Annotated in this window: 53 protein-coding genes, 2 tRNA genes and 1 other RNA gene (1 of these 56 running past the window's edge); 30 read left to right on the top strand and 26 right to left on the bottom strand. The window is 56.2% G+C overall.

Going from position 1 to position 57,671, the window contains the following annotated elements; all coding sequences use genetic code 11:
- From RW023_RS02645 to RW023_RS02660, 4 genes are all read left to right on the top strand, one after another.
- Positions 1-290: HAD family hydrolase (locus RW023_RS02645; RefSeq protein WP_315579762.1), on the top strand; the 290-nt coding region annotated here is incomplete at its 5' end.
- A 28-nt stretch (positions 291-318) separates the two neighbouring features.
- Positions 319-1,200, top strand: a complete 882-nt coding sequence (locus tag RW023_RS02650; RefSeq protein ID WP_315579763.1) for a DUF5926 family protein — start codon at positions 319-321, stop codon at positions 1,198-1,200.
- Between the two features lie 35 nt (positions 1,201-1,235).
- On the top strand, positions 1,236-2,084 hold the full coding sequence (locus RW023_RS02655) for a glycosyltransferase (protein WP_315579764.1): 849 nt from the start codon (positions 1,236-1,238) through the stop codon (positions 2,082-2,084).
- Positions 2,084-3,538: a DUF2079 domain-containing protein gene (locus RW023_RS02660; RefSeq protein WP_315579765.1), complete on the top strand. Its 1,455-nt coding sequence runs from the start codon at positions 2,084-2,086 to the stop codon at positions 3,536-3,538. The genes RW023_RS02655 and RW023_RS02660 overlap by 1 nt, the downstream gene beginning before the upstream one ends.
- Before the next feature lie 94 nt (positions 3,539-3,632).
- On the opposite strand, the gene RW023_RS02665 is transcribed toward RW023_RS02660, so the two are convergent.
- The 3 genes from RW023_RS02665 to RW023_RS02675 all read right to left on the bottom strand — a co-directional run bounded on the left by RW023_RS02665 (position 3,633) and on the right by RW023_RS02675 (position 6,731).
- The gene (locus tag RW023_RS02665) at positions 3,633-6,077 is read right to left on the bottom strand and encodes an HAD-IC family P-type ATPase (RefSeq protein WP_315579766.1); all 2,445 of its coding nucleotides are present in this window, start codon (positions 6,075-6,077) and stop codon (positions 3,633-3,635) included.
- 71 nt (positions 6,078-6,148) lie between these two features.
- On the bottom strand, positions 6,149-6,394 hold the full coding sequence (locus RW023_RS02670) for a heavy metal-associated domain-containing protein (protein ID WP_315579767.1): 246 nt from the start codon (positions 6,392-6,394) through the stop codon (positions 6,149-6,151).
- A 52-nt stretch (positions 6,395-6,446) separates the two neighbouring features.
- On the bottom strand, positions 6,447-6,731 hold the full coding sequence (locus RW023_RS02675; RefSeq protein ID WP_315579768.1) for a metal-sensitive transcriptional regulator: 285 nt from the start codon (positions 6,729-6,731) through the stop codon (positions 6,447-6,449).
- Positions 6,732-6,873: 142 nt separating this feature from the next.
- Between RW023_RS02675 and RW023_RS02680 the strand changes: the two genes are divergently transcribed.
- The gene (locus tag RW023_RS02680; RefSeq protein WP_315579769.1) at positions 6,874-8,271 is read left to right on the top strand and encodes a hypothetical protein; all 1,398 of its coding nucleotides are present in this window, start codon (positions 6,874-6,876) and stop codon (positions 8,269-8,271) included.
- A complete protein-coding gene (locus tag RW023_RS02685) occupies positions 8,258-8,863 on the top strand; it encodes a hypothetical protein (protein WP_315579770.1) in 606 nt (201 codons plus the stop codon). The genes RW023_RS02680 and RW023_RS02685 overlap by 14 nt, the downstream gene beginning before the upstream one ends.
- A 7-nt stretch (positions 8,864-8,870) precedes the next feature.
- Here the strand turns inward: RW023_RS02685 and purB are convergent, their stop codons facing one another.
- On the bottom strand, positions 8,871-10,337 hold the full coding sequence (gene purB / locus RW023_RS02690; protein WP_315579771.1) for an adenylosuccinate lyase: 1,467 nt from the start codon (positions 10,335-10,337) through the stop codon (positions 8,871-8,873).
- 107 nt (positions 10,338-10,444) lie between these two features.
- On the opposite strand from purB, the gene RW023_RS02695 reads away from it, so the two are divergent.
- A complete protein-coding gene (locus RW023_RS02695) occupies positions 10,445-10,717 on the top strand; it encodes a hypothetical protein (protein ID WP_315579772.1) in 273 nt (90 codons plus the stop codon).
- Positions 10,714-12,342 (top strand): hypothetical protein, encoded by a 1,629-nt coding sequence (locus tag RW023_RS02700; RefSeq protein WP_315579773.1) that lies wholly within the window; start codon positions 10,714-10,716, stop codon positions 12,340-12,342. Before RW023_RS02695 ends, RW023_RS02700 begins: the two co-directional genes overlap by 4 nt.
- Before the next feature lie 17 nt (positions 12,343-12,359).
- Here the strand turns inward: RW023_RS02700 and RW023_RS02705 are convergent, their stop codons facing one another.
- Positions 12,360-12,743, bottom strand: coding sequence for a phage holin family protein (locus RW023_RS02705; RefSeq protein WP_315579774.1), 384 nt, complete (start codon positions 12,741-12,743; stop codon positions 12,360-12,362).
- A gap of 33 nt (positions 12,744-12,776) precedes the next feature.
- Positions 12,777-13,574 (bottom strand): YwiC-like family protein, encoded by a 798-nt coding sequence (locus RW023_RS02710; RefSeq protein ID WP_315579775.1) that lies wholly within the window; start codon positions 13,572-13,574, stop codon positions 12,777-12,779.
- 134 nt (positions 13,575-13,708) lie between these two features.
- Between RW023_RS02710 and RW023_RS02715 the strand changes: the two genes are divergently transcribed.
- Positions 13,709-14,701 carry a bile acid:sodium symporter family protein gene (locus RW023_RS02715; RefSeq protein WP_315579776.1) on the top strand — a complete coding sequence of 331 codons (993 nt, stop codon included), beginning with the start codon at positions 13,709-13,711 and terminating at the stop codon, positions 14,699-14,701.
- Between the two features lie 196 nt (positions 14,702-14,897).
- Here RW023_RS02715 and RW023_RS02720 read toward each other — a convergent pair whose 3' ends face one another.
- The 5 genes from RW023_RS02720 to RW023_RS02740 form a co-directional block, all read right to left on the bottom strand.
- Entirely contained in the window at positions 14,898-16,094 is a 1,197-nt protein-coding gene (locus tag RW023_RS02720) for a glutamate--cysteine ligase (protein ID WP_315579777.1), read from the bottom strand.
- Positions 16,095-16,106: 12 nt separating this feature from the next.
- Complete coding sequence (locus RW023_RS02725; RefSeq protein WP_315579778.1) at positions 16,107-16,874, bottom strand: glutamine amidotransferase-related protein; 768 nt, start codon at positions 16,872-16,874, stop codon at positions 16,107-16,109.
- Positions 16,875-16,984: 110 nt separating this feature from the next.
- Positions 16,985-17,058: transfer RNA gene (locus RW023_RS02730), tRNA-Pro, on the bottom strand.
- Positions 17,059-17,139: 81 nt separating this feature from the next.
- The gene (locus tag RW023_RS02735; protein ID WP_315579779.1) at positions 17,140-18,120 is read right to left on the bottom strand and encodes a metallophosphoesterase; all 981 of its coding nucleotides are present in this window, start codon (positions 18,118-18,120) and stop codon (positions 17,140-17,142) included.
- Positions 18,121-18,123: 3 nt separating this feature from the next.
- Positions 18,124-20,301 (bottom strand): transglycosylase domain-containing protein, encoded by a 2,178-nt coding sequence (locus tag RW023_RS02740; protein WP_315579780.1) that lies wholly within the window; start codon positions 20,299-20,301, stop codon positions 18,124-18,126.
- 177 nt (positions 20,302-20,478) lie between these two features.
- On the opposite strand from RW023_RS02740, the gene RW023_RS02745 reads away from it, so the two are divergent.
- Entirely contained in the window at positions 20,479-20,859 is a 381-nt protein-coding gene (locus RW023_RS02745; RefSeq protein ID WP_291458745.1) for a WhiB family transcriptional regulator, read from the top strand.
- Between the two features lie 27 nt (positions 20,860-20,886).
- On the top strand, positions 20,887-21,048 hold the full coding sequence (locus RW023_RS02750) for a DUF4177 domain-containing protein (RefSeq protein ID WP_009748214.1): 162 nt from the start codon (positions 20,887-20,889) through the stop codon (positions 21,046-21,048).
- 83 nt (positions 21,049-21,131) lie between these two features.
- Here RW023_RS02750 and RW023_RS02755 read toward each other — a convergent pair whose 3' ends face one another.
- From RW023_RS02755 to RW023_RS02780, 6 genes are all read right to left on the bottom strand, one after another.
- Positions 21,132-21,815, bottom strand: coding sequence for a Crp/Fnr family transcriptional regulator (locus tag RW023_RS02755; protein ID WP_009748215.1), 684 nt, complete (start codon positions 21,813-21,815; stop codon positions 21,132-21,134).
- 181 nt (positions 21,816-21,996) lie between these two features.
- Positions 21,997-22,926: an alpha/beta hydrolase gene (locus RW023_RS02760; RefSeq protein ID WP_315579781.1), complete on the bottom strand. Its 930-nt coding sequence runs from the start codon at positions 22,924-22,926 to the stop codon at positions 21,997-21,999.
- Positions 22,923-24,302 carry a hypothetical protein gene (locus RW023_RS02765; RefSeq protein WP_315579782.1) on the bottom strand — a complete coding sequence of 460 codons (1,380 nt, stop codon included), beginning with the start codon at positions 24,300-24,302 and terminating at the stop codon, positions 22,923-22,925. Before RW023_RS02765 ends, RW023_RS02760 begins: the two co-directional genes overlap by 4 nt.
- A gap of 75 nt (positions 24,303-24,377) precedes the next feature.
- On the bottom strand, positions 24,378-25,292 hold the full coding sequence (locus RW023_RS02770; RefSeq protein ID WP_315579783.1) for a hypothetical protein: 915 nt from the start codon (positions 25,290-25,292) through the stop codon (positions 24,378-24,380).
- 18 nt (positions 25,293-25,310) lie between these two features.
- Positions 25,311-26,162 (bottom strand): HAD-IB family hydrolase, encoded by an 852-nt coding sequence (locus RW023_RS02775; RefSeq protein WP_315579784.1) that lies wholly within the window; start codon positions 26,160-26,162, stop codon positions 25,311-25,313.
- 177 nt (positions 26,163-26,339) lie between these two features.
- On the bottom strand, positions 26,340-26,597 hold the full coding sequence (locus tag RW023_RS02780; RefSeq protein WP_315579785.1) for a hypothetical protein: 258 nt from the start codon (positions 26,595-26,597) through the stop codon (positions 26,340-26,342).
- 683 nt (positions 26,598-27,280) lie between these two features.
- On the opposite strand from RW023_RS02780, the gene RW023_RS02785 reads away from it, so the two are divergent.
- The 5 genes from RW023_RS02785 (at position 27,281) to RW023_RS02805 (ending at position 30,677) form a co-directional block, all read left to right on the top strand.
- Entirely contained in the window at positions 27,281-28,420 is a 1,140-nt protein-coding gene (locus tag RW023_RS02785; RefSeq protein ID WP_315579786.1) for a TadA family conjugal transfer-associated ATPase, read from the top strand.
- Between the two features lie 89 nt (positions 28,421-28,509).
- Positions 28,510-29,457 (top strand): type II secretion system F family protein, encoded by a 948-nt coding sequence (locus tag RW023_RS02790; RefSeq protein WP_315579787.1) that lies wholly within the window; start codon positions 28,510-28,512, stop codon positions 29,455-29,457.
- 130 nt (positions 29,458-29,587) lie between these two features.
- Positions 29,588-29,794, top strand: a complete 207-nt coding sequence (locus tag RW023_RS02795; RefSeq protein WP_315579788.1) for a DUF4244 domain-containing protein — start codon at positions 29,588-29,590, stop codon at positions 29,792-29,794.
- Positions 29,791-30,180 carry a hypothetical protein gene (locus RW023_RS02800; RefSeq protein ID WP_315579789.1) on the top strand — a complete coding sequence of 130 codons (390 nt, stop codon included), beginning with the start codon at positions 29,791-29,793 and terminating at the stop codon, positions 30,178-30,180. Before RW023_RS02795 ends, RW023_RS02800 begins: the two co-directional genes overlap by 4 nt.
- Positions 30,181-30,182: 2 nt before the next feature.
- Entirely contained in the window at positions 30,183-30,677 is a 495-nt protein-coding gene (locus RW023_RS02805) for an Rv3654c family TadE-like protein (protein WP_315579790.1), read from the top strand.
- Positions 30,678-30,703: 26 nt separating this feature from the next.
- Here RW023_RS02805 and RW023_RS02810 read toward each other — a convergent pair whose 3' ends face one another.
- Genes RW023_RS02810 through RW023_RS02820 form a run of 3 tightly spaced genes read right to left on the bottom strand, consistent with a single transcriptional unit; the run spans position 30,704 to position 34,262 of the window.
- Positions 30,704-33,145 carry a DEAD/DEAH box helicase gene (locus RW023_RS02810; protein WP_315579791.1) on the bottom strand — a complete coding sequence of 814 codons (2,442 nt, stop codon included), beginning with the start codon at positions 33,143-33,145 and terminating at the stop codon, positions 30,704-30,706.
- Positions 33,145-33,765: a YbjN domain-containing protein gene (locus RW023_RS02815; RefSeq protein WP_315579792.1), complete on the bottom strand. Its 621-nt coding sequence runs from the start codon at positions 33,763-33,765 to the stop codon at positions 33,145-33,147. The genes RW023_RS02810 and RW023_RS02815 overlap by 1 nt, the downstream gene beginning before the upstream one ends.
- Positions 33,762-34,262: a YbjN domain-containing protein gene (locus RW023_RS02820; protein WP_315579793.1), complete on the bottom strand. Its 501-nt coding sequence runs from the start codon at positions 34,260-34,262 to the stop codon at positions 33,762-33,764. Before RW023_RS02820 ends, RW023_RS02815 begins: the two co-directional genes overlap by 4 nt.
- A gap of 263 nt (positions 34,263-34,525) precedes the next feature.
- Here RW023_RS02820 and RW023_RS02825 point away from each other — a divergent pair, with 263 nt between their 5' ends.
- From RW023_RS02825 to RW023_RS02845, 5 genes are all read left to right on the top strand, one after another.
- Positions 34,526-35,668 carry a phosphatase PAP2 family protein gene (locus tag RW023_RS02825; RefSeq protein ID WP_315579794.1) on the top strand — a complete coding sequence of 381 codons (1,143 nt, stop codon included), beginning with the start codon at positions 34,526-34,528 and terminating at the stop codon, positions 35,666-35,668.
- A 245-nt stretch (positions 35,669-35,913) separates the two neighbouring features.
- Complete coding sequence (locus RW023_RS02830) at positions 35,914-37,785, top strand: ribonucleoside triphosphate reductase (protein WP_315579795.1); 1,872 nt, start codon at positions 35,914-35,916, stop codon at positions 37,783-37,785.
- Entirely contained in the window at positions 37,782-38,507 is a 726-nt protein-coding gene (locus RW023_RS02835; RefSeq protein ID WP_315579796.1) for an anaerobic ribonucleoside-triphosphate reductase activating protein, read from the top strand. Before RW023_RS02830 ends, RW023_RS02835 begins: the two co-directional genes overlap by 4 nt.
- Positions 38,508-38,697: 190 nt before the next feature.
- On the top strand, positions 38,698-39,087 hold the full coding sequence (locus tag RW023_RS02840) for a DUF1304 domain-containing protein (protein WP_315579797.1): 390 nt from the start codon (positions 38,698-38,700) through the stop codon (positions 39,085-39,087).
- A 51-nt stretch (positions 39,088-39,138) separates the two neighbouring features.
- Positions 39,139-39,732, top strand: coding sequence for a LytR C-terminal domain-containing protein (locus tag RW023_RS02845; protein ID WP_315579798.1), 594 nt, complete (start codon positions 39,139-39,141; stop codon positions 39,730-39,732).
- 27 nt (positions 39,733-39,759) lie between these two features.
- Here the strand turns inward: RW023_RS02845 and RW023_RS02850 are convergent, their stop codons facing one another.
- From RW023_RS02850 to RW023_RS02860, 3 genes are all read right to left on the bottom strand, one after another.
- Positions 39,760-40,314, bottom strand: coding sequence for a TetR family transcriptional regulator (locus RW023_RS02850; protein WP_315579799.1), 555 nt, complete (start codon positions 40,312-40,314; stop codon positions 39,760-39,762).
- Entirely contained in the window at positions 40,301-41,764 is a 1,464-nt protein-coding gene (locus tag RW023_RS02855; protein ID WP_315579800.1) for an MFS transporter, read from the bottom strand. The genes RW023_RS02850 and RW023_RS02855 overlap by 14 nt, the downstream gene beginning before the upstream one ends.
- A 149-nt stretch (positions 41,765-41,913) precedes the next feature.
- Positions 41,914-43,281: a solute carrier family 23 protein gene (locus tag RW023_RS02860; RefSeq protein ID WP_315579801.1), complete on the bottom strand. Its 1,368-nt coding sequence runs from the start codon at positions 43,279-43,281 to the stop codon at positions 41,914-41,916.
- A gap of 232 nt (positions 43,282-43,513) precedes the next feature.
- Between RW023_RS02860 and RW023_RS02865 the strand changes: the two genes are divergently transcribed.
- The 3 genes from RW023_RS02865 (at position 43,514) to RW023_RS02875 (ending at position 44,728) form a co-directional block, all read left to right on the top strand.
- Complete coding sequence (locus tag RW023_RS02865; RefSeq protein WP_315579802.1) at positions 43,514-43,951, top strand: DUF4190 domain-containing protein; 438 nt, start codon at positions 43,514-43,516, stop codon at positions 43,949-43,951.
- 84 nt (positions 43,952-44,035) lie between these two features.
- A tRNA-Ser gene (locus RW023_RS02870) sits at positions 44,036-44,120 on the top strand.
- A gap of 326 nt (positions 44,121-44,446) precedes the next feature.
- On the top strand, positions 44,447-44,728 hold the full coding sequence (locus RW023_RS02875) for a hypothetical protein (protein WP_315579803.1): 282 nt from the start codon (positions 44,447-44,449) through the stop codon (positions 44,726-44,728).
- Positions 44,729-45,083: 355 nt separating this feature from the next.
- Here RW023_RS02875 and RW023_RS02880 read toward each other — a convergent pair whose 3' ends face one another.
- Positions 45,084-45,353, bottom strand: coding sequence for a hypothetical protein (locus RW023_RS02880; protein ID WP_315579804.1), 270 nt, complete (start codon positions 45,351-45,353; stop codon positions 45,084-45,086).
- Between the two features lie 9 nt (positions 45,354-45,362).
- Positions 45,363-45,671, bottom strand: a complete 309-nt coding sequence (locus RW023_RS02885; protein ID WP_315579805.1) for a hypothetical protein — start codon at positions 45,669-45,671, stop codon at positions 45,363-45,365.
- A gap of 184 nt (positions 45,672-45,855) precedes the next feature.
- Here RW023_RS02885 and ffs point away from each other — a divergent pair.
- From ffs to RW023_RS02915, 6 genes are all read left to right on the top strand, one after another.
- Positions 45,856-45,951: signal recognition particle sRNA small type (gene ffs / locus RW023_RS02890), an RNA gene on the top strand.
- 250 nt (positions 45,952-46,201) lie between these two features.
- Positions 46,202-51,766 (top strand): SdrD B-like domain-containing protein, encoded by a 5,565-nt coding sequence (locus tag RW023_RS02895; RefSeq protein WP_315579806.1) that lies wholly within the window; start codon positions 46,202-46,204, stop codon positions 51,764-51,766.
- 158 nt (positions 51,767-51,924) lie between these two features.
- A complete protein-coding gene (locus RW023_RS02900; RefSeq protein ID WP_315579807.1) occupies positions 51,925-54,426 on the top strand; it encodes a DNA polymerase III subunit gamma and tau in 2,502 nt (833 codons plus the stop codon).
- A gap of 3 nt (positions 54,427-54,429) precedes the next feature.
- Positions 54,430-55,026, top strand: a complete 597-nt coding sequence (gene recR / locus RW023_RS02905; RefSeq protein WP_019126766.1) for a recombination mediator RecR — start codon at positions 54,430-54,432, stop codon at positions 55,024-55,026.
- 31 nt (positions 55,027-55,057) lie between these two features.
- Positions 55,058-55,783: a response regulator transcription factor gene (locus RW023_RS02910; protein ID WP_315579808.1), complete on the top strand. Its 726-nt coding sequence runs from the start codon at positions 55,058-55,060 to the stop codon at positions 55,781-55,783.
- 8 nt (positions 55,784-55,791) lie between these two features.
- Positions 55,792-57,459 (top strand): HAMP domain-containing sensor histidine kinase, encoded by a 1,668-nt coding sequence (locus RW023_RS02915; protein ID WP_315579809.1) that lies wholly within the window; start codon positions 55,792-55,794, stop codon positions 57,457-57,459.
- A 54-nt stretch (positions 57,460-57,513) separates the two neighbouring features.
- Here the strand turns inward: RW023_RS02915 and RW023_RS02920 are convergent, their stop codons facing one another.
- Positions 57,514-57,671: the final stretch of a 3'-5' exonuclease gene (locus RW023_RS02920; RefSeq protein WP_315579810.1), read on the bottom strand. It continues 1,195 nt past the right edge of the window; the window shows 158 of its 1,353 coding nt (coding positions 1,196-1,353); its start codon lies off the right edge, out of view — the gene reads right to left on this strand; its stop codon occupies positions 57,514-57,516.

Raw genomic sequence — 57,671 nt, forward strand, 5'->3', positions numbered from 1 at the left:
TCGTCGGTTGGACGTCCTGGGCTGATATCAGTTCACTCGGGGTGACGAAAGCCAGTGGGCTTGATGAGCTCCGACGGGATCTCTCGCTTCCCATTGAAGGAACGGTCGCGATTGGCGATGGCACGAACGACATTGCCATGATCGAGTGGGCGGCCTTCGGGGTTGCTATGGGCGGCGCCACCGAGGAGGTTCGCGTCCACAGCGATTTCGTTGCGGCCGCCGTCGAAAACGACGGTGCCGCCGCCGTCATGCAGGCGATTTTGCGCTGGTGCGCATCCACGGCCTCGTGAATGCTGGGAAAACCGCTACGATAGCCCCATGGGAAAAGCCTCACGTCGTAAAAAAGTAGCAGTCAGCGCAGATCGCCCGGCATACCGCCCCCCGATCCCCTTCGTGGAACGTCCTTTTGAAGGACTTCCTAACGAGGTCGAACTGGTCGCAATGCGCGAAATCATCCCCTGCGCAACGCTGAGTGGGCGCACCACTGAAGAACACGGCGGTGCAGACTTCGACATCGTTACTCTGCTGCCCGATGGCCATCCCGCAATGATTCGCCCTGATGGACGTATCCTTGTTGGCCTGCAGACTCGCTCGAACTCGGGCGATCTCTCACACGACGTTGCCGCAGCTCTTCTTGCTGCCCTTCAGGCACAGTCCGATGGTGTTGATGGCGTCATCGATATTGATGTGCGCGAGCCTGCGCCTCGCCTCCAGGACATTGTTGATCCGAAGGCATTTGGCGATATGGAGATCGTTGCTGATTTCGGTTACTGGTTTGACCCGAATCAGGAACTCACCCCAGAAATGCGCGATGCTCTTGAGCAAAACCGTGCTGACGTTGTTCCTACCGCTGCAGTACCCGGTACCGAAGGCATGTACTGGTGCGAAATGAACCGCAACTTTGTTCGTTACGTGTCTGCCGCCCCCGAACACAAGCTTTTTGATGCCCTGGCTCGCCTGCAGGCAGCTGGAAATGCCCGATTGGGAGAAGGCTCTCGTTTCGTCGGTGCATTCCGCGCATGCGGTCTGGCAATTCCGGTTTTTGAGCTCGCTGAAGGTGCTTCGGCAGAAGATGTTGCCGCCGATGCACAGGCTCTTGTCAAGAACGTCGAGAAGGCACTGAAGGAAACCACCCCGCTGAGTGCAGACGAACGTCGCGCACGCCAGGGCCTCGTTTCCCGCCAGGTCACGATTCGCTAAGGAGAGGCGGCACCTGAGCGGGATAGACTAACAGAGTGACTCCCGTTCAATCCGTCGAACCCTCACCTTCCCAGAAGGTCGCTGCGATCATCTGTGCCCACAATGTGGGTCGGCAGATCGCCTCAACTGTTCGTGCATGCCGTGCAATCCCTGGCGTTGACCTGCTGATTGTCATTGACGACGGCTCGGACGACGACACCGGGAAGTATGCGCGCGCCGCCGGTGCGGTTGTCGTTCGCCATTCCGTCCCCCGAGGCCGGGCCTCGGCGCACGAAACGGGAGTGAAAGTCGCAGCAATGCGCGATCGCGTAGACGCTCCGGGGCGCCATATCCTCTTCCTCTCGGGAGACTTGGGGGAGAGCGCCGTCGATGCAGCCTTCCTTGTCGAGGCGATTTCAAGTGGGCGCGCAGATCTGGCGTGTGGTGTGCCCGCGGAATTGAGCGCCTCCGATGGGAAAAGACGGAAGGGAAATTCCGCTCAGCGCCTAGCTCACAATACGATCCGTCGCCAGACCGGTTGGGATTGTCAGGCGCCGCTTTCCCCAGAAATGTGCCTGACTCGCGAGGCATTGGATTGCGTTATGCCATTCGCAAATGGTTACGGTCTGGAGCTAGACCTGAAGGTGCGACTGCTTTCTGAAGGAATGACAGCAATTGAACTGCCCTGCGCTTTCGAGCATACGGGCGATGATCGCAGTCTGGTTGAGCTCAACCCCACGACAGGTTTTGCCGATGTGTCGTGGACATCTGCGATGTTGGCCTTACGCAAAGTGCGACTGCGCCGTCGCTTCCGGACCCCTGTCTCACTTCAACGCTTGGGTGCCCCCTATCCTGATCCCGAGCACACTCCCGTATCCCAATCACCTGCAGGAGAAACCAGTTAATGTCTGAAAAAGGTACCCGTTTGCGTACATCCCGCGCGCTTGCGGCCTATCTTCCCGCTGCACTTTCCGTCGTCCTTGGCGCCTGCCTGTACATCACCTTCTCGGTTGGTCAGTGGCGTTCACTGACCGTCCCTTCGTGGGATCTGGCTATTTTCACCGAGGCGGCGAAATCCTATAGTCACTTCCAGGCGCCGATCGTTCCTGTCAAAGGACCCGGATACAACCTGCTGGGTGATCACTTCCACCCGATTTTGGTGCTTTTGGGGCCGATCTATCGTTTCTTCCCCTCAGGATTGACACTGCTGGTTGTTCAAGATCTATTGATTGCGGTTTCGGCGTGGCCGCTGGTTCGTCTCGCCAGCAAGCAAGCCGGGTGGCTTCTTGGAACATTCGTTGGGATTGGGTATGTCACCGCATGGGGATTCCAGGGCGCCGTTGCCTCGCAGTTCCATGAGATTGCCTTCGCTATTCCCCTTCTTGCCTGGGCCTCTGCCGCATTTGTTGAGGGCCGCTGGGTTGCCGTTATGGCATGGTCGGCGCCTTTGGTCTTGGTGAAGGAAGACCTTGGCCTCACCGTCATGATGATTGGCATTGTGCTGGCGTGGCGAGGCCGTGAGAGTGAAAACTCCTTCACCTATCCCTTGTTTTTCGCGGTCTTTGGACTTCTTGCCTTCTTCGTGACGGTGAAGCTGCTTCTGCCCGCCTTTAATGCCTCAGGTACCTGGGCCTACAGCTTGGATGGAAGCAGCAATCGGGGAGATGTCACTCTGATTGAGCGTGCGCTATGGCCTGCCCAAAAGTACGGCGTGATTGCCATGGTGATTTTGGGGACCGGCATCATTGGTATGGCATCCCCCTGGTTCTGGGTCATCATGCCAACAATTGCCTGGCGTTTCTTGGGTTCCGTTGACTACTACTGGGATTGGAAGCACTGGCACTACAACGCGATTTTGATCCCCATCCTCTTGGGTGCCTTGCTGGACGTTCATCGCCGGTGGTCTTCGCAGCAGGATTCTTCGATAGCTCGAGGCTGGGGTTGGGTGAGCAGCGCGCAGCGTCCTGTGGTGGCAACAATTGCATTGGCTCTGCCCTGCGCTGCGGCTTTTGTGACCGCTCCGCAGCTTCCTATGTGGCAGATGACGAATCCGGGTTTTGGAACTCTGAGTCCTCGAATGGCCCAGGCTCAAGAGATCGATGAGCTTATTCCCGATAATGCGAAGGTCGAAACTGATCTCACCCTGCTTGCCTACTTGGTTCCACGCCATGAAGTGTATTGGGTGGGATCCGCTAAGAATGTTGACGTTGACTATGTCGTCGTCGACCAACGTGGAGCCGCGTGGGGAGATCAGAAGAATGTCGATGCCGTGTCCTACGCGCAGGGTGCGCATCCGGGGCATCGTTTTGAATTGGTTTATAACCAGGGTGGTTTCCAGGTTGCTAAACGCATCAGCTAATGCGCTTTACTGGAACTGATTGAGCGTCATATCAGGAAAGACACTCGGTGCCCCCGCGAGAAATCGCGGGGGCACCGAGTATAAGAGTGATCGATCAATGTGCGCGGCGAAGCCTCATGGAGTTGAGGACAACGCACACCGAGGACATGGCCATCGCAGCCGAAGCAAGCATCGGGTTGAGAAGTCCGAAAATCGCAAGCGGAATCATAATGACGTTGTAAAAGAAGGCCCAGAACAGGTTTTCTTTGATGACCTTCAGGGTTGCACGCGAAATACGAATCGCAGCGGCAGCCATCGTCGGGTCTGAGCTCACCAGCGTCATATCGGCGACAGCGATTGCACTATCGGCACCCGAACCCATGGCAATACCCAAGCCCTGAGTTGAGGCCTGTGCCAGAGCGGCCGCGTCATTAACACCATCACCCACCATGGCTACCTGGTGGCCTTCTTCTTGAAGGCGCATCACTGCATCGCGCTTATCTGCGGGAAGGACTCCCGCGATGACCGAATCGATACCGACCTGCGAGGCAACAAAGCGCGCTGAAGATTCATGGTCGCCGGTGAGCAAAGTTGGAGTGATTCCCAAGGCCTTGAGCTGGGCAATCGCATCCTTTGATGACTCTTTCACCGTGTCACGCACAACGAAGGCACCCAGAAGTACTCCCTCGAGGTGTTCGGGAAGTTCGCGTGTCTGGGGCGTGAGTGTCGCTGCGGGTGCTTGGGCAGAAGCAAGTCGACGTGAACGCACCTGAGGTTCATAACCCGCTGCCTTCACAACCTCTTCAAGCTCAGCGTCGCTGTAATTGTGCGTGAGGGTGATTCGAGCACTTTCAGTTGCCAAGTTGACCTGCGCATGAACGCCATCGAGTTTGCCCAACTTGCGCTCAACTCTACGAACGCAGGAAGCACAGGTCATGCCGCCCACGGCCATATCAACGATGATCCCGTCATCCTCGTTCTCTTCCGTGGGTGTCGAAGCCTGCGCCGAGTCCGTATCACCAGCGGAGGAAGTTTCCTGCCAGCCCTCAACGCGCGCGCTGGCCACAACGGTCGCTCCCGTGGCCTCGGCCTCGGAAATGGCGGAAAGCGCAGACTGAGGAAGGGAAATACCAAGCTCACCCAGCCAGCTCACGCGGCCGGCCAGAAGGAGTGCGCCGTCTTCGGCGAGCGCAGAGACTCCAAGTCCCGGGTGGTTGCGCAGCTCGCGAACCGGGTGCGAGGGAAGTTCGCGCTCGCGGGCGGCGGTAGTAAGCGCGCGGGCAATTGGGTGTTCCGAGGCCGATTCCAGTGAAGCGGTCACGCTCAGCGCATCCTCGCTGGACTGGGCATCGGGAGAATTCGCGCTTCCATCGGGGAGGATCACGGACTCCAATGACATGGCACCCTTCGTTAAGGTGCCTGTTTTATCAAGGAGGATCGTGTCGATGCTGCGCGTGCGCTCAAGGACCTCAGCGGAAGAAATGAGGATACCCATCTGCGCGGCCTTGCCCGAACCCACAAGGAGGGCGGTTGGCGTAGCCAGACCAAGAGCACAGGGGCAGGCAACAACCAGTACAGCGACGGCTGCGGTGATTGCGCTTTGAAGGCCAGCTCCGGCGATGAGCCAGCCTGCCAAAGTCAGTAGGGACAGCACAATGATCGTCGGAACGAAAACCGAAGAAATACGGTCCGCAAGACGTTGGACGGGAGCCTTCGTGGCCTGAGCCTCGGTAATCATCTGGCCGATGTGGGCCAGCTGGGTTTCGGATCCAACGGCGGTTGCGCGGACGATCAAGGCTCCTGAGGTGTTGAGGGTTCCACCGGTCACCGCGCTACCGGGGGATACTTCGCGGGGAAGAGATTCGCCCGTCATGAGCGAGGTATCCAAAGCACTGGAGCCCTCTTCAACGATGCCGTCGGTTGCAACCTTGTCGCCGGGACGAACCTGGAAGAGGTCTCCGACACGAAGTTCAGCTGCGGGGATGGTGCGGAACTGACGATCCGCGCCGTTTCCTTCAACGAGGATTGCGTCCTTTGCACCGAGCTCAAGAAGAGAACGTAAGGCGTCACCGGAGTGGTAGCGGGTGCGCGCCTCCATCAGTCGGCCGGCCAGAAGGAAAGTAACGATTGCGCAGGCACCCTCGAAATAGATTTCCGCGTGCGTTGCATGGCTGCGCGCAGGGATCAGCGACATCTGCATGCGCATGCCGATCATGCCTGCGCCGCCAAAGAGCAGGGCGTACCACGACCATAGGCTCGATGCGATCACGCCGAGGGAGACCAGGGTGTCCATGGTCGAAGATCCGTGGCGTCCCGCTTGGAAGGCGGCGCGGTGGAAGGGGGCGGCACCCCAGATCACGACGGGTAGCGAGGCGAAAGCAACGACCCACTGCCAGCCGGGGAACTGAAGTGGAGGAACCATGGACAGGCCCAGAACAATGATGGTGAAAGGGAGAGTCACAAGGAAGCGGTTGCGCAGGTCCGCAGCGCGCCGCAGCAACCCGTCTCCCAAGTGCTCGCTCTCAGTATCGGTTGATGTGTGGTGAGTTTCAGTAGTCATTCTGAGCGATTCTGTCGTGTGTGGTTTACGGGAGATCCGGGGGCACCTGGTGGCACCCCCGGTTGAGGAGGTCAGAAATCGCGAGCGATTCCAACCAATTCGAAGCCGGCCTCGGAAACAGCATCGCGCAGAGCGTTGTCATCGAGTTCGGTGTTGGTGACAACGGTGGCCTTCGAGGTTCCGCCGGAGTTGAGGATGACCTCGACGTTCAGGACGCCGGGGACCTGACTCAGTTCTTCGGTGACAGATGCGACGCAGTGTCCGCAGGTCATTCCGTTGATGGAGAGTTCGACGGTGCGATCAATTTCCTGTGCCATGATGGCGCCTTTCTTTGGTGGTGAAAAAATGGAGAGACGTTACGGTGTGCGCTTAGGACTTCACCAGTCGCGCGATTGCCTTTGCCGCTTCTTGAATCTTTTCGCGTCCTTCTTCTTCGCTGTGTTGAGCGGCGTGAAGGACGCAGTGATTCATGTGGTCTTCAAGGAGGCCCAGTGCGACGGAGTCCAGCGCTGACTGCACTGCCGAGATTTGAGTGAGGACATCAATGCAGTAGGTGTCCTCTGCAACCATTCGTTGCAACCCCCTCAGTTGGCCTTCGATTCTGCGAAGGCGCTTGAGGTAGTGCTCGGTTTCTTCGGTATATCCGTGAGCCATGGTGATCCTCCTTGTGCTTGAAATATACCCCCGGGGGGTATATGCGTCAATAGGAAATAAAGATGAGGAAACTCTCGTTGTCGCAATCTGGACGCAGATGCACGTCAGGAGGCTTAGGCTTGCACCAAGGGAAGGAGAGGTCATGAGACGACAACACCACCGCTCGTACTACGCGCGGCGTCGTGTGCCGGGCTCTTTCACCTCTCTCTACTTGCGTGTGAAAGTGATTCCACTTGCACCCAAACTACTTTCCGCGCTCGCGGTCGCGGGGGCCTCGACATTGGGATTTCTTCCAGCGGATATTCGCTCGCGCCTGCGGATGGAGTCAGATCGTCTGGGTGAACAGGTATCAGAACAATCCCAATCGATCTTCTTCCGGGACCCCGGACTGGACACGCTTTTTGTTCGTGTCCTCTGCGGTATCGCTGGCAGTGCCGGGAAAATCGTTCACGCAGCAGCGGCACTGGACTCTGTCATTGGATTGGACCGCACAGGCAAGCTTCAACGCTTGGCGCAGGTCACGCCTCGTGATGGCTATGAAGCCCTGATGGCGGGAATGCTTATTGTCGGTACTTCGCTGGGGCAAATGACCGGTGGAACCGCACATGCAGATAAGTATTTTGATTCTGATGGTGGCCAGGATTTTATTGAGATTCCAGGGCGACCGCGTTCTCAGGTCAAGCGTCTCTGGGCGCCGCGCTCGCTTCAAGACATGGCAGCAGATATCGATGACATGTACTGGGCTGGAACCTATGGGCAATCCATCAAAATCACGTGCGTAGGCCAGGGGAAGACACGTCGTTGGCTCGTTTCAATTCCCGGAACACAGCACTTTGATACTCCATCAACCCCCAACCCGGCAGACATGGAGTCCAATATTCGAGAGGCATTGGGGATGCCTTCGTCTATGCGTGCGGGCATTATTGCAGCACTTCACCATGCGATGAGTGAAGAAGGAGTTGATCCCGAAGGCTTTGCTACGGAGCCGGTGATGCTTGCTGGTCATTCTCAGGGCGGTCTGATCGCGGTTAATTTGGGAAGCCTACCCGCACAGGAAACAGGAATTGATGTCCGTGCGATTCTCGCTATGGGAGCTCCCGCTAGGCGAACACGAATTCGTCCGGATGTTGTCATGGTCGATATTGCTCACGATCAGGATGTTATTCCGTCTACCGACGGGACACCGGCTCGTGCCCCCGACCATCGGATCATGGTGGGACGAAAGCTCATTCAGCCACGCTTGCGCGCCCTGTACTATGCACATTCCTCATCGACGTACACCGAAACGGTGGGACACCTTGAGCGTCGCAGTGCCATCACGCAGTGGGATCGAGTCGGGCAGGCGGTTCGCACGCTCCAAGCGATGCTCCCACAGGGCGATGAGCCTACTCGCGTGCGCATCTATGACGTATGGCAAGAGCTCGATGACCCAAATTCTGGGGTTTGGTCGCGGGTGAAGGGTATTCATTCTCGGCAACTCACCTGTAATGCACAAGAAGCTGATGACAATCACGATGGGGTGACGCATGGAAGCGAATAGATCACTCAAGCGGATCCTGGGAATGATGAATGGGTCGGCGCTCCAGCGCATCGCTGACGATATCCCACGGATTTCTAACCCCCTGGGTCTTGCTGCAATGGGAATCGCAACGCTCGGAGTGGGAGCTGCGCTTACGCGTCTGCGGCCAAGCGATAGGGAAGGGCGCTCTCAGCGCTTCGCCCGCATGATCGAGGCAAGGCTTCGCGCAACCCTTGAAAAGCAGATTGCGCGCGGTGAGTACGGCAATGTGAATTCTGCTCCATGGGATGTCGATCGCTGCGAAGTCCAGGTTAACGAAGGCTTTGGGAAACCAACCGTGGTTTGCTTCACTGTAGTGATGACGGCTTGTAGCGAGGAGCTAGCGGAAGACCTTCGTGCGCGTGCTGCGCAGGGGCTACTGGCTGCGGCTGTAGAGGCAGCATGGCGTAATCCCGAAATTGCGCCGATCGTCATTGAAGGCAAGCTTCAATCCGGTGATGAGGACATCGTCGACATGCGCGCTCTGGGGTACTCTTCCCTCCAGGTACGCCCCGAAGAACTCTTTGAGCGCTTAGGGGCACCCGCATTTGATAGTGGCTGGAAGCCCGTCTAAACCTGCGTTACTCTGCGCTGATCCAATCGACCATATCGGGTGCATAACCCGTGTAAGTCTCAGGAGTGAGCTCCATGAGTCGGCGCTTCTGGTCTTCGGGTAAATCCAAAGAAGATACAAAATCACGCAGACGGTGGATACCGATATCGTGTCCGCGCGTCAGCTCCTTCATGCGCTCGTAGGGGTTCTCCATACCGTCGCGCCCCTCAAGGGAGGCAAGACGCATGACCTGTTGAATGGCCTCGGAAAGAACTTCGGGATGTTGTGCCAATTCCTCAGCCATGACCTGTGAATTCAGTTCAATCCCCTCTAAACCACGGGTCAAATTATCAATCGCAACAAGTGAATGCCCCAAAGCCACCCCGATATTGCGCTGAGTTGAGGAATCCGTCAGATCGCGCTGAAGTCGCGATGTCACCAAAGTCTGAGCAAGGGTTTCCAAGAGTGCGCAGGAAATCTCAAAATTAGCCTCGGCATTCTCAAAACGAATCGGGTTGACCTTATGCGGCATCGTCGAAGAGCCGGTTGACCCTTGCGCACCAAGCTTTTGATGGAAATAACCCAAAGAAATGTAGGTCCAACAATCCGTCGAAAGATTATGAGCGATGCGCCCGAAGCGTGAAATATCGCTGTAGAGTTCGCTTTGCCAGTCATGAGACTCGATTTGAGTCGTCAACGGGTTCCACGTCAGACCGAGGCGCTCCACAAAATCTTTTGTGAGAAGTGGCCAGGGAATTTGGGGCAGTGCAATGCGGTGAGCGGCCCAAGTTCCAGTGGCTCCATTCATTTTGCCCAAGTATTCCGCGTCTTCAATTCGCGAGAGCTGGCGAGAGAGGCGATAGGCGAAAACCGCCAATTCCTTACCCATAGTGACCGGAGTTGCCGGTTGGCCGTGGGTACGAGCGAGCATGGGAACATCCGCGCCATTTTGAGCCAATTCAAGAAGTCGCGAATATAGCGCCTGTGCACGAGGCAACCACACTTGACGAACGGCAGCTTGAACATTGAGTGCGTACGAGAGGTTATTGATGTCCTCTGAGGTCGCAAAAATATGGACCAGCGGACGAAGTGAGGGAAGTACGGTGTCAGGACCGAGAGCATCGCGCGCCGCCTCAAGGCGATGATCAATGTAGTACTCGACTGCCTTCACGTCGTGGCGGGTTTCGGCTTCGATCTGGGCGAGTTCGGCAATGGAATCTGCGTTGAAAGTCTGAGGAAGTGCACGCAGGTAGTCCAATTCGGCATCAGAGATTTCGGGTGCGTGAGCGATGATGCCCCGTCGCAGCAACTCAATCATCCACTCAATCTCGACAAAAATTCGGGTTCGATTGAGTGCAGCCTCTGAAAGGTACTGGGTCAGTTCCTGGGTTTGAGGGCGGTAGCGACCGTCCAGCGGAGACAGGGCCTGGCCAGTTGCTGCTAGGTCTGCGTATCCCATTTCGGGCGAAAACATGGATCCTTGCTGCGAAGTCATGTCTTAATCATCTCAGACCGAGGCCGCGCTGCCACGGGACCAGGTTTTGAAACCTTGTATTCACGCACAGTCGTGACGGCTTATCGGTGTTTTCCACAGAAATTGTGATGTGTCTGAAGCGAGAAGAGCATCTTCATACTCTGACACGTATGTGGATGTTCACGGTATGTCAGTCGCTTCAGGTAATCGCAGACAATTGTGCGGATATCGCCGCGACAATGAATGAGTTTTCACTGTCGTCATGGACTGGAAACGGAAGTGAAGGTGCGCGCGCAGAAATTGATCAAATTGCGAAAGGATCGAATTCTTGGTCCGCACTGGCATCGCAGCTGAAAGAACTTGCGCAATTAGAAATGGCCAGTTTGGAGGGACAGTCATGAGCGATGAATCTGTGTCGTGGATGCTTGTCTCTTCTTCGCAGACGTGCATCGATACTGAGGCACTGGTGGATGATGTCCTCGCGATGAGGAAAATCAAAGATGCCTGTAATGAGCAGCTGGATATGCTCGCTGGGATGATCCAAGACTTAAGGATTCACAAGTGCGGAGAGCTGGCCGACCACTTTTACTCACTTGGCGCGCACCTCAGTGAGCGGATGGATAGTTGTGCGAAAAAGCTTGCCTACGTTGCGCGGATCCACTCTGGTGCCGAGGCCGATGTCCGAGCCTACCAGCGCACCTGCGCCCGCTTAGACGGCGGTTTGGGATTAAATACGTGGGGCGGTGGCTTAGTGCTTTCGCAAAAGATTGGACGTTTCGGAAAGTATCTGAATCCAAACCTTCCCTTTCTCATGGCTCCTGTTGGATTGGTTCACGGAGGGGCGATTGTTGCAGCCCACGGCTATTCCTTCGTCCATCAACCAAAAGATGCAGAGCTGGGTATCCGAACTCAGTATGACGTTGGTGAAGTGGCCAGAATGCTCAGTGGTACGAATTCGCATGAGAATGCAGAAGTGACGCGCGATGCCGCGGCCCAAGCATCAACGTTCTATGCGGCCATGGGCTGGTTAATGTTTGGCAGGCACAGTGGAGTGCGGATCTCGGCACAGGCGCTTCCGACCACTTCCGGTGGGGGATCTCCGTTAAGTTCCCGGGTATTAGAAGGTGTTGCTGATGGTGGAAAAGTACGTACATACTGTGGACCTTTTGGAGTTGCCCTCTATGCGGCGCATAGCGTTATTGCCTACCCCAAACACGCACCGACGGTCCAGCAGGCGGCCTCGGGAATCGCGCAAGTGGGGAGTGGAGCTCCCCCTCATGTGAACACTCCACTTCAGGCCTCGGCAGCCCTTGAAAGGATCGGAGAACTGCGCTCAAGCGCGGATGAAGGCCAGATCGAGATCCTTCAGCATGTCACTACAGATGAACAGGGTCAGGAACGCCGTTCATGGTCTGTGATGATTCGAGGAACGCAGAAGTGGGGACCCGGTGAGGATAATCCCCAGGACATGCTGACGAACCTTCAAGCTGTTGGTCAATCTGACTCAGATCAGCTTCGTGCGGTGAAGGCGGCTATGGATATGGCGGGAATTCGCAGTGATGAACCCGTTGAGTTCATTGGCCATTCACAAGGTGGAATCATCGCTGCTCAGCTGGCTTCCGAAAGCGATATTCGCTCACGCTACAGCGTGGCCTCGGTTCTGACAGCGGGATCTCCCGTCGCAGGTTTTCACCCTGATCCGGGCGTTCCCATGCTCAATATGGAAAATACACGTGATATCGTTCCTGCCCTTGATGGTGCGGCAAATACTAATCGGGGAAATGCGCTCACCTTGCATTTTGATAGCGAACACTTGGATGTGAAGCAGGGCAGCGAAAATCCCATTGCTGCACACGACATTGAAACCTATACGCAGGCGATCCGCGAATGCGAGCAGGTGAATCCGCAACAGAACCCCAATATTGGGGAAGTAATTCGCTGGGAAGAACAAAGAAGAACTCGGCTAGGTATCACCGATAGGACGCAGACGCGCTCCTATATCTTTGATACCCGCCGAGTGACGTGATGCGAGTGAGGGAAGGATCAGTCCTTCTTGGATGCTCCAGTCAAGCTTCCAAACAGCGAAGAGACAATAGCGGTGATGATCGCACCGATAATTGCCGCCCCAATACCAGAGACAGAGAAAGGAAGACCCAAAGAGTGGGCAACTCCGCTTGCCACCATGAAACCGATGCCATTAGTCACCAGAGCAAAGAGTCCGAAAGTGAGGATGTACAGGGGGAAGGCAAGGATTGAAACCAAGGGGCGAACGATCGAATTCACGATGGTGAAGACCAAGGCGATCAGGCCCAGCATGATGACTGTTTCAGTCAGGGTCGTGCCCTGTGCAATGACGATTCCAGGAACAAGTTTGGCCGAGACCCACAGTCCCAAGCCGGTTCCGATAAGACGCAGAATAAAGTTCATGCGCTTAATTATCGCCTATCTCTGAGCAAAGAACTATGCGACGATCGCCATAACTGCGCTAAACATCAAGGCGCAGGCCAGATATTCGCCAATCCCAATGACCGCGGGGCGAAGCTTGATGCGTGACGAATTTTGTAATGCGGGGACAATGATTGCTCGCGCAGAAAGCACGGTAAAAGCGATCAAAGACCAGAGCGGAATCACGTGGGTCACAACGCCAACAAGGCCAGCCACTAGTGTCGCTAGGTGCCAGGCAATACAGACGGCGAACATGCGCGTGTCCCCGGCACCTCGGATCAGCGATCTTACGTAGAGAGTAGCGCCCAGCATGTATGCCGCAATTGCGGCCGCCGCACACCAGAGTTTGAGTGGTGAGTAGTCTTCAGCAACAACCCACACTGACAGCGGATAGGTGCATGAGCTGGCCAGAACGCTTGCGAGGTGTGAGGGTAGTGAGCGTCGGCGCTTTCTCCACGCCTCGAATGTTGCAATTGCACAGAAGATTGTTACGGGGATCAGGATTCGCGCGACAGGACGCGGGTGAAGAATGATGACCGGGATCCCGCATGCAGCCGCGATTGCTGCCCAGGTCGCCATCGCCGGTAGGTAGGTTTTTCGACGTTGAGGTGCAGCCGCCATGTACAGGGTGAGTGCGTGATAGCTGCAGTAGGCCGCTGTCCATGCGGCAAGTAAAAGGAACTGAATGGGCTGAGGTTTCAGGGTGCAGATTCCGACAGCGATGGGAAGGGCAGTCATTACCCACGCGCCATGCTCGTTTGAGAGCCATCCTCGGCGAATAAGTGAGCGTATCCGTGATCCTCGTTGATTCATGGGCAACAGTGTAGTGCCCCTATTCACTAAGGCAAACCTAAGAAAATCGCGAATTCTGTGCCGGCGCTCACCGACATCCCATTCACTGAGACATACTTTTTCTGAACTGGGCCAACAGCGCAATAGTTATAGGTATGTCAACAAACGATACACGCGAAGAACATGCTCCGTCCTCGGTTGCTTCAAAGCCCGAGCTTTCTCAAGAAGATCGTTCCGCCCGCATTGCGGTTACCGTATTCCCGCTCATTATTATTGTGGCATTCGCTCTGGGTCTGATTTTCCCGACCCATGCAGCAAAGCTTGGCTCGGGTGTGAACATCGGCCTGGGCATCATCATGTTCGGCATGGGCCTGACCCTGACCCTTCCCGACTTCGCACTTGTCGTGAAGCGCCCCCTGCCCGTCATTGTCGGTGTTATCGCGCAGTACGTCATTATGCCTGGAGTCGCCTTCCTCCTGGCCAAAGTGCTCCACCTTGATCCGGCAATTGCAGCCGGTGTCATCCTGGTCGGTTGTGCTCCGGGTGGTACCGCCTCGAATGTCATCTCCTACCTGGCAAAGGGTGACGTTGCACTCTCGGTGACCATGACATCGATTTCCACCCTGCTGGCACCCTTCATGACCCCCCTGCTTACCAAGTGGCTGGCCGGTCAGTACATGCCTGTTGATGCAAAAAACATGGCGCTCGCAATTGTTCAGATCGTTCTGATACCGGTTATCGCAGGCATCGTCGTCCGTATGCTTGCTGGCCGCTACGTTGAAAAGATCCTCCCGGCTCTTCCCTGGATCTCCGTCCTTGGCATCTCCTACGTGCTTGCAGCAGTCGTTGGCAAGTCCGCCGACACGATCATGGAATCCGCACTCATCGTCTTCGTCGTGGTTATCCTCCACAACCTGCTCGGTTACTTCTTCGGATACTTCGCAGGCCGTATCTCGGGCGGCGATTACCGTGCAGCCCGCACGACCGCAATCGAAGTTGGTATGCAGAACTCGGGTCTGGCAGCCGGCTTGGCGACGAAGTACTTCAGCCCCGAGGCCGCGCTTCCCGGTGCTGTCTTCTCGGTTTGGCACAACCTTTCTGGTGCACTATTGGCCATGTTCTTCCGCCGCTTTGGAAAGCAGGGCTGAACGTGCGCTGAAGGGAAATACCCGACAGCATTACAGTCTTGCTTTCACGTCGGAGTAGTACCGACCTGAAACTTGTGGGGCGACGCTGCGAATATCGCATGCGTCGCCCCACCTGTATGTCATGCAGGCTGGAGTCGTGCTTGGAATCCACCAGAATTTTCGGATACCCAGCAGTGCTGGAATACCAAAGCCGTTCCTAGTTATGGTTCCCCGAACGAGGCGTGTGTGCACCTTCCGTGAAGGCGTTAATGGTCACCTGCGGATCAAGCGGATGGCCGGCGCGAGTCTCTGCACGCAGGTGCGAAACGACGGCCTCGAGACTGCCGCAGGCATCGGCAACTGCCTTCTGACGCTGATAGCCCACGCCAATGCTGCGCATCGTTGAAATGAAATCCAACTCCTGTGCGCAATCAAGGTCCTCAGCAACAGGGCGCAGTTTTTCAATCATTTCATCCAGCAGCTCGTCGATGTGACGCTCATTACCGTGAATGTCTTCGATGAGAATGGCATCCATCCCGTAACGCGCCGCACGCCACTTGTTCTCAGCCAAGAACCACGGTGAGGTGGTCGGAAGTTCTTCGCCTCGATCAAGAGCACGTGAACCGTATTCAACCAGGCAGTGAATAAGGGCGGCGATCGCTCCAATTTCAGCCGCGTTGCTGGAAGAATCGCAAACGCGTACTTCCAGGGTGCCTAGCCTAGGTGAGGGGCGAATATCCCAACGGATCTCATCAAAATTCGAAATGATGCCGGTGTGCATCATGTCGCGAGTGTAATGTTCCAATTCCTCCCAGCGGGTAAAAAGCTGGGGGACACCAGCCGTGGGAAGCTGCTGGAAAACCATCGCGCGATTGTCGCAGTAGCCTGTGTCCGTTCCCGCCCAATAGGGTGACGAGGCCGTCAGGGCTTGGATTTGCCCGAGCTGAGTGGAGAGGAAGGCGAGAAGGGGAAGAACTTTGGCGCGCTCCTCAATCCCAACGTGAACATGCGTGCCAAAAATCAGCATTTGGCGACCCCAGAACTGGGTGCGATTGACCAATTCGGCATAGCGTTTTGAGTCTGAAACTCGCTGGTGTGCAGGGTTAGCAAATGGGTGAGATCCTGCGCTTGTGAGGTCGACGCGGAGTGCCGATGTAGTTGGCTCAAGCATCTCTAAGCCCTCATTGAGATCGGCAATGGCATCGCGGACACGTGTCTGTTTGCGAGAAACTAATTCCACTGTATTGCGCAGCATTTCTCCGTGAACAAGCGTATTTCCCGGATACTGCGCACAGACTTGAGCGATGATTGCCTGCGCGCATTGGCGGAGGTCTTCAGAATCGATATCGATAAGCTGGAGTTCCCACTCAACACCAAGTGTTGAACGTTCAGATTGTGCGAACGAGATGGCCATAGCTCCCCTTGCTCAAGCTTGTTGGTAGCGGTGGATAAAGGATGCCAATAGGTCGTGGGCGGGTTGAGTATTCGCAGCGTCGCAGCGCGCAACTACCGCGGGCTTCTCTTCTGCAGGATAGTAGGTGTCACCATAGGTCTCAATGCGTAGATGCATCCCATCTCGCGTAATTTCCGGATGAAATTGCGTGCCATAGATGTTCTTTCCCCAGCGGAGGATCTGGACGTGGCAGCGAGTTCCGGTCGCCAGAAGTTCGGCCCCCTGTGGAATAGATCCAATGGCATCGGCGTGACCGGTGTAGGCGTGAAATTTTGGCGGAAGCTTACCGGTGAGGGGGTCGGCAAATCCGGCCTCGGTCAAGGAAATTTCGGGGGCCTGGAGGTCCTCAGAGAAGCCCTCAACGAGGGGTGCTCCCGAGGTCCGAGCCAGGGATTGCAAGCCAAAACAGATGCCGAAAGTCGGGAAATCGCGCTCCAGAAGGATGGATGTCAAGGCGTCGATGCGTTCTTCAACGCGCAGGTGCTCGGGAGTCTTCTGTTCATGAGGATGCTCGAAACCAAAAGGAGAGCCGGTAATGATGACACCCGAATACTGGTCCAAATCGATATCGCTGGCCGGGTGCGGTGAAGCGGCATCAACTAACGGAAGTGGGTGAAGATCGCTGTCACTGAGCTGACCGATTGCCTTCATCGACGCCAGTTCATCTCGCGCAAGAATACCGTCTGGTCGGCACACGGCCACCAGGAAGGGTCGAGAAGAAGAGGGTCGAGAAGCGTTCATAACTTCACGCTATCAGCCGTATCAAACAGATGCCCGCGACGATGCAGAAGATGGGATTGTGTAACGGGTAGAAAAAACCCGCAGCACCAAACGATGCTGCGGGAATCACGTCGGGGTGGCGGGATTTGAACCCACGGCCTCTTCGTCCCGAACGAAGCGCGCTACCAAGCTGCGCCACACCCCGTGACCGTTTGAGTATAGCCGTCCGAAGCCGGTGCGCAAAATTTTGTACGCCAAGGTCTGGAGTATTGCCCGTCTCCGGTGTTCAGTCGTGAATTGTCAAGATCGAGGCTTCGGGGCGGGTGGCGATACGCACTCGAGCGTAAGGGGATGTACCCAAGCCCGCGGAAACGTGCAGCCATGCATTCTCGCTGGCACTGGACTCCCACACGTGCAATCCCTTGCCAAACTCACGGGGAAGATCGCAATTGGTCACCAGGGGGGTCACACCAGGGAGCCCAATCTGACCACCGTGAGTGTGGCCTGCAAGGATCACTTCTGCACCCAAGTGGGTCATTGAGTTGAGCACGCGCGTGTAGGGCGCATGGGTTACACCCATGCGAATAGCTCCAGACGATAGCCAACTTTGCGATAGCCCAGTGATGGAATCACGGTTAATGTGCGGGTCATCGACACCCAGCAGAGCAAGAGGAGCAGCTGCGTAGCTGAACTCGTCAACGTCGGTCGTGGTCTCCGTCTGGTAAGGCTCCACAAGTGCCGAAGAATTCGACAAATCCGCCCAACCCATCGTTCGTAGGTGTGCGGCAAGTTCGGTCCACGGCAGGTCTACCGCGCGCTCGATCTTTCCTGACTCACGAGACCGAAAGTAGCGAGTCCAGCTCCTGGGTTTCGGCGAGTAGTAATCGTTTGAACCAAAAACGAAGGCTCCAGGGAAATCAGAGAAAATTTCGTGCGCCTGGATCACCAAATTCAGCGCATCGGGACTCCCGAAGTTATCTCCGGTAGAAATCACGTAATCGAATTGCTCGGTGTCGCGAATCTCTTGCAGGAAATCGAGAAGAAATTCTTGGCCTGCGAAAAGGTGTAGATCGGAGAAATGAAGGATCTTCGCCATTCGGTGATGACTGCGCAGCATGGGCGTTGACAGTGCCGAAAGCGGAACATCGTAGTGGCGAAGGACAGGTCGACGCCGCTCGACACTTCCCCAGGCAAGAGCCGCGGTACCGCCCAGAGCAAGGGCGGCTGCGCCTCGGAATGCGTGCTTGACGAGTCGACGTGAAGTCATTTCTTACTCATCCCCATCGTCATCATCATCGTTGTTTCCGGGTTGTTGCTGTCCCTGCGGATTCTGTTGCGGGGCAGGAGTTGCACTGGGAGTCGGAGCTTCAGTTTGGCGAGGTGCGGCCTGGGGGGTTCCGATATTCGCATTGGGCATGGGCTGGTTGGGGGTGCCCTCCAGCGCCGCGCTCATGTATGGAGCCCAGATATTTTGGCCGACGAAAGTTTCACCGAAGATTTGCGAGTAGTAGCGTCCGTTGATTCGGACGTTTTGAACCGGGGTCGTCGAGGCGTTGCCGTGACCAACCCATGCGGCAGTGGTGAGTTCTGCGGTCGATCCCGTGAGCCAGGTGTTTGCCGAGTAGTCGGTCGTACCGGACTTGGCGGCAAATTGACGATCGCCCGACAAACGCGTAGCAGTGTAGTACTGGCTAGCCGACTTCGTCAGGGTTGTTGCAACCTTTTGAGCGACCTGCGAATCGATAACCTGCTTGCAGTTCGCAGAACCTTCCTTAAGAACGTTCTCTTGACGGTCGGTAACCTTCGCGATGGAGTAGGGCTGGCACATCTTGCCGTCATTGACGAAGGCTGCGAAAGCGCGTGCCATGGTCAGCGGTGAAGCAGAACCGGAACCCAAGATGTTACCGGGCACTGCCAAGATTGGTTCACCGTTTCCGTCATCGATGCCCATGTCAGCGGCAACTTGGAAGATATCGCAGAAGTTGAGCTTGGACGCCATATTGACGAAGGAGTGGTTCACCGAAAGGCCCGTTGCGCCGATGACGTTAAAGGCACCGTCCTTACCGGCCAAGTCGACGACGTTCCAACTTTCGGTGTGGATCGGAACGCCATCACACTTGAAGGAGCCATTGGGGAAGTTCGTTCGCCCGTCGATGGTTTCATAAGCCGAGCGGCCTTCCTTGTACCATTGGGCCAAGACGAAGACCTTGAAGGTTGATCCAACCTGGAAGGAACCATCAGCTGCATAGTTCGACATGGTTTCGTCTTCGCCCACGCCGTAGACAGTATTTTGGGCCATTGCTACAACTTCACCCGTTTGGGGGACTAAGGAAACCAAAGCGTTATCCAAACCGGAGGCATCGTCGGGTGGAATGGTCGTCGTTAAGGCTTCGTAGGCAGCATGCTGCTTCTTCGGATCCAAAGTCGTTCGGATGGTCAGTCCACCGGTCTTAAGAAGACGCTCACGCTCAATGGAGGTCTTTCCAAAGGCCTCATCGGCAAGGAACTGGCGCACTACATAGGAGCAGAAGTAGGCATTTTCATCGCCAGCACCCGAGCATCCCTCACGAATCTCAGTGGGGTGAAGCATGTCGGTAACGTTCACGGCCTTTGCCTCGGCTGCTTCGGCCTCTGTAATGACGCCCTGGTCAGCCATGACGGAAAGGACGGTATCACGGCGTTCTTGCGCGGCCTCGGGATGCTGAAGGGGGTTGTACTGAACGGGAGACTGGACGAGGCCGGCTAGGAGCGCGGCTTCACCGATCGTCAGTTCGTTGGCGGACTTGGAGAAATAGAGCTGAGAGGCTGCCTCAACACCGTAAGTGATGGGACCGAAGGGCGCGATATTCAAGTAGCCAGTCAGGATTTGATCCTTGTCCATCTGCTTCTCGACAGCAAGCGCGTACTTGATTTCGCGAAGTTTACGTTCGGTGGTTTGCTCAGTTGCGGCCTCGACCTGGTCGGCATCGCCTTCCATGTAACCCTTCTCGGCCAAGGCATTACGAACGTATTGCTGGGTAATGGTCGATGCGCCCTGCTTCCCGCCGTCATCACCGAGGTTATTGACCATTGCACGGGCAATACCTGTGGGGTCGACACCGTGGTGTTCGAAGAAGCGTCGGTCTTCAATGGCGACGATTGCCTTCTTCATGATGGGCGCGATTTTGTCCGAGGGGATGACAATGCGCTGCTTATCGTAGAAACGGGCAATCACTTGGCCGTTCGTATCGAGCATGGTGGACTCGGTCGCGGGAGAGACAACCTGGATGTCGGTGGGGATCTCGTCGAAGATCTCCATCCCTGCTTTCGCCGTGATTGCACCGGTCCCGACGGCCGGCACCAAGACACCAGCACTGACCACACCGACAAGTGTTGATGCTGCCAAGAATGACAGCAAGAGTGCCACTAGCTGTGCGGGTCGAACAAAGCGTGTATGCGACTGAGCCATAGGTACAGGATACGTGTAGAGGCCTCGGAAAGAGAGAGGAAGAGGTGGATTACGTCAACGTTCGCTCTCTTTGCCACATTACGGACCGAATCCGTCCTAATTTCCCTTATGAAAATTTCATGTGTACTCTCTGAGGAAGAGGTCAATGTCGACCACATGGAGAGGGTGGAGTTTCACATGATTGACGACCACGGTTGGGTTGAGTATGCCCTGTGTGCCGAAGATGAACCCGACTCCCTGTTTGTGCAGGGCGCAGCTCAGCGTCAAGTTCGTATGCGCTGTATGGAATGCCCCGTGCGCCTTGAGTGCCTTGCAGACGCCTTACAGTCACAGATGTCCTACGGCGTGTGGGGCGGTCTTACCGAACGCGAACGCCGCGTGATTTTACGCGTCTATCCAGAGAAGACTGACTGGAGTGAGTGGCTCATGCATTCTCGAGATCCTCTGGCAGTTGAGTTGCGCAAACCGCGGGTTCCCCAAAGCTTGTCGATGAAACACCTTCGTACAAATGCCAAGGCATTACGAGAGGCATCACTTTCTGTTGCTGCACGTGGCTAATCGCAGCGAGTGCCGTAGGATGGCGCTATGACTACATGGGAATATGCAACAATTCCGCTTTTGACCCACGCAACGAAGGCAATCCTCGACCAGTGGGGAGCCGATGGCTGGGAGCTCGTCCAAGTTGTTCCAGGACCAACTGGTTCAGATAGCTTGGTCGCGTATCTGAAGCGTCCGAAGCAAGACTGATCCTGTGGATTTTTCTTCGCAATAAACTATCGGGGTCGAGCAGGTTTATCACCTGCTCGACCCCGAAGGCATTGAGCTAAAGATTAGCGTGCGCGGCGTGCCAGACGATCGACATCAAGCAGTGTGACCGCACGGCCTTCCAGACGGATCCAACCGCGCGAAACGAAATCTGCCAAGGACTTGTTGACAGTTTCACGCGACGCGCCGACCAGCTGGGCCAGTTCTTCCTGAGTGAGGTCGTGAGGAACGTGAATGCCCTTATCGGTTGCCGTACCGAAACGATCTGCAAGATCAAGCAACGCCTTAGCAACGCGGCCGGGGACGTCGGAGAAGACCAGATCGGAAAGCGATTCATTCGTGCGACGCAGGCGCTGTGCCAGTGCACGGAGCATGTGCTTGGCCAGGGTCGGGTTCGCTTCGACGATCTCCATGAGGTCGCTGTGCAGCAGGTGCAGCAGGGTGGCGGGGGACACGGCGGTTGCGGTGGTCGAGCGCGGGCCTGGATCAAAGAGCGTCAGTTCTCCGAGAATTTCGCCGGGTCCAAGGACTGCAAGCAGGGATTCGCGGCCGTCATTCGAGGTGTGGCCCAGCTTCACTTTGCCTTCGGTCACGATGTACAGACGGTCACCAAGATCGCCTTCTTCGAAGAGGGTTTCGCCGCGTCGCAGTGTTGTCTGACCCATCTTCTGCTGCAGCGATGCCTGTTGCGCCTCATCGAGTCCACTGAAGAGAGGGACTTGGTTGATGAAGTTTGCATCTCCATACATAAAGCCGGAACTCCGTTCTATTCGCGAGCGCCGCTAGCATGCGCCGCCGACTACTGAGCTGTCCTAATCAGGTAAGACGGCAGCCCAGCACAAAAGAGCCACCGTGTGATAGTCGTAACTATTATGCATGGTGAACGGTCTAAATCACATATTTGCACACAGTTTGCGCAAATTCGTTTCTTTAGAGTTGACTCTGAGCTGCACAGTGAGCGGATTCCTTGATGAAAGGAAGGATCGCCTGGATCAGAGCCTGAGGGTTTTCTTCCTGTGGGAAATGGCCGCATTCGCCAATTGCGCGCATGGTGAATTCGCCGCTGGTTGCTTGGACATCATCAGCAAAATCAACGTGCGACCATAAACCGTCGTCGCGCGCTTGAATTGAAAGCACGGGTACCGTCACGCTCCGTGTCAGAACATTCTTGGAGCTAAATGAGGGCCTAAACGTTGCCCGCAGTGATTCCCACGCGGATCGAACCGCGATGTGACGGGAAAGAGCCTCACGGTAGACTTCCGCATTCTCTAGCATTTCCTCGCGGTTAAAAGGCGCCGCCCACTGAGAGATTGAACGGTCGATCCATGCTGAGCGTGCCGCGAAGAAGGCTACGCGAGGACGGCGCGATAGGAGGGTTGAGAACCAGCGGCCTCGGCCTCGGGAAGAAAGCCCACGCAGGAAGTGCAGACCCAGCGGATGAGGGGCACACACCGGCACAATCGCCTGCAAGCCCGCAGGTTTAAGCGCGCCGAGCATCCACGCGACCACGCCCCCCATGCCGTTGCCGACAACCGTGTAGGAAGAAATTCCCAGTGCCGAGGCCACGCAAGCGACGTCCGTCGCCAGCTGGGTGAGTTCGACGTCTCCCGGAGCAAGATCGGAGGTACCAAAGCCTCGAAGATCCATTGCAATGGTGCGGATACCGGCCTGCGTGAAGGCGGGAATAACCTCCCGCCACGTCCACCAAGTCATTGGGAAAGAGTGAAGGAGGATAACGGCAAAAGAAGCATCCTCGGGTCCCGCTTCGGCGATATGGAAGGATGCTCCCGAGGCTGAGATCCGACGGTGAACCCAGGGCCCGGGAGCTTCCAATACCGCGCGAGAAACCTCGGGTTTCACCGCAGACCAGCTGCCTTTTCGGCGCGACGACGTTCGCGGGCGGTGAAGTGTGCACCCGCGGGATTGACGCGTTCTACTTGCTCGCGCATTGCCTCTTCATTGCGTCCGCGGCGGCGAACCGAATGCGAAAGGGATGCGATGCCAAGCAGTGCAAGTCCAAGGAAGAGTAGGCGACCGGAGTATCCGGATGCTTGGAGGTGGTGTGCAAGGTTAGCGCCCAAGGCACCGGAATTCTGCAGGAAGTGCAGAGTGGAAACCGTGTGTGCGGAGGTAAATCCGGGGGCGAAAACCCAGGGGAGGCCGGCTGCGAAGAAGCAGAGGCCACCGATCCATGCGCCCAGTGAGGAACGCTTGAATGCTTCAAATAGTGCAATAACTGCCACGAAAGCAATGGCGACTTCGGTGATAGCAAGCCAGTTGATCACGCCGGTTGCTGCGGGATTGCCCCCGGGAAGTGTCATGCGAGCGCCGGCATCGGCAATGAGGTACCAAGTGATGGGCAGAACAAAGATGCCTAAAGCCAGTGAGCTCCAGTGAGCAGCCGCGCGAGAGGGCATTTCAGGAACGACTGTTGCGCCCTCAAAAAGTGCATCGTCGAGGCTCTCGGGGGTCTCTTGAGGAACGGTACGCTCGCCGCTATCTTCACGAGGCTTCCACGAAGCTTCGGTCGTCGCGCTTTCCGCTGCCGGAGCAATGAATGCGCGCCTACGAACCTGGGTGCTTTCAAGCTCGTCCTCGAGTTCCTCGGCGTTTTCGGGCTGAGCAGGTGTGCGGCGCGAGAGGGCGTCGGGAACCTCGGTCACCGAAGGAGAGTCCTCAGGCTCTTCTTCCGCGGCTTCGGAAGCAGCCGGGATCGTTGTGGTGTGTGCGGAGTCGGGAACTTCCTCAGATTCTTCGGGGGATGCGTCCTTGGGCTCTGCGTTGTCCTCAGTAGTTTCCTCAGTCTTTTCCGAGGCCGGCTCAGGTTCGACGTTGTCGTGGGAGGTGTGCTCAGACTCGGTCACGGTGTTCTCATCGTGTGCTAAGTCGTGGCTATCGCCCTGAGAGGTTTCTTCACTCGAAGGTTCGTCTGAAGAGGATTCCTCGGTCTGCGCATCCTGCTGTTCCTGAGCTGACTCAGGCTCGGCCTCGGAATGCTCAGACGTCGAACGCTGCGCAAGAGCATCATCCACGGACGTTGGGGTGACACCCATGTGGACAGGTTCAACCTGACTGGTTTCGGTGACTGATGCGCCACCGACGATGTCTTCGGCTGCAGATGCCTCACCGGGAAGGGTGACTTCTTCGCCGGTCAGTGGTGTTTCCTCACCGGTAGAAGGACGATCGGTATCTTCCGTCACCTTGTCAACGTCTTCCTTGTGTTCCTGATCAGACATGGGACCTCCTCTTCTCGTGCTGACGATAACGAGAAAACGAAGATTTTTGGGGATTACCCGCCGAGAAGCGCTGGATTACGCGACTTGGTTGGAACTTGATGCGTCGTTGGGGGCGTAGCGGCGAGCCCAGTAAATTCCCAAGGTTGAGGCTGCAAGGATCATTCCGTAGGCGGCAATAGTCGAAGCGGACATCAAAATCTGGGTTCCCATTGATTTTCCGGGGGTCACGACAGCACCGGTGAGGCTTGTTCCAACGGGAATCAGAAGGAAGGCGGGGATGATGTAGATCCAAGCGACGACCTGAGGGCCGATCATTGACCAGCGCGAAACTAGCGCGATTATTCCCAAGATAACGGCAACTGCAATGCCCTCCGAAGTGTGCATGGGAGTCTGTGCAATGACGCCGTGCAGTCCGCTGGCAGCCATTGGAAGCGAATCGGCAGGAGCACAGCGAACGAGAAGTACGGCGGCAATAATTCCCAGTGGAAGTGAAGCCACTGCGACTGCGATTCGCTCACCTTGGTGGCGCTGAAAGGACACAAGCTGATCGGAATCCGGGCTGTTTTCGCGCGCTCGGTGAGTCAGAGCCAAAGCAACTCCGCCACCAAAAAGGATCGCAGCGACGCATACGGGATAGAGATTCCAGGTTTGTGCGGCGGAAATATCGCTGGTTGAAAGGTTTGAGGCCACAAGGAAGTGGACTCGAAGGTAACCAAAGGTCTGTAAGAAACCAATGACGAGTGCCCATGCAGCAGCAATGAACATACCAATGGAATTGCGTTCGCAGTTGATAGAAATCATGGCCAGAAGAATGGCCGAAAAAGCCATGCCGATCATGCCCTCGACCGAGGCTAAAGGAACACCAATCGCAGCTCGCGCCTGAAGATCCGCGAGCGACATTCCCATGAGGATCAGGGCAAGGGGCGCAAAGATGACAGCGAAGATCGCTGGACGCAGGACAGCGCCGACCGGGAGGGACAATCTGGACATATATCAAGTATGCCGGTACTAGCTGGGAATTGAGCGGTGTGCCCAATAGCCGATGCCTATTCCTCCTGCCAAAGCGAGGGGAATCATCGCTCGGGCAAGACGGGTGCGCTTACGGCCCCGGATTCGCACTGTTTGTGTAAAGGAAAGCGTTGGCCATTCGCGCTCGCGTGCAACCGCCGCAAGCGCTCGATCAGGGTTCACTGCCCTGGGGTTTCCCACTAATTCGAGCATCGGCAGGTCAGAGATGGAATCGCTGTACGCAAAGGATTCATTCAAGTCCCAGCCGCGTTCGCGGGCCAGAGCTGCGCAGGCCTCGGCTTTGCCTTCCCCGTGATTGAAGTGGGTAATAGTTCCGTCGGCCAAGCCGTCTTGGCCCTGTCCGACGATCGTGGATAAAGCATCGGGGATCGAAAGCAGGTGAGCGATGGGGCGAACGATCTCTAACGGTGAGGCAGATGCGATGACAACGTGGTGCCCCAGAAGTCGGTGGTGATCGATCAGTGCCAATGCTTCCCTGTAACACAGGGGTGCGATTGTTGAATTTGTGACGTTATTGACGATTTTTTCAACGTACTGTGGGTCCCAGCCTCGAGTGAGTTCACCCAAGGCATGCATCATCGACCGCATTCGTTCATCGTCAGCACCCGTGAAGAGGTAGGGAAGTTGGACGAGGGTTGCCCGCAGGGAATCCCAGCGGCTCATGACTCCCGCGTGAACCAGCGGGCTGCTCAGTGCCATTGCCGAGGCCGTGGCCAAGATGGTCTTGTCAAGATCGAAAAAGGCCGCGATATGGGTATCACTTTCCGGGTGCTGATTAGCACCGGGCAAGGCAGGTTTGAGAATTTCTGTGTTGTTATTGAGGATGGTCATCGTTGACACCTTGGCTTGATGCGGAAACAGCAGTGTTATCCACAGGGGCGAGATTAGCTCTAGTTTTCCACAGATTTTGCGGACGCGGTGGTATTCCGTGGAAAGAAAAATCACGCTCGTACCATGAAGAGCGAAGGCTACGTTGCATTTTGGGAACTTTCGCAAGGTGCTGAGCAATCATTGCGTGCGGTCTGTGCGCTGTTGGGGATTAATACTCGCGAGTGTCATCCTAAAGAGTGTAAGCGAACGGAATTCCGCGTTGAGGAAGTGATCTGCGCTGTCCTTGGTAGGAGCGAAGATCGAGCCCGGTGGGAACACCGTGGAATCCACGTGTTGGTTATTGGCGATTCGCTGCGCCTTCCAGGTTGTGAGAAGGCAATCGGGCAGCTCATACTTGCAGACCATGCGCGCTGGCAGGCTACGGTATCGCCGCATTCTTCCCACCTTTGCGTGGGAATCGCAGGTTGGAGCGGGGGAGTAGGGGTCTCTGCCCTTGCCTGGGATCTGTGTGCGGACACGGGAAGTGTTTTAGTGAATTGCTCGGGACCGGGACCTGTACGAGGCCGTGGAGGACACATCCTTGTTCCCGAGGATGGGCATGTGACATGGTCACGCTTGAGCAAAGGTGAGCGTTATTTCCTTCCCTCGATCGCGAATAGTCTTCCCTGTGCTCAGGGGGTGCCTTTTGTCGGCGGGGATTCATGCGGTTATGCCGAATCAGATGACTCACGCCTCCCGGGGCTTCTTGCTGCTTTGCGTGAAACTCGCAGTGTGGTGTGTGATCTGGGGAGATGGGGAGCCCAATGCGAACAAAGTGCAAGGAATTTCGATGCGCTCATTCTTATAGGTTTGGGAGATGCTGTTGGGGCCGCGCGTCTGTGTGCTCTCAGTGCGTCATTTCCATTCCCATGTCGAAGTTTTCTCTTAATCGCACCACCTCCACATGGTGGACTCTTTTCACGAACTCCACTGAGCGGGCAAATCTCTTCGACTCAAATCTCTCAAATTACCCACACCGAAGGAATGGGGGTGCATCCAGCGGGGATAAGGCCTCGGCAGGGGCGGAAAGGAAGACGTGCCCGCTCACGACTGTGGGAACAGATTGTGGAGCGCACGCAATGAGCCTGATCGACGATTGCCTTGTAGTAGCGCATTCGGGAAAGGGGGACGACCAGGCTGCGATACCTATCAAACCTATCGGGATGGGAATTGAAGAGCTTGGTACGCATTTGGAAGAACTCGAAGCTCGTTTCAATGGCTTGGGAAAGATATTGGCTCCCTTGATTCACCTTCCCGGAATTACGGATATCTTGGTGAATTCCACGCAGGTGTGGGCCGATTGCGGGCAGGGGGTTCAGCCGGCCGGATGCTCTTTTGACAGTGAAGAAGAAGTGCGTGAATTAGCCGTCACAATGGCGGGAATTTGCGGAAAGCGTTTAGATGATGCGGCTCCGATCGTTGATGGAGTTTTACCCATGGGGATTCGTCTTCACGCGGTTATCCCACCACTTTCTGGCGGGGGAACTCTGATTTCTCTGAGGATTCCTGCCAGAAATGGTCTCAGCATTGGGCAGATGCGTGAGATGGGAAGCATTGACAACACCTCATATCAGGTGTTGATGCGCGCCCTTGATATGCGCTGCAACATCCTCATTTCTGGGGCTACGGGGAGTGGGAAAACCACTCTGCTTGCTGCACTTTTGGGGGCGTTGCCCGATGCTCAGAGGCTGATCTGTATCGAGGAAATGAGCGAATTGAATCCTCAACATCCCCATGTTGTTCACCTTCAAGCCAGACAGGCTAATGCTCAGGGGCGCGGGGAAGTGACTCTTTCGGAACTGGTCCGAGCTGCCATGCGTATGAGGCCGGACCGTATCGTTTTAGGGGAATGCAGAGGTATCGAAGTTCGTGACATTATGACTGCCTTGAATACCGGGCACCGCGGAAGTTTTGCCACGATTCATGCCAATACTCCCGCAGAAGTTCCCGCTCGGCTTGCAGCATTGGGGGCGCTCGCGGGAATGGATGCTCGAGCAACGGATCTGCAGGCAAAGGCGGCATTTCAGGTAGTTGTTCATATGGAGCGTGTTGCTCACGGTCCAAAGCGTGGCACCCGTCAGCTGACGCAGATCGGGATTTTTGGGATGGAAAATGGGGTACTTGCGTGCAGTTGTGCCTATCGATGCGATTGCCGAGGCCGCGGAGCCCCCGGACCAGCGTGGGAAGGACTGCGCGCATTGCTCACTGAGGGCCCCTGATGCAGACCAGGACATTTCGGCGTGTTCTGATGTGGGATCCGCATCCATTGACGCGTGGGCAGCAGCGAAACTGGTCGAATCTGCAACACGTGCACACTCGACCTTGGAGGGGGAGTACTTCAGATTCCATCCTTACCGAAGCGGCGCAATCTCTGAGAAAAGTCAGTGCTTTGGTTCGTGCTGGGTTGTCCGCGCGTGACGCATGGCTACAGGTGGGTGAAGGAGAAGAAGGAGTTCCCTATGGGGTTGCTTCCATTGTTCTCAAACAGGCTGGAGAGCATGCGCGTATGGTTACTGCAGCCTGCGCGGTTTCCTACGAATTAGGTGCTCCTTTGTCAGCGGTTTTGGATGCTTTGGCACAAAACTTTGATGATATTGAGCGCATTCAAAAGGCGCGACGAGTCGCTGGTGCTGGCCCAGCCCTATCCGCGAAGATCCTCAACTTACTGCCACTGCTGGCACTGCTCGCGGTATTCATCATGGGGATTAACCCATTTCCTGTGCTTGTTGATGGGGGAGTGGGTTCGATGTGTGCACTAATCGGACTGTCATTTTTGGGAGCGGGGCGATGGGTCTCGCTTCGTCTTATACGCCGATCGTCATGTCAATGGGAGGAAGTTGCGCAGGAAGATATCGCAATCATCTCTGAGCTGGTGATCGCTGCATTGGAGTCTGGAGTGTCAATTCCCCGCGCGTTGGAGTGCATTGGACGTTCAGCGCAAATCGAAGAGCTGGTGAGAGTCGCCAGTTGTTTGACTCTTGGTGTGCGGTGGGACCGTGCCTGGGAGGGATGCAGTGAGGGGATAACAAGCATTGCCGAGGTTCTACGAGAAGCATGGGCGCGTGGAGCATCAGTTGATCATCAGCTGCATGCCTTAGCGGAAGCGAGCAGAGATCAAAGACTGAGTGATGCGAGGGCCAGAGCAGAGGAATTGGGAGTGAAATTGGTTGTGCCCTTGGGACTACTGATGTTGCCAGCCTTCATCTTCCTAGGGGTTGCGCCGGTACTTCTCACGATGGCACGAAATAGCTTCTAAGAAGTCCCACGAATGTTGTCCACAGTTTCTGTGTGTCGACGATTCATCCACAATTTTCATGGCTGCAGAGATTTGCGAATGACTCTCGGTGCACTCTCAAGACATGGGATCGAAGAGAAAGGAAAGACCCATGTTGACGGAAGAAACACTTCACGATGATCGTGATCCCAATAGTGAAATGATGACAGATCCAGAAGAAGGATCGACAACGGTCGAATATGCGATTGGAGCATTGGCAACAGCGGGATTCGCCGGTTTGCTCTTAGTGGTTTTAAAGTCCGGTGTCGTGCAATCTGCCCTTGAACATCTCATTAGCTCTGCATTGAGTATTTCATGAAACTGAGATGCGGCCGCTCCATGCCGTCATCCGAAAAGCATTCGGATGACGGCATGGTCAGCGTTGAAATTGCTCTGGGGACCTTTTCGATAGTCATCATGATTGCACTTGTCCTTTCAGTCTTTGCTGCTGCCATGACCACTCAGAATTTGTGTACTGCGCTTTCGGCCGGCATTCGCGAAAGCGCTCGCGGAGGGAATGGGCAGGAAACTGCGAGCCTGATGTCTACTCGGATATCAGGGGCCCACTTTGAGTTCTCCGCAGACGAGAGGTGGATTTACGGCAAAGCGCAAGCTCCCTATAGAGGCCCCGCGGGAATGATCGGATTGAACTCGCAGTGCAGATATCAGATGTTGCGCGAAAGCACTGTGGTAGGTGGTGAATGAGAATGAGCAAGAAGAGGGGTTCGGATGAAGGCTCTGGGACAATCATGGTGGTTGGAGTTCTGGCTGTCCTTTCCGTTCTTGCCTGCAGTGCACTGGCGTACATCGCTCTTCTTGCAGCGGGGAATCGAGCCCAGAATATTGCGGATCTCAGTGCCTTGGCGGGAGCAGATGTATCCGCAACAGCTCAGTGGGAATCGGTAGAGGAAAAAGCCTGTCGTGCAGCACATGAAGTTGCTCAAGAAAATGGAGCAATGCTGAGCTCATGTCACTGTGAAAGTGTCGACACGATCGTCACGGTGCGTGTGAGCAGTGGGTGGGGATGGAATGTCGCTCGCTCGGCTCGAGCGGGAGTCGACGGTGAAAGTGTTGTAGATGCACTTGAGGGGCCTGCCCCCCGGCTGGCCCCTCAAGCATCCCATCAACACAGTGCGAGTTTCCCGAAAAGTCTTTCGGTGTGGCATCCCCACTTAAGTGGGATCCAACTCTCGATGACTTAAATATAGGAAGTCATACTGTGTGGATACTATTTTGTATCTGAAAGTTTTCTGGGAATTTCTTCGAAAGGCGAATGCTCGACGAGGAGGCCCAAAAGGCACTCTGCACCGGACTTTGAGAGCGGTTCATTCCCGTTTCCACACTTTGGAGACTGGACACACCGGGGGCATCCGTCGTGGCATTTGCACTCGGAAACAGCCTGATAAGTACGCTCCATCCATTCACGAGCGTGGGCAAAACCGTAATGCGCATAGCCCGCACCACCCGGATAAGCATCGTGAACAAAAACAGTTGGTAAATCGGTATCCGTGTGGAGATTTGTCGAAAGCCCACCTAAATCCCAACGGTCGCAATTTGCCAGTAGGGGAAGAAGTGCGATCGAGGCATGCTCTGCTGCGTGGAGAGCCCCTAAGACATCGCCTTTATCGATCCCGATTGCTGCCATTGTCGCAGGAGTCAAGGTGTACCAGCAGGCTTGGGTGCGTAAAGTGCGCTCCGGCATATCGAGTTGAGTATTTGAGATGTATTCCAGCCCTGGAAGTCGAAGGAGGTCGAAATCGGTGACTTGACGGGTGACATCGACAGTCCCTCGATACCAGTGAACAAGAGAATCTGGGCTGACCCATTCTTCATCAATACTGATAACCCGCACTGAGGTCGCATCTTGGGCCCTGGTCCTGAGCGGTGTGCGGACTTCTTCGACGTAGGCGATACGTGTGGGTCCTTCTTCGAGAGAGAGGACGTGGAAGGTTCGTCCCTGGTGCACGTAGATCGCATCCGGAAATACCTGCGAATCCGCGGAATCTTGGGGGACAGAACCGATGATGCTTCCGCTTCGGGTATCGACAATTTGAACATCGCCACCACTACCGCGGATCTGGATTTTCTCCCATGGGCCATCAGAAGAGCTGACATTCCAGCGCCAGCCTCCACTTCGGTGGACCAGTAGCCCTTCCTCACCGAGCTCAGCTAAAAGAGCGGGAGCTCCACTTCCGAAAACCGTAATTGCCTCGTCGTCGGGAAGGGGGAGTTCGGCAGCCGCGGCACACAGGTGATCGCGCAAAACCCAGGGGTTTTGAGGATCTAATACCGCTGCTTCGACAGGGGAAAAAATCTCATCGCTGTGATGAACAAGGAAAGAATCAAGGGGGTTATCGCCAGCAATAAGAACAGAAATCCCATCTGCTCCAGCACGTCCGGAGCGCCCAACCTGTTGCCAAAATGATGCACGAGTCCCAGGCCATCCAGCTGTGATGGTGACATCAAGCCCAGAGATGTCGATACCCATTTCTAAGGCAGAGGTCGTTGCAAGTGCTCGTAATTGACCCGAACGCAGTGCAGATTCTAAGGCGCGTCGTTCTTCGGGAAGGAAGCCTCCCCTATACGCAGCGACGGTCGATGCTAATTCTGGAGCGTCGCGGAGTTTGTCGCGGGTCTGTGCAGCGACGGCCTCGGCACCACCGCGTGAGCGAACAAAGGTCAACAGTCGAGCATCGGCGCGAATAAGCTCTGCGCACAAAAGCGAAGCCTCTGTTTGGGCGGAAAGACGCTGAGTTGGAGCTTCAAGAACCGTTTCTTCGCCGGCCTCTGCAGCGCGAAGAGCAGAAAGGAAAGCGTCAATTGATACATCTTCTTCGCGCGGAACCTCGCGGCCCTCCCACATAAAGATGTGGTGAGTTCCGCGTCCGGAAGTATCGTCTGTGATCGCGTCGATGTTTTCGCGGCCAATCATTGTCTGAGCAACGGATTGCGGATCGGCTAAAGTTGCGGACATCATGATGACTTGGACGTCTGCACCAAGGTGGCGCGCGATTCTTAAAAGTCGGCGTAAAACCAGAGAAATGTGGCTCCCGCTGACGCCTCGCCACTGATGCATTTCGTCAACAATGACGTAGCGCAGCGATGCCAGAAAACGAGTCCAGCGCTCATGGCGGGGGAGCATGACGTAGTGCAGGTAGTCCGGGTTCGTCAGGATGATATCGGCGTTTGCGCGCGCCCATTCCTTGGCTTCACGGGGAGTATCCCCATCGGCAAGTGCAAGGGCGATGTCATGTTCGAGGCCATCAACAAGACGGTTCAGCGAATGAAGCTGGTCTGCTGCAAGCGCTTTGGTTGGCGAGAGGTAAAGGCAGCTTGGACGCCGGTGAATATCGGAGATTCTGTTGGAGTCATCGGCTTGAACTAGGTCTGAAAGAATCGGTGTCCATGCGACCAGAGACTTGCCCGACCCCGTACCGGTCGCAATGACAACATCGTGTCCGGAATGGATCGACTCAAGGGCGTGCACTTGGTGAAGCCACGGTTCATTAACTCCGCTTTGGCGCCACGCAGATACGACAGGTGCGGGAATCCACTCGGGCCACTCTGAAATCAACGCATCTTGCGCCGGAAGGCAGCGGTAATCGACAAACTGACCCTGCGTGCCTCGGGAGCGGATGATCTCGAGCAGGTGCTCAGAGCGTGAATCCATTAGAGCCCGAAAGCGGCACCACTATGAGCGGAGCGCCCCTCGGCCTCGGGATCAGTGGAGGCAGGGCTACCCGGCTGGGGCTGCGCGAAGGACTCAGCGGAGGCCGAGGCCTCGGGCGAAGCAGAGTAGGGAGTTGCCTCTGGAGCGACCCAACCCAAGGTCTGGGTTGCAGCCTCTTGCATGTAACGGATCGCGTCAATTCCGGTTGAAATACCTGCGCCCAAGTGGTCGGTGAGCTGCTGATCCGATAGGCCGGCAGAAGTGTCAACGGCGAAATCGGCGCACACCTGAAGAGAGCCGGCGGGATCAAGCATCCAATAAACCGTTGGGAAATACTTCTCGCGGTTCCATGAATCGGCTGCGGCGAAAAGCGGATGGCCGGCCTTTTCGGCCTCGAAGTCGGTATCCCAGACCGCGCGAATCGACAGGAAGCGCTCGGACGAATCCATACTGAGCAGGAAAGGCACGCCGTCAAAAACGGCACCAGCAGCGCGGTTATCCGCCAAAACATCAGCCTGGAACTGCAGCTCAGAAAGAGTGCGCATTAAGCGATCGAAAGTCACCTTGTATGGCGTGATCGAATCCTTGGGTACGGGATAGGGGCCTGGAAGCGTGCTCATGATCGATCTCCCTGGTGGAGCGAGATGGTGTTCGCCTCGCTCGATGATTCTCGATCCGAATCTTCATCACTCCATGTGACGAATTCGGGAAGGGTTTCTTCAAGATCGGAGAAGAATCCCATGATCATCGACATTGAAGTTTCGAAGAAGGTATCGAGCTGGGCCTCCGAAAGACCGTTTGTTGCAACGATGTTGCATTCGGCAATCAGCCCGTAGCGTCGACCGTCTTCGAAAGGTGCCAAGTACGCCTTCGGGCCTGTGCGGGTTGCATTGCAGCGCCGAACTTCTTCCATGAGCGACGCAAATTCGGCATCATCGTTGGCAATTCCGCGCCAGTGCGCACGTAATTGCAGAATGTGGGGGTTTGAGGTGTTCCAGAAATAAATCGCATTTCGTGTCGGAACAGCGAGCTCTTCCTCTGAAGACTCACCAAAATTCAGATCGTGACCGTGCAAGACTGCCCGAATGCGGTCGGTGTTGACCGGAGAAATCGACACGTAGCACCCCTGATCCGAGTCGGTAGTGGCATCGAGTCGCCGTGACTCACGCCTGCTGACTCCTCCACTGTAACCGAATGACCGGAGCGCGGCTCGAGATAGAAACTTGAGAATGCGACAAAATGTCACCTTCATCAACCGAGGAAAAACCAAGTGTTCCAATAGAAAATGCCCCAGATGGGTGACTAAAATAGGACCTTCGAAGAACGCGAAACGAAACGGTTGCCACCTAGTTGGTTGTCGCATGAGGGAAGGGGGACGAAATGAGCGACCGCATTCCCGGTTATCCTGATCCTTCCTTTAATCCCGAAGAATCCGAGGCCTATGCTCCCTCAGGGGATGCTGCAGAGGTTCCGGAAGCGCTCGCGGCCTCGGCCTCCTCAAGGCGATTCTCTGGCCCCCAGAACTTGGGGAGTGCCACTTCTGAAACATCTTCTTCTGCTGCCCGACGGCGACCGAACATTCGCCAATCAAGCCAGGGTGGTAGCACCGTACGTGCTGGTGGGGGTGCCGGTGTGGCTGCTGCTCGGACTGCCCCAAGGACTGTGGCTCCCGGCTACCGCCCTCGCCTCGTGCGTCGGCTTTTCGCTGCAGGAGGGTGTGCACTCTTCAGCATCCTTGTCGCTTGGGCTGCCGTCTTTACTGTTACAGGCCAGGCGATTGACACCTTGTCGATGGAAGCTGCCATGCGCTGGGCGGAGTCCTTAGGCACTGTCGGAAGTACCGTGACGCACATTATTTCGGTTCCCGCCATGGTCGCTGTTGGTGGTTTGATCGTTTTGATTGCGTGGCTACGTCGTCGTCCAACACTGGCGGGGCGTGCGCTGGGCATGATTATTGCGGCTAATACGACGACTCAGGTCGCGAAGCTGCTCATTGATCGCCCGGATTTCCACATGTCCGCGGCTATTTTGAATTCGCTTCCGTCGGGGCATACGACAGTTGCAATGTCCCTTGCGCTGGCATTGGTGATGATCGCGCCCGAATGGTTCCGAGGCCCCGCGGCGTGGATCGGATATATCTGGACATCCTTGGTGGGTATTTCCGTCATGGTTTTTGGCTGGCACCGCCCCGCCGATGTTCTTGTTGCTATGGCAATCTGCGGTTTTTGGGCGCTGATCTTGTGTCCGCTGGAGACCCGCGTTCGCCACGGCGTACCCGTCCAGAAAACCATGGCTGTCATTGCAATGGCCAGCGCACTCATCACAGTTTTGGGAGTTGTCTATTCTGTGTGGGCGTTGACGCCCAATGATCTGGCACAAATGGGTTCGGGTGGAATCACCTACGCAGAATTTTTGGATGCTCTTCCGCGCCGAGCGCATGTTCTTGCCGGGATTTCATCCTTTGCTGTTGTCGCTGTTGCAGGTTTTGTTATTCACGAGGTTGACCGACTTTCGGCGAAATAGTGCCGTTTTTGAGTTGAAAGCACGCTCGCACTAGTTTCATTTAACTTATTCGCAAGCTGTTCAGACACTCGCGCAATGCGTTCACCCACTTTCGTAATTTGCGCATTTTTATCGAATGGCAACACACCGCATGTCGTAGCTATACCTTTTCTGAAACCACTAGATATTGTGGGACGCGTTCGTCTCGCACACTAGATATTGTGCCCCCACCACGATGTCAGTGTTGAAGCTCGGAAAGGAAAACCGTGACTACATCTCCCACAACACGCTATGACATCGATGCGATTTCGACCGTCGAGGAATACCTTGACCGCTCCGATTGGCGCGTCAATGCAAATGCCAATCAGGGTTACTCGCTGGGTGGCCTGATCCTGAACTCTGCCGGCAAGATGATTGCCAACTACTGGCTGGAGCGCGTCTACTCCCCCGAAGCGGGAGCAGCGCACCGCAGCGGTGATATCCACATCCATGACCTCGATATGTTTGCGGGTTACTGTGCGGGATGGTCACTCAAGCGCCTCATTCAGGAGGGCTTCAACGGGGTCAGTGGCGCGATCGCCTCGGCACCCCCCAAGCACTTCTCCTCCGCCTGCGGCCAGATCGTCAACTTCCTCGGTACGCTTCAGAACGAATGGGCCGGTGCACAGGCCTTCTCCTCCTTTGATACCTACATGGCCCCCTTCGTTCGCCTGGACAACATGACCTACGAGCAGATCGTCCAGAGCATGCAGGAACTGATCTACAACCTCAATGTTCCCTCGCGCTGGGGCAGCCAGTGCCCCTTCACGAATCTCACCTTCGACTGGACCTGCCCGGATGATCTGGCCGATGAGCACCCCCTCATTGGCGACGAAATTGTGGACTTTACTTATGGCGAGCTCCAAGAGGAAATGAACCTCATTAACCGCGCCTTCATTGAGGTCATGACGGGGGGAGACGCAGATGGCCGTGTCTTCACTTTCCCGATTCCGACCTACAACATGACTCCCGATTTTGATTGGGAGGGCGAAAATGTTGACGCGCTTTTCGAGATGACCGCAAAGTACGGCCTTCCCTACTTCCAAAACTTCATTAATTCCGACTTGGATCCCCACATGATCCGCTCGATGTGCTGCCGCCTGCAGTTGGATCTGCGTGAATTGCTCAAGCGCGGGAATGGCCTCTTCGGTTCCGCAGAGCTGACGGGCTCAATCGGTGTCGTCACAATCAATATGGCGCGCCTGGGCTACCGTTTCGCGGGTGACATGGACGGCCTCGTCAAGGAATTGGATCACTTGATTGATCTGGGTTCGCAGACCCTGGAAGCCAAGCGTGAAACCATTCAGTTCCACATGGATCGCGGCTTGTTCCCCTACTCGAAGCGCTACTTGGGACACTTGAATAACCACTTCTCAACCATCGGCGTCAACGGCATGAACGAGATGGTTCGAAACTTCACGGGAGACCAGTACGACATCACCGATAAGTTCGGCTTCGACATGTGCTGCGCGATCCTCGATCACATCCGTGAGCGCATGGTGGAGCTCCAAGAGGCGACCGGCCACATGTACAACCTCGAGGCAACTCCAGCCGAAGGCACGACCTACCGCTTCGCGAAGGCCGACCGCCTCCACTACCCGGGAATCCTCCAGGCCGGCACCGATGAACAGCCCTACTACACGAACTCCTCGCAGCTTCCCGTTGGTTACACCGACGATCCTTTCCAGGCGTTGGAAGATCAGGAAGTCCTGCAGGGCAAGTACACGGGCGGCACGGTTTTGCACCTGTACATGGGCGAGCGTATGAGCTCGGGTGCGGCCTGCAAGGAGATGGTGCGTCGTTCACTCACCGCCTTCAAGGTCCCTTACATCACCATCACCCCGACCTTCTCGATCTGTCCTGTGCACGGTTACCTTGTCGGCGAACACTGGACCTGCGAGAAGTGCGCCGAGGCTCACCCCGAGCGCGAACCGCAAGAATGTGAGGTCTGGACTCGAGTCATGGGCTACTTCCGCCCCGTGAAATCCTTCAATATCGGTAAGAAGGGTGAGTACAACGAGCGCACCATGTTCTCTGAGGCTGCAGCTTCAGATCACGGTGAACTGGTCAGTGCTTTCCCGCCGGTGGATCAGCGATGAGCCTTGCAACCCTGACTGCCTCGGACCTGCAGATCGCGGGGCTGAGCCCCATGTCCAGCGTTGACTGGCCGGGAAAATTTGTGGCGACGGTATTCGCCCAAGGGTGTCCTTGGGCGTGTCCGTATTGCCACAATCAGGCGATTATCGATCCGAAGATTCCCGGAGTTGTGTCCTGGGAGAAAATCGAGGATCTGCTGGGCCGTCGAGTTGGTCTGCTGGACGGGGTGGTCTTCTCCGGTGGCGAGGCCACGCGCCAGTTGGCCCTTCTGCCGGCCATGCAGCGCGTGCGTGAGCTTGGTTTCGAAGTTGGTCTGCACACCGCGGGTCCCTATCCTTCGCGTCTACGTGAGGTTTTGCGTTCCGACTTGGTCGATTGGGTGGGCATTGACATTAAAGCAATGTCAGGTCCCGCGTACGAGGCCGTGGCTGGGCGTCCCAACGCGGGGCCGAAAGCGTGGGAGAGCTTGGGTGAAGTGCTGGATTCGGGTGTTGCCTACGAGGTTCGCCTGACGGTGTATCCGGATGGCCCTTGCGATGCCCGTGAGGTTGCCTCGTGCGTCAAGGACTTGGGTGCAACGCATTTCGCACTTCAGCAGGCTCGCGCCATGGGTACTGCAGAAGGTTTCAATGCGGGGGACCGCGCATGGGATATGGAAGTCGAGGCGATGGCTGAAGACATCAAGAAGCTGGGGTTTGAATCCTTTGAATTCAGGCCTGCGTGAAACAACGTGCTCGGCGACTCTGTGTTTGGGGGAGCGCCGAGTGTGTGAGCGGCCGCTATGCGCGCTGAAGTGGGGTTGAGCGTGCGGTGCCGCAGCGTTGCCGGGAGTGCTTTAAGGTGCACTCCCGGCAACTGCTATCCGGCGTACACTCATTGAGTCTCGAACATCAACATGCGTAAGGAGTTTTCCCATGATGATCATTGCAATGGCTTTTGCCATTCTTTCCGCACTCCTCCATGTTTTCATCTTCTCTATGGAGTCAATCTCATGGACCTCCGAGCGCACCCGAGCAACCTTCAACATGAGTGAAGAAGCGGCTAAAAATACGAAAGAAATGGCTTTTAACCAGGGCTTTTACAACCTCTTCCTTGCGCTTGAGGTATTCGTAGGGGTCCTCGTTTACATGTTCGCGTCCCCGGCCGTTGGCCTCGCCCTGATGCTCTTTGGGACCGGCTCGATGCTCGCCGCAGCACTTCTCCTCTTCGTCACCTCGCCGGATAAGCGAAGCGCAGCTATCAAGCAGGGAACACTTCCAGTGATTGCTGTTATTGCCCTGATTCTGACAATGATGATCTACTGAGATTCGGCGTAATTCGTGCACAAAGTAGCGTCGGTGAAGTAGGTTAGTCCTGTGAGTGCACCACAACCCCAACTGTCCCGCCGCGAACTCTATCGCCGCGAACGCCAGCTTAAGCAGAATTCGGTCTTCTCGATCGTCGTTTCGGTGATGGCTGGACTCAGTGTCCTCAGCCTTTTGGTGCTCTCGGGAATTCTTCCCATCCCCTTCCTTAACGGCTTCTCAGCAGAAGTTAAGTACGCCTCGACAGGGGATATTCCCTGCCCTAGCGAGGAAACTCAACCTCTGGCCGCGACCTCGATCAAGGTGCAGGTTTTCAATACGACGTCACGCTCGGGTGTTGCACGCGATGCATCAGATATGCTCAAGAGTGTGGGCTTCCAGGTGGCAGATCCTTCGAATTCCTCGCCTGAATATGCGGGTTCGGCTCAGATTCAAGCTGGTCCTCAGTCTGTTGATGCGGCCTACACCGTCGCGCGCTTCTTCCCCTCATCGCGAGTGACCTTGACCGATAACACCGAACCGGGAGTGACGGTCCTTTTGGGCTCGCTCTACAACGGTGCCCTGACCGCTGAGGATCTGCAGCGTGTTCAGGAAAATCATGATGACCTTAAAGGCCCCAGCACCTGCTTGCCGCTGCGGAAATAGCTGAGATCTACCCCGCGCGGGTGAGATTTAGAAGTGTGCCTGAGAAACGTCAGGTAGTGAATCCAAGTACGCTAACGCAGCCGTGATCAGTGCGCGGCGTTCCTGTGTGGTCAGATCGTAGGAATTGATGTGATCGTGCACCCACAGGCCGTCGGCAATGATGTACAGCAGATAAATATCTGGATCGGCCAAAATTTCTTCGCGAGGAAGCAACCAGGGGCCTAAGATCTCATCCCACACCTCGGCGCCTTCTTCACTCGTATGAGTGTCAAGCGCCAAAAGAAGGTCTGCGCGGGTCGCGCTTTGCGAGAGTACTTCGACGACGGCGCGTAGGCGTTCGCGGGCGGATAGTTCCTCAGGAGGGGCTCCCGCGGCCTCGAGAAGGCTTGCCCTCCATGACGAGGCCAAGTGCTCGTTGAGCGCCAAAAGTAGCGCAGTGCGAGAGGGGAAGTGGTAGAGAAGGCCGGATTTCGACATTCCCGAGGCCTTCGCGAGGGAGTCGTAGGTCAGTGCGTCCAGGCTCTTCTTATCAATGATCTCCAAGGCGGCCTGAATGAGCTGCGATTTTTTACTCGTGCGCATACTTGGTCTCCTTTGGATTGTCTTTGAGGAGCACGGCTGTTGCGATTGCGGCGCTCAGGGCGACTGCGATCGCAATGGATAGTGTCCATGTATAGGCGGTATCGATGGCGCTTGCGGCCATGGGTGCAAGAACTGGGTCGTGGGCGGAAGCGTCCATGTTGTGGGCGACTTCGGGAGCCGCATTGAGAGTGTAAAGCAGTGACATCAGTGAACCCAAGACCGCCACCGAAAGCATCGTTCCAAACTCGTAGGAAACCGATTCAATTGCCGAGGCCATGCCGGTCCGGCGGGCTGGGACTGAACCGATGATTGCAGTTGAGGTAACGCTCATAGCCAGGCCAGTTCCTGTACCTAGGAGTGCGAGCGCGATCATGAAGATGAGGAAGAGATTTTCCTTGATAGCGATGATCGCGACGATTCCGGCGATGCTTGCAATGACGTAACCGCCTGAAATGACGGTTCTAAATCCCACGCGATCGACGTAGCGGCCGCCCAAGATAGCGCCCGGGAATGCTGCTACAGCAACGACGCCTGTGACAAGGCCTGCTTGGAGCGGAGTAAAACCTGCTGAGAGTTGGAAACGCTGGGTTGTCAGGATTTCCATTCCAGAGACCACGAACATACCGAGGAATGCGCCCAAAAATCCCGCTGTGAAGAGGCGGCTGCGGAAGACATCAAGGGTCAGAAGTGGAACCTCAAGGTAACGCTGGCGATGGGTGAAGAGCAACATCCCGATGATGAATAGGACGATGCCGGTCGCGACAAGGGTCGTGTCAATAGGTGAGTGAGCAAGGTTTTCGATTGCGAGAATAAGGCCGACCATGGTGATCATCGCGTAGAGGGAGGACATGAAGTCCCAGCTGCGTTTGGGGTTGGGGTAATTGTCGGGAGCAAGAAGGTAAGTGCTGACCAAGGCGATGATGACGATGGGAATGTTGATCAGAAAGACCGCTCCCCACCACGTGTGAGTAAGAAGGAATCCACCCAAGAGTGGGCCGACGGCCGAGCCGACGGTTGATACCGATCCCCAGATGCCGATGGCGGTGTTGCGCTCGCGGGGTTCAAGGAAGGTCTGGCGGATGAGCGCAAGGGTTGAAGGCATGAGCACCGCGGCACCTGCGCCAAGGAAGCCGCGTGCAGCGATCAGGATCGCGACATTTGGTGCGAATGCTGCAGCAGTGGATGCAAGACCGAAGATTACGAGTCCGACTTCGAACATGCGTCGGTGTCCGATCTTGTCTCCCAGGGTCCCAGTTCCCAATAGAAGGCCGGCCAGAACCAGAGGGTAGGCGTTGATAATCCACAAGCCTTGCTGATGGGTCGTGTGGAGTTCAGATCGAAGGGTAGGAAGAGCGACGTAGAGGATGGAGTTATCGGCTGCGACGATGAATAGCCCCAGCGAAATCACAAGAAGAAATGCCCATCGGGTCCGTGTCGATTCAGAGCGCATGAGCAGATGTTAGCACATAACTGTAACGGACGTCCGGTTTAGTAAGTGAGCTGTGTTCACTGGGAAATGGTTGGTATTAAGCGGAAATGAGGTAAATGCCAAGGCCGGGGTGTCCTTTCGGACACCCCGGCCACAGCGATCAGAAACGATCAGGCTTGAGTGGAGCGATGACGTGAAGCGTAGGGTTCGCTCTCGAGTTCGGATCCCGCCGGAGCCGAAGCGGGCGAAGCCTGCTCGAGGTTGGTTCCACGCAGCTTCGAAATACCGCGCATGCCGTGGTAGACGATGATCGCAGCGGCGGTGCCCAGGGCGATACCACCGAAGGTCATGCCGCTGATGTTCCAGGTGAAGTCGGCGATTGCGACAATCAGAGCGATAGCAGCAGTGTTGAGGTTGACCGGGTTGGCGAAGTCAACGCGGTTCTGGACCCAGATACGAACGCCGAGCATGCCGATCATGCCGTAGAGGACGGTACCAGCGCCACCGAGGACACCGGGGGGAATCGTTGCGATGAGCGCACCGAACTTCGGCATGAGCGAGAGCAGGAATGCGCAGCACGCTGCGACCAGGTAGGCAGCCGTCGAGTAGACGCGGGTTGCCGCCATAACACCGATGTTTTCGGCGTAGGTCGTCGTACCGGAACCGCCACCCGCACCTGCGAGCATGGTGGAAAGACCATCGGCGAAGAGTGCGCGACCCGTCAGGTCATCGAGGTTTTCACCGGTCATTGCGGAAACCGACTTCACGTGACCGACGTTTTCGGCGATGAGGACGAAGACCACGGGGATGAAGAGGCCCAGGGTAGAGACGGAGAAGGAGGGGGTGTGGAATTGCGGAAGACCGAACCAAGCGGCCTCGCGAACGCTATCGAAGTTCACCTCGTGCTGGATAACTGCGGCAATGTAACCGATGAGCACACCGAAGAGGATCGAGAGACGGCCGATGATTCCCTTGAACAGAACCGTGATCAAGCAGATTGAGACGATTGTGACGACTGCGGTGATGGGACCGGTCTTCACCCAGTTCCATGCGGCGGGTGCAAGGTTCAGACCGATGAGGGCAACGATTGCGCCTGTAACGGTCGGGGGCATGATCGCATCAATCCAGCGCACACCTGCGAAGTGAACGATGATGCCGACAAGAGCCAGGGTTGCGCCGGTGGCGATGATGCCACCCAGTGCGAAGCTCGGGCCAAGTTCCTTAGTTCCGGAGACTGCCAAGATCGGCGAAATTAAAGCGAAGGACGACCCCAAATAACTTGGGAGTCGTCCTGCAGTGATAAGGAAGAAGAGGAGCGTTCCAATTGCCGAGAAGAACAATGTTGTTGACGGTGGGAACCCGGTGAGCAAAGGAACCAAAAAAGTTGCCCCGAACATTGCAACGACGTGTTGTGCGCCAATTCCAATTGTTCGAGGCCAAGAAAGACGTTCGCCAGGAAGAACTACGTCCCCGGGAGCAATACTGGTGCCATCGCCATGAAGTTTCCAGCGGAAGAATCCTGATTGTGCAACAGACATGCTGCTAAATCTCCGATCAGTTAAAAGGTCTGGGCCGAAACCGGTCGGAACACCAGCATAGCCCGAAATCTGAGTGTTGGGTGAAAGTGCCCGCTATGTGGCACCTCACAGGACTGTTCTCCTTCCTCCGGTTGCGGCCTAATACCGCGGTATTGACCGTGAAGGCATGAGATATGGCATGCTTGAGGAAGGAATCAATGTGTGTAGGTCGCAGGAGTATCGGAGGGTATTCATGGCACTCAATCCCTATGCTCCAGGCGGCAGTGGGACAAGCGCGAGCAATGCTGCCAATCCAGCAACGGCCTCGACCGTCCTGGACCCCTACGGACCAACTCCACACTTAGAGCATCCAAAGTCCGAACAGCCGCAGAGCATGGTATTCCCGGGCAGTGACGACACCTCGTTGCTTGATGTGTTTGCAAGCCCCGGTTACACGTCTCCCAAACCGCAGGTCAATACGATTGCAAATATTGCGGCGTGGGTAAGCGCGCTCTCAATATTCTTCTTTCCCGCGATTGCAGCCGTGATTCTGGGAATCATTGGACTTGTCGGTTCGACGAGTATGAACGGTGTGGGACGCAGGGCGTCGATTGCGGCAATTATCGCCGGAGTTGTTGGGATTCTGATCTGGTTCCTGGTCTGGATGGCATTATTCTGGCGCTCTTCGTGAGGGATTCCACGCTGAACGCTGGCGTGAAAATTTCGTGATTTCGACGAATTCCGCTAGCATTACGGGGTGCGTGTTTCACGCTCCGGAGGATTCGCCTAGTGGCCTATGGCGCACGCTTGGAAAGCGTGTTGGGTGCAAGCCCTCGGGGGTTCGAATCCCCCATCCTCCGCAGGAATAGCCCGGGTTCGTTGAGATTCCGGGGTTTCCCTTTTGTTTCCAACGTTTTTGGCTGATGGCATTAAAACCGATATATGCCGATTGGTACGCTTGGGGCGGTAAAAGTGGCCCCAATAAGCCCCCATCAATTTTGAGGTTCGGTCATGCAGAAGACTGGCTCGCCGACTTTGAGAAGCAGGTGGAGTCTGGTTAGCGGAAGCCTGCGACTCTCCGCGACGGAATCAAGATTGCAGTCACCTACTCCTACGACGGAGTAAAGCGTGGCAAAATTAAGAGTATCTATCCCATCAGAGCGACTAGATAGGGTATACATCGTCTATGGAATCGCGTGACACCCCAACAAAGTTTGTCCTTGATGTGGTCGCGCTTTTGGAAGCGTTAGACGACCGCGAGTATATTCCTGTCTTCTTAGAAATGCTCGAATACGACGGCCCGGACGTAGAGGGCGCAGTCGTTGCGCTTGTTGAGCACAAGCAAGTTAACCAAGATTGGATTGACCGTCTCGTTGCTTTTAATGACGAGTATGCCGGAGCTTTTGATTTTGAACTCGAAGAACTCCGCGCGGGCTTTGCAGCGCAAAATGCCGATACTGCTGCATAGCTAACTGAACCAACCCTAAACCCCACCGCGACTTGCGAGTGGGGTTTTCTCATGCCACCGGCACCTGCATAGGAGCGGGTTTTCTTATACCCATCCGCATAGAAGGAAACCACTAATGGCCACCGGAAGCACTACCACCGCACAGGGGCCTGCAGATGAAAAGGCTGAGGGAGCGTGCTCGTCTTTGCGTTTCTTTTTCCGCTATTCCTGTCATTAAGGGCAAAAAAGGGCAACAAAAATTGTAGAAGGGCTACTTTTTGTTGTTCTTGTGGCAGGAATAAAAGACCCCGCCCGCCCGCAGTGTGCGGACGGGCGGAGACTCTATGTGGCCGCGGAAATCAGGCGCGGGGCTACGCTACCGGTTTTTCTTGAGCGCGAGGCCTTCGCGGAGCTCAGCGAGTTCTTCGTCGTAAAGTCCCGATGCGTTGAGGTTGACTTCTTGCAGTCGCTCTACCCAGTCTGGGGAGACGATGTCGTAATCGATGAGTGAGGTCACGACTCCGTCGACATCGGGGCCGTCACAATCGAGCATCATACGTAAAAACGCGACCGCTTCTTGCGCGCCAATCGCGTCAAGCGCTTCGATTGCGTTGAGCACGAACGGTGTTGTCGTATCTGCCGCCATGTGTCTAGCCTAGCTACTCTTTGCGCCGCGCTGCTTTCGTGCTGTGAAAGTGGCTGCGCCAGCGGTTGCGACTAAGGTCGCCGCGATGAGTACTTCTGATCCAAAACCGGTCTTAGCCAGCTCCGAGCGCTTTGGTGAATGAATCGTTGGCTCTGTAGGGGTAGGCGTGGTGGGAACTGGAGCTGAAGGACTCGGAACCTTGCTTGTCGGGGTCGCGGGCTGAGTCGGTGCCGGAGGTTGAGACGTGGAAGGCGCGGGAGTCGGCGTTGCTGCTACGAAAAGTAGTGCGATCGCTGCACGAGTCAGTGTGATTCGCATTGAAACTCTCCAGATTTCTACCAAAATGTTTACTCGTTGTGCCTGGGGAAACTAACTGGATTCAATTTTATATCGAGCCTGATAAACATCCAAATAAGTGGGGTAGAAGGTGTGGAGAAGTTGGAAGAAAATTTCGATAAATAACACGGGTCGCAGGTTGCGGCCCGTGCCGTGTAAACTGTTCCCGGATCCTCCGCGTGACGGTATCATCCGAACCTCCCCAGGGCAGGAATGCAGCAAGGATAAGGGTGCGCTGCCGGGTACGCGGGGGATTCTTTTTACCTAGGTGCTCATCGATTGCGAAATCTGCGCTGTCTAAGTGCGCACATGTGGTTGCGGCACCCTATCTGAACCATCAAATAGGAGTCTTAATTTTGGCTATTAAGAAGCCAATTTGTCCACCTTGAAAACTTGCCTATATATGCAGACCGACACTTATTCCTCGATATAAAACTGCATCTATATATACGGCTTCGCTCTTTACAAATAGACTTGTTCTGATCCATCTCTACTTCCAACAGGAGAACACAGTGCAAAACGTCGGTTCGCGCTCTATGTGGCGCCGCGCCGGTCAGATGCTGTCCATCTTGATCGTCGCAACCCTCGTGGTCTTTGGACTGGGAAATAACCCCAGCCGTGCCGCAACTCCCGTCCTCAACGTCAGCATTACCCCGGAAAAGACTTCCTACAATTCCGGCGATACTCAGAAATACACTGTCTCTTGGTCGTGTACTTCGGTGACCGAGGACTGTGTGGACTCTGTCATTAAGGTGCGCATCCCTCACGCTGTTAACCAGAGTGGTGACGCTGTGGATAAGGCAGTGGCGGCAAACCTTGCGGCAACTGCCGCTTCAGGAACACCCGCAGTGAGCGCCAACCTCACTCAGGGAACGGCTACAACCGACGCCTACGTTACCTACAACATGGGACGCATTCCGGCGGGTAACTCCTATCAGGCCGTGATCACCTTCGAGATGCCAAATAGCTACACGCCCGATCAGTCGACCGTTTCTCCCGAGGTCTCATTCACTTCGGGTGACACGACCGTGACCGACAACACGAAGGTTACTAACCTGGCGGAAACGACCCTTGCGTTGACCAAAAAGAAGCCCACGGCAATCGGTCCGAAGGGAAGCAACGTTACCTATTCGTTGACGCCGACGATTACCTCCGGAACGCTTGGTCCGAACCGCGGCAAGCTCGCCATGACCGATGTGAAGCTTGTCGACAAGCTTCCCTCATGTGCAACCTACGTCAGCACTACTTCCCAGGGCTCAACTGATGGATCTGAGTTCACTGGAGTAGAACCGACCTACGACGCAGCGACGCACTCCTTGACTTGGAACCTTGGAACTCTGCTTCCCAACGTCGTCGACCTCCAGCTCAATGTCACTCTGAACTATCCAACGAGCTGCGCAGATAACACGGTTACTAACACCGCAACCGTTACGGGTAGCCCCTACGGTGATCCCGCGAAGACCGTATCCGCTCATTCCTCGGTCTCGCACGACTTTGCGGACAAGGTCACTTACGGTGGTACCTTCTCGAAGAATGCACTGCAGCAGTTCAAGCGTGGTCAAAACGGCATGTGGTTGTACTGGTACAACAACACCTCGAATATGCCGGTTGTTCTGGAATACACCGACTACCTCAGCTGCGCCCTGACCTCACCGACTGATGGATCGACAGACTGCGCTAACCCTCTGATGTTCGCTCGCGGGGCAGAGCTCAACACGACTTCTCCGGTCGAATTCACCTACTGGACCAACAAGGGCAACACGGGAACGCAAACCCTGACGGCCTCGAAAAAGTTTGACGCTTCAGGTCTGGCAAGCGACGAATACATCACGAAGTTCCACTACAAGCAGACTCTGAGCCCCTCAGAGAGCGGTCGTTTCATCGTCCAGGGTCAGATCAACGCAAAGACTCCGACAACTGAAGCTGGCGCCGACTACGTGCGGGCAGATACGAACTCCAATGCGTGGAAGGCCGGAACCGATCCCTCGTGGGTTCGCGTTCAGAACTGTGTCACCGACCTGTCGATGAAGTCCGAAGATGGAGCGCACACCATTGGTATCCCCGCGGATAACCTCTGTGACATCCTCCTGCTTGAAACCTCGCGTCCTTCGTACTACAACGCAAAGTCGACCATTGCGAACTCTCAGGCAACCCCGGGACAGGAAGTAACCTTCTCGATCGTTGCCAACAACCGGACGATGTCTGCACCGGCTCAGCCGATTATTGCGGACCTTCTTCCCTGTGGCATGACCTACGTTGAGAACTCGGTTGCAGGCGGACCCAAGGGCTACACCGCAACTGTTGATTCCTCCCGTTGGGTGACGGACGCAAGCGGATGCTCGCGCCAATTGGTGACCATTACGTGGCCCGGCTTCAAGGGAGTTGATGCCACAAGCGTCACCTTGCGAGGCCTCGTCACCAACAAGATGAAGCCCGGAACCTACACGAACCAGGCATTCATCTCTCCGGCAGAGCGCGAATACCAGAACGCCGATCCCTGCTTCTACTCGGGCACCACCGATATCTATGACATCAATTCCAATGGCTCTGTCACCGATAAGGTCTGCCCCGTGACCTCAGGCATGAGTGTCAACGAACTGGCAGCCGCCGGTGTTGTCCTCGAAAGCCTCGGCTCTGTCCCCGGATCGGTGTACATGAAGTACAACGATGGCACCTCCCTGATCCGCCAGGGTGAAAATGGTACCTTCCGTATCACCCCGACCAACACCGGTAACGCCAACCTGTCGGATATGACCGTTTACGGCACCCTGCCGCACGTCGGCGACACGGCGGTTCGCACCAGCGCAAGCCGTGGTTCCGAGTGGGCACCCATCATGACCGGACCGATCCAGGTCCAGGCCGGCGACGGAATTGACCCCTCTCAGGTCACCATCGAGTACTCGACCTCGTACAACCCCTGCCGCGGTGAGGTCATGGAACGTGGAAAGTCCATGGCTGACGCTCCTGCGGGATGCGATAACAACTGGACCTCGAACCCGAGCTCGTGGAGCGACGTTAAGTCTTACCGCATCTATATCAATGGCAAGACCACCCCGATCGAGGGCGGCGCATCGATCCCTCTGATCGTCCCGATCAAGGCGCCCGATAACGCTAATGGCGTGGCCTACGAATCGGTTGCAATCGCAGCAACCCAGGCCTCCTCGAACCAAGCGGTCTTCCCCAGCGAACCCTTCAAGGTCGCCATCGCCTCGGCCTTCGATGTCGCGCTGAACAAGAGCGTTGCTTCCGATGCCTCGGCGCTCTCGCCCGGCGATGAAGTAACCTTCCGCGTCGACGCCGCAAACACGGGTCAGGGCCTTTCCGCGAACACCAAGGTTTCGGAGAAACTGCCTGACGGCGTCACCTTCGTGAAGTCCGAATCCTTCATGTGCCCCACCGGCTACGTGTCGGGTACCCCGGATGCGTGCGAGGCCGGAGCCGCTGCGGGCACCTACGATGTCAACACCGGAGTGTGGACCATCGGCGATCTGACCGCGGGAAGCCACGCCTCGCTGTACGTGACAGTTCGCTTGAACGACGGAACAGATGGCAAGACCATCACCAACAACGTCGAATTCAAGGATCTGCCTCCCTACGACGTCGACCTGAACAACAACAAGGCAAGCACGACGATCACCGTCAAGCACCGTCTCTCGGGCAAGGTGTACTTCGATAAGAACGACTCCTCGTCCTACACCGCCGGTGAAGAGGGCTTCAATGGCGTTACCGTTAACTTGGTGAACGAGGCCGGCACGGTTGTCGCCACCACGACGACTGACGCAGATGGTAACTACTCCTTCACTGGGCTCAACGCGGGTACCTACACGGTAAAGGTCGTCAAGGATGGCGAACTCGCCAACCTGACCCAGACCGAGGATCCCGACGGTACAAAGGACAATGCCTCCGGTGCGATCACGCTTAACGCGGATAACCCGGTTCGTGAGAACATCAATTTTGGGTACGTGAAGAAGCATGCAATCTCGGGCAACATCTACCTGGATGAAAACCGAGATAAGACGAAGAACGGTGATGACGTCAACCTCTCGGGCGTGACGGTTACCCTGGTCGACGGCTCGGGCAACGTTGTCGCAACCACCACCACTGACGCCTCGGGAAATTACAACTTCCCCGGCCTGAGCGACGGTACCTACACCGTCAAGGTGGATACGACGGGCAAGCTGGCCGGCCTCGAACAGACCGAAGATCCCAGCGGCGCGAAGAACTCGCAGTCAACGCCCATCACCTTCACGCGTAATGATCCGGATGTCACCAATGTGAATTTCGGTTACGCGAAGGACTACTCCGTGAGCGGTTCGGTCTACTACGACAAGGACCGCAACTCTTCGATGGGTACGGGCGAGCAGGGATTCGATGGAATCACTGTCAACCTGCTGGACAAGGATGGGAATATCACCGCAACCACGACGACTGCGGCTGATGGCTCCTACTCCTTCGGCAAGCTTCCTGCCGGCAAATACGCGGTTCAGATTGAACAGTCTGACTTGCTGAAGAAGCTTGAGCAGACTCAGAACTCGACTGAGCAGTTCACTCTGAATAACGACAATCCCGCAAAGACCAAGGTCAATTTCGGCTTCGCGGCAAACTACACCCTTAAGGGAACGGTTTACCGCGACGGAAACCGTTCCGATTCGCTGGACACCGGTGAAAAGCTCTACCAGGGTGTCACTGTTCAGCTGTTGAACAACGCGGGCGATGTTGTGGCCACGACGACCACCGATGCACAGGGTGCCTACACCTTCCAGAACCTGGAAGCGGGCGACTACAAGGTGCGCGTCGTCAAGGACGGCGTGCTGGCTGACCTGGTACAGACCGAAGATCCGGATGGAACCAAGGACAATACCTCGGGCGTGTACACGCTCAAGCTTGATGATCCGATCCACGAGAACATCAACTTCGGTTACGTATCCGATAACACCATCGAAGGAACCATCTACCGTGACGATTCTCGAAATGGTTCCCAAAACGGTAACGAACCCGGCTACACCGGTGTCACCGTTCAGCTGCTGGATAAGGATGGAAACGTCGTTTCGACAGTGACCACCGATGCCAACGGCCACTACTCCTTCTCTAACCTGCCCGATGGTGAGTACTCCATCAAGGTTGTGAAGGATGGTGCGCTCACTGACACTGACCAGACCGAGGATCCGGACGGAACTAAGGACAGCGCCTCGCAGAAGATCACTCTTAACGAGGCCAACCCGAAGAAGTCCGGCGTGAACTTCGGTTACGTTCCGGACTACTCGATCGCCGGTAATGTCTACCGCGATTCGAACCGTTCCGAATCCAAGGACGCAACTGAAACGGTCTTCCCGGGTGTCACCGTGAACCTGGTCGATGCTTCGGGCAATGTTGTTGCAACGACCACGACCGACGCGGATGGAAACTACTCCTTCTCCAAGCTGCCTGCGGGTGACTATCGAGTCAAGGTCGATACGACCGGAACGCTCAAGGATATGGACCAGACTGAGGACCCGGATGGAACCAAGGACAACGCCTCGGGGAAGATTTCGATCGGTGCGGACAACCCGACCCAGACCGGTGTGAACTTCGGTTACATCGAGAACAACTCGATCAGCGGCACGATCTTCCGTGATGAAGCCCGTAACGGCGTTAAGGATCCCAGCGATCCTCGCTTCCCCTCGGTCAAGGTGACCTTGCTCGACGAGAACGGAAACGTCGTGGAGACCACCACCACGGATTCCAACGGCGCATACAAGTTCTCGCACCTGCCCGATGGCAAGTACCGCGTGAAGGTTGATACGACCGGTGTCTTGAACGGCCTGGAGCAGACTCTTGATCCCGATACGCTCAAGGATTCTCAGTCCGAGCTCATTGAGCTTGGAGAGTCGAACTCGGCCGTTGAGAACGTCGACTTCGGATACATGGAGAAGGAAGTTCCTGCGGCTCCGCAGCCTCCGAAGCAGCCGAACCCGAAGACTCCCGGTTCTAAGTTGGCGCGTACGGGTGCCGAGGCCGGAGTCTTGGGCTTGGGTGCTGCAGCACTGATCGCCGGTGGTGCACTCCTTGCACTTCGTCGCCGAGGCCGCATCTCCTAATGTGCGTCGCCGCCGCTGAGTCGGTGGCATAGACGTGAGTGAGTGGAGGTCCAAGTGGGAAACTGCTTGGACCTCCACTTTTATGATTTTCGCTGTGTTCTTGCGGCTTGTGGTGAAAACAGGACGCAAATGAGCGCGCGGGGCCGTAAAGTTCAAGTGTGACGACAGCTCTTTATCGCCGGTACAGGCCCGATACCTTTGAACAGGTCATCGGCCAGGAACACGTGACCAAACCTCTCCAGGCTGCTCTGCGTGCTCACAGGGTGAATCATGCGTACTTATTCTCTGGTCCGCGCGGGTGTGGAAAGACGACCTCTGCGCGTATTTTGGCGCGCTGCCTGAACTGTGCCGAAGGTCCAACGGATACGCCTTGCGGTCAATGTGAGTCCTGTCGTGAACTGGCAACCGGTGGCCCGGGTTCACTCGACGTTGTTGAAATCGACGCCGCCTCGCACGGTGGTGTGGATGATGCGCGTGACCTACGTGAGCGCGCCACTTTTGCGCCGGTGCGTGACCGCTACAAGGTCTTCATCATCGACGAAGCCCACATGGTCAGCCCTCAGGGTTTCAATGCCCTGCTTAAGCTTGTGGAAGAGCCGCCCGAGCACGTGAAGTTTATCTTCGCGACGACGGAACCTGAGCGAGTCATTGGAACCATCCGTTCCCGTACGCATCACTATCCTTTCCGCTTAGTACCACCGGATATCTTGGAGCCCTACCTGCACACCCTGTGCGATGAGGAGCATATTCGCGTCGGTGAAGGTGTCCTTCCCCTGGTTATCCGCGCCGGTGGCGGTTCTGTGCGTGACTCTCTGTCGGTCTTGGACCAGTTGATGGCCGGCGCAATCGATGGCGAGATCGCATATAAGACCGCTGTTGCTCTCTTGGGCTACACGGATACTGCGCTTTTGGATGAGACTGTCGATGCTCTTGCAGGGGGCGACGGCGGTGCTGCGTATCGTGTGATCGAAAAAATGGTGTCTTCGGGTCATGACCCGCGTCGTTTTGTCGAAGATTTCTTGCAGCGCTTGCGCGATCTGTTGATTATTGCCGTCGCGGGTGACGGTGCCAACGATGTGTTGGTGGGTACGCCTCACGATCAGTTTGAACGTATGAGCGTCCAGGCAAAGAACTGGGGAACGCAGGCCTTGTCGCGCGCTGCTGACCTCACTGACGAAGCCCTTCGCTCCATGACTGGCGCAACCTCACCCAGACTGCAGCTTGAGTTGCTTATCGGCCGAATCTTAGTGCCCGGTGGAGGCGTTGATGCCACTGCTGGTGCCTATGGAGTAGCACCTGCAGCGCTCGCTGGCGGGATGGCGGGTACCCCGGGACCGCTCTCTGGCGGAGTCGGCTTGGTTGGGGGCGGTGCCCCTGCCGAGGCCTCGGCTGGCTCGGGTTCATTTGGTGCTCGTCAGGCGCGTGAGGCTCTTGCACGCAAGAAAGCCCAGAAGAGCGGAGACCACCAGGGCGCCTCGGTGGTGCCAAAAGCTTCCGCCGATGGTCGCATTGAATCGCCTCGACAGGTAGAACGTGCACCCCAGTCTCAGCCCTCATCTGGAGGCTGGGAGGTCACTCGCCCTGCCGCTCATAGCGAATCACCTGCGCCGCATAGCGCTCCTGTTGATGCTCCCGCTGCACCCAATGCGGACCTTGTGCGACAACGCTGGGGAGATGTTGTCGAGCGTTTGGGCACGCACAGCAGGGTTGTGTGGAGTTTGTTGTCTCAAAACGGGCAATTGGGTGCCGTGGACGGAGACCAATTGATCATCCTCTTCCCCAGCCAAGGAATGGTCGCAAGCTTTACAAACGGGGGACGTGCGCAGATCGTGGAGGACACGATCTATGACGTCTTGGGTGTTCGTTTGCACGTCAGTGCACAGGTGGGACAGTCCGGCGGCGGGCCGGCAGTTTCAACGCCTTCTGCTAATGCACACTCCAGCGCGGCTCCTGTGCAGAGCATGCCGGCGCAGGCCGCCCCCGTTCACTCCACAGCTGCTCAGGCTTCACCTGCTCAAGAATCGGTCCCCTCTGGGCTAGGCAACTCCGACGCTTCGGCGCACGAAGCCGCACCGGCACCGGAATTCCATGTTCCGGCGGAACCGATCGATGCCTCGAAGCCCTATGATCCGCAGGCACCAGAATCATACGATTGGCATACTCAGGCGCCGCCCCCTTTTGATCCGGGGGATCAGGTTGAAGAGGTAGAGCAGGATTCGCAGGAAGTACCTGCTCCATCACCTGAACCTGATGATGAACCACAGGATGAGCCTGTCGCGACTTCGGGTTGGAGTGAAACTGTCGTTCAGCCTCCAAGTTTTGACCCGCTTGAAGAAGAGTCAGCTCCTGAAGTTCCAAACTTCTCTGAAGTTACGCCACTTCCTTCGCAGCGTGTTGCGCGCATGGAAGAAGATGACGACGCACGTTCAACTGATGACGTGCGTGAAGAAGAGGAAGCGGCGGCCTCACCAGAAGCCTCGGCAGAGGAAGAAGCGCAGGAAATTCCCGCAACTCCCAGCGTTTCTGCGGCAGAGGATGACAGTGCCAGCATCGATGATCAGGATATGTCCGAATCGAATCTCTTTGGAATTCCAGCAGTTTTAGATATTTTGGGCGGAACCATCATCGAGCAAAAGACTGACGACCAGGGTGGGTGGTGATGCATGTACGAAGGAGCTCTTCAAGACCTCATCGATGAATTGGGACAACTTCCCGGAGTGGGGCCAAAGAGCGCGCAGCGTATGGCTTTGCACCTTCTCGAGGCCGAGCCCGAGGATGTCGAGCGTCTGACCACTGCGATCAATGCGGTCCGTCATCAGGTCAAGCACTGTGTTGTTTGCGGGAACCTCACCGAAGACGATGAATGCTCGATCTGTCGTGATCCGCGGCGTGATCCCAGCGTGATCTGTGTTGTCCAAGAACCCAAGGACATCCAGGCCATTGAGAACTCACGGGTATTCCGCGGACGCTACCATGTTCTGGGTGGCGCTATTGATCCCATCCACGGGATTGGTCCCGATCAGCTCAGTATTCGTCAGCTTCTGGGACGCCTGTCAGATGGTGTTGTTCAAGAGGTCATCATCGCAACAAACCCGAATATTGAAGGTGAGGCAACCGCCTCGTACCTAGCGCGCACCCTTTCGACAATTGGTGTGACGACAACGCGACTTGCCATGGGACTTCCCGTGGGCGGCGATTTGGAATATGCGGATTCCATTACCCTGGGACGGGCAATGGAAGGCCGGCGCAATATGTCCTGAATTTCCACGGAAACTGTGAAAGGATCGCGACGTGAGTACAACAGAGTCTAGCTTTATTCGCCCCGATGGGACACCAGCGCGCGTCCTTGTTGTGGATGACGAATCGGTCTTGGCCGAGCTACTTGGATCAGCACTGCGCCACCAGGGCTGGGAAACCCAAACGGCAGCAAACGGTTGGGAAGCCCTGGATAAGGCCGATACTTTTGACCCCGATGTTGTGGTTTTGGATATCCAGATGCCTGGCCTCGACGGAATGGAAACTTTGGAACGCCTGCGTAAGCGCAAGCCCCATCTTCCGGTCCTGTTTTTGACGGCACGTGACGCGGTGGCAGATCGCGTTGCGGGACTACGTGCCGGTGCAGATGACTACGTCACTAAGCCTTTTGACCTCGATGAAGTCACTGCGCGTATTGACGCTCTGCTTCGCCGATCTGGAATGGCTTCGGTCACCGCTGAACGTGTTCTGACCGTTGGTGATCTGACCCTGGACGAGGACTCCCACGATGTTGAGCGCGGCGGTGAAGCAATTACGCTGACGAACACCGAATTTGAGCTCCTGCGCTACTTCATGGAAAACCCGAACGTTGTCTTGTCGAAGTCGCAGATTCTCGACCGCGTGTGGTCCTACGATTTTGGTGGTCAGGCGAACATCGTCGAGCTCTACATTTCGTATTTGCGTAAGAAGATCGACGCTGGCCGCGAACCCATGATTCACACGGTCAGGGGAGCCGGTTATATCCTCAGGCCCGCCTCCTAGGAGCGCTAATGACAAGCTCTACCCCTCAAGCTTCGAATAGCGAAGCGCAAGCGCGTGTTCCCACACATAGTGCTCCTCAAACGAAGCGCAAGCGATCGCGTCTTCTCACTGTTCGCCTGAGTCGTTTTCTTGCTGCAGCCGTCGCTTTGGCGTTGGTCACCATGCTTGTTGCCTCGGCGCTTGCAATGCATTCGTGGATGACTTCCAAGGTTGATAGTTCGCTTGAATCCATGCTCAGCAGGCTTGAAGAGAACGCAGAGCTCAGCTTGCAACAACCTGTTCCTCCGCCCCCTCCTCCTCCGACGGCCGGGTCACAGGACAACCAGGATGATCACGCCCCATCACAGTCGAATTCTCCTAGTTCCTCTGCTTCGCCAAGTGAACATGGACCGCGTGGCTTGCGGGGTCCAGGTTCTTCAGAAGGCCAGTTGCAGCTCATTAAGGACGACGATGAGATCGTTTCAGGCGTCGTCAAGCAATTTGATGTGGTGGAGCTCGATAGTGCCGCTCAGCAGCAGATTCTCTCCTTGCACTGCGATGGAGACGGACACAATGTCAGCCTGACGAATTTTGGCACTTTCAGGATCATGTGCGCTCAATCAGAGTCGCGGACATTGGTCGTCGGCCTGTCTTTGGCGGCCAATAACTCGACGCTAATCATGTTGGTGGCTCTTGAAGGCCTCATCGCACTGGTTGTGATCGCCGGCGCAACTTTCATCGGCCGCAAGTGGATTCGCAGGGAAATGCTCCCCTTGGGTGAGGTAGCGGCAACCGCGCGAAGCATCGGCTCCAAGGACCTGATTGCCACTCCAACAGTTGAGGACTTCCAACGCGTTGATTACTCCATCGCCCAGCCCGGTGATGAGGTCGGCGATGTCGGTTACGCCCTAAATACGATGATCGACAATGTTGAAACCGCACTTCAGGCTCGCGCAGAATCTGAGCAACGCCTGCGTCAATTCGTTGCCGATGCCTCGCACGAACTCAGAACTCCTTTGGCGTCGATTCAGGGTTACACGCAGCTTCTTCAACGAGGAGCAACGGACCAAGAGCTTGCGCTTTCGCGAATCGCATCTGAGTCCGCGCGCATGTCCGGTCTGGTTGAGGATCTTCTGCTGTTGGCTCGCCTTGATGCGGGACGTGAACTGGCCAGCGATCCTGTAGACGTGATCCCATTGGCTATCGATGCAGTGTCAGATGCCCATGCAGCAGGTCCGGATCACCAGTGGAGCCTAGACCTTCCCGAAATTGATGACGAGGCCGATTCCTGCACTTCCTGCACCGTGCTGGGTGATGAGTCTGCGCTTCGCCAGGTCTTCGCAAACCTGGTGAATAACGCTAGGATTCACACTCCCGCTGGCACTCGCGTAAAAGTTGGAGTGCAGATGATCGGCGGCGGGGCCTCGGTGCCCGGGTTTGTGCGCCTGAGCGTTGCCGATGATGGCCCGGGAATTGCGCCCGAGCTGCGTGCGACCGTCTTTGATCGCTTCGTCCGAGGCGACACTTCGCGCTCACGTCAGGGGAAGGGATCCTCGGGGCTGGGCCTGTCGATCGTTTCCTCGATTGCCGAGGCCTTGGGTGGCCGAGTGGACGTCGATACCTTATGCGAAGGTGAAGGTAAGCCCGGCGAGCATGGAACAACCTTCTCGGTGATCCTGCCGGCGGCAGAAAACTAGACCCAATACGAAGTAGAGGCGCCCTCACATCGATAAGGGCGCCTCTATGGTTAATCAGTAGCGGTTCCTTTGTTGAAGAGCAGCAACGATGAGCGCACAGGCCTCGGCATCCGAGGTTGCATCGTGGTGATTCAGACGGAAACCAGGAACAAGTGCACGTGTGACGGTCGGCAGTTTGTAGTCACTCAATCCGGGGACTAGATCCTTTGCCG

The sequence above is a fragment of the uncultured Actinomyces sp. genome (assembly GCF_963542285.1).
Taxonomy (GTDB): domain Bacteria; phylum Actinomycetota; class Actinomycetes; order Actinomycetales; family Actinomycetaceae; genus Pauljensenia.

Excerpts from the sequence above, each read along its gene's own strand:
- RW023_RS02650 (WP_315579763.1), top strand. The coding sequence starts at position 319 with ATGGGAAAAGCCTCACGTCGTAAAAAAGTAGCAGTCAGCGCAGATCGC.
- RW023_RS02660 (WP_315579765.1), top strand. The coding sequence starts at position 2,084 with ATGTCTGAAAAAGGTACCCGTTTGCGTACATCCCGCGCGCTTGCGGCC.
- RW023_RS02665 (WP_315579766.1), bottom strand. The coding sequence starts at position 6,077 with ATGACTACTGAAACTCACCACACATCAACCGATACTGAGAGCGAGCAC.
- RW023_RS02670 (WP_315579767.1), bottom strand. The coding sequence starts at position 6,394 with ATGGCACAGGAAATTGATCGCACCGTCGAACTCTCCATCAACGGAATG.
- RW023_RS02675 (WP_315579768.1), bottom strand. The coding sequence starts at position 6,731 with ATGGCTCACGGATATACCGAAGAAACCGAGCACTACCTCAAGCGCCTT.
- RW023_RS02680 (WP_315579769.1), top strand. The coding sequence starts at position 6,874 with ATGAGACGACAACACCACCGCTCGTACTACGCGCGGCGTCGTGTGCCG.
- RW023_RS02685 (WP_315579770.1), top strand. The coding sequence starts at position 8,258 with ATGGAAGCGAATAGATCACTCAAGCGGATCCTGGGAATGATGAATGGG.
- purB (WP_315579771.1), bottom strand. The coding sequence starts at position 10,337 with ATGACTTCGCAGCAAGGATCCATGTTTTCGCCCGAAATGGGATACGCA.
- RW023_RS02695 (WP_315579772.1), top strand. The coding sequence starts at position 10,445 with ATGTGTCTGAAGCGAGAAGAGCATCTTCATACTCTGACACGTATGTGG.
- RW023_RS02700 (WP_315579773.1), top strand. The coding sequence starts at position 10,714 with ATGAGCGATGAATCTGTGTCGTGGATGCTTGTCTCTTCTTCGCAGACG.
- RW023_RS02705 (WP_315579774.1), bottom strand. The coding sequence starts at position 12,743 with ATGAACTTTATTCTGCGTCTTATCGGAACCGGCTTGGGACTGTGGGTC.
- RW023_RS02710 (WP_315579775.1), bottom strand. The coding sequence starts at position 13,574 with ATGAATCAACGAGGATCACGGATACGCTCACTTATTCGCCGAGGATGG.
- RW023_RS02715 (WP_315579776.1), top strand. The coding sequence starts at position 13,709 with ATGTCAACAAACGATACACGCGAAGAACATGCTCCGTCCTCGGTTGCT.
- RW023_RS02720 (WP_315579777.1), bottom strand. The coding sequence starts at position 16,094 with ATGGCCATCTCGTTCGCACAATCTGAACGTTCAACACTTGGTGTTGAG.
- RW023_RS02725 (WP_315579778.1), bottom strand. The coding sequence starts at position 16,874 with ATGAACGCTTCTCGACCCTCTTCTTCTCGACCCTTCCTGGTGGCCGTG.
- RW023_RS02735 (WP_315579779.1), bottom strand. The coding sequence starts at position 18,120 with ATGACTTCACGTCGACTCGTCAAGCACGCATTCCGAGGCGCAGCCGCC.
- RW023_RS02740 (WP_315579780.1), bottom strand. The coding sequence starts at position 20,301 with ATGGCTCAGTCGCATACACGCTTTGTTCGACCCGCACAGCTAGTGGCA.
- RW023_RS02745 (WP_291458745.1), top strand. The coding sequence starts at position 20,479 with ATGATTGACGACCACGGTTGGGTTGAGTATGCCCTGTGTGCCGAAGAT.
- RW023_RS02750 (WP_009748214.1), top strand. The coding sequence starts at position 20,887 with ATGACTACATGGGAATATGCAACAATTCCGCTTTTGACCCACGCAACG.
- RW023_RS02755 (WP_009748215.1), bottom strand. The coding sequence starts at position 21,815 with ATGTATGGAGATGCAAACTTCATCAACCAAGTCCCTCTCTTCAGTGGA.
- RW023_RS02765 (WP_315579782.1), bottom strand. The coding sequence starts at position 24,302 with ATGTCTGATCAGGAACACAAGGAAGACGTTGACAAGGTGACGGAAGAT.
- RW023_RS02770 (WP_315579783.1), bottom strand. The coding sequence starts at position 25,292 with ATGTCCAGATTGTCCCTCCCGGTCGGCGCTGTCCTGCGTCCAGCGATC.
- RW023_RS02775 (WP_315579784.1), bottom strand. The coding sequence starts at position 26,162 with ATGACCATCCTCAATAACAACACAGAAATTCTCAAACCTGCCTTGCCC.
- RW023_RS02780 (WP_315579785.1), bottom strand. The coding sequence starts at position 26,597 with ATGCGGCGATACCGTAGCCTGCCAGCGCGCATGGTCTGCAAGTATGAG.
- RW023_RS02785 (WP_315579786.1), top strand. The coding sequence starts at position 27,281 with ATGAGCCTGATCGACGATTGCCTTGTAGTAGCGCATTCGGGAAAGGGG.
- RW023_RS02795 (WP_315579788.1), top strand. The coding sequence starts at position 29,588 with ATGTTGACGGAAGAAACACTTCACGATGATCGTGATCCCAATAGTGAA.
- RW023_RS02800 (WP_315579789.1), top strand. The coding sequence starts at position 29,791 with ATGAAACTGAGATGCGGCCGCTCCATGCCGTCATCCGAAAAGCATTCG.
- RW023_RS02805 (WP_315579790.1), top strand. The coding sequence starts at position 30,183 with ATGAGCAAGAAGAGGGGTTCGGATGAAGGCTCTGGGACAATCATGGTG.
- RW023_RS02810 (WP_315579791.1), bottom strand. The coding sequence starts at position 33,145 with ATGGATTCACGCTCTGAGCACCTGCTCGAGATCATCCGCTCCCGAGGC.
- RW023_RS02815 (WP_315579792.1), bottom strand. The coding sequence starts at position 33,765 with ATGAGCACGCTTCCAGGCCCCTATCCCGTACCCAAGGATTCGATCACG.
- RW023_RS02825 (WP_315579794.1), top strand. The coding sequence starts at position 34,526 with ATGAGCGACCGCATTCCCGGTTATCCTGATCCTTCCTTTAATCCCGAA.
- RW023_RS02835 (WP_315579796.1), top strand. The coding sequence starts at position 37,782 with ATGAGCCTTGCAACCCTGACTGCCTCGGACCTGCAGATCGCGGGGCTG.
- RW023_RS02840 (WP_315579797.1), top strand. The coding sequence starts at position 38,698 with ATGATGATCATTGCAATGGCTTTTGCCATTCTTTCCGCACTCCTCCAT.
- RW023_RS02850 (WP_315579799.1), bottom strand. The coding sequence starts at position 40,314 with ATGCGCACGAGTAAAAAATCGCAGCTCATTCAGGCCGCCTTGGAGATC.
- RW023_RS02855 (WP_315579800.1), bottom strand. The coding sequence starts at position 41,764 with ATGCGCTCTGAATCGACACGGACCCGATGGGCATTTCTTCTTGTGATT.
- RW023_RS02860 (WP_315579801.1), bottom strand. The coding sequence starts at position 43,281 with ATGTCTGTTGCACAATCAGGATTCTTCCGCTGGAAACTTCATGGCGAT.
- RW023_RS02865 (WP_315579802.1), top strand. The coding sequence starts at position 43,514 with ATGGCACTCAATCCCTATGCTCCAGGCGGCAGTGGGACAAGCGCGAGC.
- RW023_RS02875 (WP_315579803.1), top strand. The coding sequence starts at position 44,447 with ATGGAATCGCGTGACACCCCAACAAAGTTTGTCCTTGATGTGGTCGCG.
- RW023_RS02880 (WP_315579804.1), bottom strand. The coding sequence starts at position 45,353 with ATGGCGGCAGATACGACAACACCGTTCGTGCTCAACGCAATCGAAGCG.
- RW023_RS02885 (WP_315579805.1), bottom strand. The coding sequence starts at position 45,671 with ATGCGAATCACACTGACTCGTGCAGCGATCGCACTACTTTTCGTAGCA.
- recR (WP_019126766.1), top strand. The coding sequence starts at position 54,430 with ATGTACGAAGGAGCTCTTCAAGACCTCATCGATGAATTGGGACAACTT.
- RW023_RS02915 (WP_315579809.1), top strand. The coding sequence starts at position 55,792 with ATGACAAGCTCTACCCCTCAAGCTTCGAATAGCGAAGCGCAAGCGCGT.